At 67.2% G+C, this 56,350-nt stretch carries 49 protein-coding genes and 1 tRNA gene; 24 read left to right on the top strand and 26 right to left on the bottom strand.

The window, feature by feature from the left end:
- Positions 1 to 66 precede the first annotated feature (66 nt).
- Both fzlA and mtgA read right to left on the bottom strand, forming a co-directional pair.
- Positions 67 to 753: an FtsZ-binding protein FzlA gene (fzlA, locus tag LZ686_RS12515; RefSeq protein ID WP_045982541.1), complete on the bottom strand. Its 687-nt coding sequence runs from the start codon at positions 751 to 753 to the stop codon at positions 67 to 69.
- 77 nt (positions 754 to 830) lie between these two features.
- A complete protein-coding gene (gene mtgA, locus LZ686_RS12510) occupies positions 831 to 1,550 on the bottom strand; it encodes a monofunctional biosynthetic peptidoglycan transglycosylase (RefSeq protein ID WP_064503569.1) in 720 nt (239 codons plus the stop codon).
- Between the two features lie 84 nt (positions 1,551 to 1,634).
- Here mtgA and LZ686_RS12505 point away from each other — a divergent pair, with 84 nt between their 5' ends.
- Complete coding sequence (locus LZ686_RS12505) at positions 1,635 to 1,982, top strand: MliC family protein (protein WP_349548017.1); 348 nt, start codon at positions 1,635 to 1,637, stop codon at positions 1,980 to 1,982.
- 37 nt (positions 1,983 to 2,019) lie between these two features.
- Here LZ686_RS12505 and gltB read toward each other — a convergent pair whose 3' ends face one another.
- The 5 genes from gltB to LZ686_RS12480 form a co-directional block, all read right to left on the bottom strand.
- Complete coding sequence (gene gltB, locus LZ686_RS12500; protein ID WP_349548129.1) at positions 2,020 to 6,552, bottom strand: glutamate synthase large subunit; 4,533 nt, start codon at positions 6,550 to 6,552, stop codon at positions 2,020 to 2,022.
- Between the two features lie 2 nt (positions 6,553 to 6,554).
- A complete protein-coding gene (locus LZ686_RS12495) occupies positions 6,555 to 7,262 on the bottom strand; it encodes a hypothetical protein (protein WP_349548016.1) in 708 nt (235 codons plus the stop codon).
- A gap of 97 nt (positions 7,263 to 7,359) precedes the next feature.
- Positions 7,360 to 8,844 carry an NAD(P)-dependent oxidoreductase gene (locus tag LZ686_RS12490; RefSeq protein WP_045982537.1) on the bottom strand — a complete coding sequence of 495 codons (1,485 nt, stop codon included), beginning with the start codon at positions 8,842 to 8,844 and terminating at the stop codon, positions 7,360 to 7,362.
- A 150-nt stretch (positions 8,845 to 8,994) separates the two neighbouring features.
- Positions 8,995 to 9,798 carry an undecaprenyl-diphosphate phosphatase gene (locus LZ686_RS12485; protein WP_502922009.1) on the bottom strand — a complete coding sequence of 268 codons (804 nt, stop codon included), beginning with the start codon at positions 9,796 to 9,798 and terminating at the stop codon, positions 8,995 to 8,997.
- Positions 9,798 to 10,781, bottom strand: coding sequence for a complex I NDUFA9 subunit family protein (locus LZ686_RS12480; RefSeq protein WP_045982535.1), 984 nt, complete (start codon positions 10,779 to 10,781; stop codon positions 9,798 to 9,800). The genes LZ686_RS12485 and LZ686_RS12480 overlap by 1 nt, the downstream gene beginning before the upstream one ends.
- A gap of 197 nt (positions 10,782 to 10,978) precedes the next feature.
- On the opposite strand from LZ686_RS12480, the gene LZ686_RS12475 reads away from it, so the two are divergent.
- From LZ686_RS12475 to nagA, 3 genes are all read left to right on the top strand, one after another.
- A tRNA-Leu gene (locus tag LZ686_RS12475) sits at positions 10,979 to 11,063 on the top strand.
- A gap of 122 nt (positions 11,064 to 11,185) precedes the next feature.
- The gene (locus LZ686_RS12470) at positions 11,186 to 12,019 is read left to right on the top strand and encodes a glucosamine kinase nucleotide-binding domain-containing protein (protein WP_349548015.1); all 834 of its coding nucleotides are present in this window, start codon (positions 11,186 to 11,188) and stop codon (positions 12,017 to 12,019) included.
- Entirely contained in the window at positions 12,016 to 13,140 is a 1,125-nt protein-coding gene (gene nagA, locus LZ686_RS12465) for an N-acetylglucosamine-6-phosphate deacetylase (protein ID WP_349548014.1), read from the top strand. Before LZ686_RS12470 ends, nagA begins: the two co-directional genes overlap by 4 nt.
- Here the strand turns inward: nagA and LZ686_RS12460 are convergent.
- Positions 13,137 to 14,765, bottom strand: a complete 1,629-nt coding sequence (locus tag LZ686_RS12460) for a Na/Pi cotransporter family protein (RefSeq protein WP_046001204.1) — start codon at positions 14,763 to 14,765, stop codon at positions 13,137 to 13,139. The genes nagA and LZ686_RS12460 overlap by 4 nt on opposite strands.
- A 274-nt stretch (positions 14,766 to 15,039) precedes the next feature.
- On the opposite strand from LZ686_RS12460, the gene LZ686_RS12455 reads away from it, so the two are divergent.
- Complete coding sequence (locus tag LZ686_RS12455) at positions 15,040 to 17,226, top strand: glycosyltransferase family 2 protein (RefSeq protein ID WP_349548013.1); 2,187 nt, start codon at positions 15,040 to 15,042, stop codon at positions 17,224 to 17,226.
- Between the two features lie 26 nt (positions 17,227 to 17,252).
- Complete coding sequence (locus tag LZ686_RS12450) at positions 17,253 to 19,361, top strand: alpha/beta hydrolase family protein (protein WP_349548012.1); 2,109 nt, start codon at positions 17,253 to 17,255, stop codon at positions 19,359 to 19,361.
- A gap of 570 nt (positions 19,362 to 19,931) precedes the next feature.
- Here the strand turns inward: LZ686_RS12450 and LZ686_RS12445 are convergent.
- The 3 genes from LZ686_RS12445 to LZ686_RS12435 form a co-directional block, all read right to left on the bottom strand.
- Positions 19,932 to 20,537, bottom strand: coding sequence for a CDP-alcohol phosphatidyltransferase family protein (locus LZ686_RS12445; RefSeq protein ID WP_349548011.1), 606 nt, complete (start codon positions 20,535 to 20,537; stop codon positions 19,932 to 19,934).
- The gene (locus LZ686_RS12440; RefSeq protein ID WP_349548010.1) at positions 20,534 to 22,681 is read right to left on the bottom strand and encodes a dihydrolipoyl dehydrogenase family protein; all 2,148 of its coding nucleotides are present in this window, start codon (positions 22,679 to 22,681) and stop codon (positions 20,534 to 20,536) included. Before LZ686_RS12440 ends, LZ686_RS12445 begins: the two co-directional genes overlap by 4 nt.
- A 350-nt stretch (positions 22,682 to 23,031) precedes the next feature.
- Positions 23,032 to 23,727 carry a haloacid dehalogenase type II gene (locus tag LZ686_RS12435; RefSeq protein ID WP_349548009.1) on the bottom strand — a complete coding sequence of 232 codons (696 nt, stop codon included), beginning with the start codon at positions 23,725 to 23,727 and terminating at the stop codon, positions 23,032 to 23,034.
- Between the two features lie 404 nt (positions 23,728 to 24,131).
- On the opposite strand from LZ686_RS12435, the gene LZ686_RS12430 reads away from it, so the two are divergent.
- The 4 genes from LZ686_RS12430 to LZ686_RS12415 all read left to right on the top strand — a co-directional run bounded on the left by LZ686_RS12430 (position 24,132) and on the right by LZ686_RS12415 (position 27,641).
- Positions 24,132 to 24,323: a hypothetical protein gene (locus LZ686_RS12430; RefSeq protein WP_349548008.1), complete on the top strand. Its 192-nt coding sequence runs from the start codon at positions 24,132 to 24,134 to the stop codon at positions 24,321 to 24,323.
- A gap of 159 nt (positions 24,324 to 24,482) precedes the next feature.
- Positions 24,483 to 25,046, top strand: coding sequence for a DNA-3-methyladenine glycosylase (locus LZ686_RS12425; protein ID WP_239441310.1), 564 nt, complete (start codon positions 24,483 to 24,485; stop codon positions 25,044 to 25,046).
- Positions 25,047 to 25,135: 89 nt separating this feature from the next.
- Positions 25,136 to 26,368: a GAF domain-containing sensor histidine kinase gene (locus LZ686_RS12420; RefSeq protein ID WP_127897388.1), complete on the top strand. Its 1,233-nt coding sequence runs from the start codon at positions 25,136 to 25,138 to the stop codon at positions 26,366 to 26,368.
- Positions 26,369 to 26,453: 85 nt separating this feature from the next.
- Positions 26,454 to 27,641, top strand: coding sequence for an MFS transporter (locus LZ686_RS12415; protein ID WP_349548007.1), 1,188 nt, complete (start codon positions 26,454 to 26,456; stop codon positions 27,639 to 27,641).
- Positions 27,642 to 27,647: 6 nt separating this feature from the next.
- Here LZ686_RS12415 and LZ686_RS12410 read toward each other — a convergent pair whose 3' ends face one another.
- From LZ686_RS12410 to LZ686_RS12395, 4 genes are read right to left on the bottom strand one after another with little or no spacing between them, the layout of a single operon-like run.
- Positions 27,648 to 28,208, bottom strand: a complete 561-nt coding sequence (locus LZ686_RS12410; RefSeq protein WP_349548006.1) for an SAM-dependent methyltransferase — start codon at positions 28,206 to 28,208, stop codon at positions 27,648 to 27,650.
- Positions 28,198 to 28,887 carry a PIG-L deacetylase family protein gene (locus LZ686_RS12405; RefSeq protein WP_349548005.1) on the bottom strand — a complete coding sequence of 230 codons (690 nt, stop codon included), beginning with the start codon at positions 28,885 to 28,887 and terminating at the stop codon, positions 28,198 to 28,200. The genes LZ686_RS12410 and LZ686_RS12405 overlap by 11 nt, the downstream gene beginning before the upstream one ends.
- Entirely contained in the window at positions 28,884 to 29,924 is a 1,041-nt protein-coding gene (locus LZ686_RS12400; RefSeq protein ID WP_349548004.1) for an acyl-CoA dehydrogenase family protein, read from the bottom strand. Before LZ686_RS12400 ends, LZ686_RS12405 begins: the two co-directional genes overlap by 4 nt.
- Positions 29,921 to 30,937 carry a glycosyltransferase family 2 protein gene (locus LZ686_RS12395; RefSeq protein ID WP_349548003.1) on the bottom strand — a complete coding sequence of 339 codons (1,017 nt, stop codon included), beginning with the start codon at positions 30,935 to 30,937 and terminating at the stop codon, positions 29,921 to 29,923. The genes LZ686_RS12400 and LZ686_RS12395 overlap by 4 nt, the downstream gene beginning before the upstream one ends.
- Between LZ686_RS12395 and LZ686_RS12390 the strand changes: the two genes are divergently transcribed.
- Complete coding sequence (locus LZ686_RS12390) at positions 30,936 to 31,109, top strand: hypothetical protein (protein ID WP_349548002.1); 174 nt, start codon at positions 30,936 to 30,938, stop codon at positions 31,107 to 31,109. The two genes, LZ686_RS12395 and LZ686_RS12390, sit on opposite strands and share 2 nt — an antisense overlap.
- A gap of 68 nt (positions 31,110 to 31,177) precedes the next feature.
- Here the strand turns inward: LZ686_RS12390 and LZ686_RS12385 are convergent, their stop codons facing one another.
- Entirely contained in the window at positions 31,178 to 31,975 is a 798-nt protein-coding gene (locus tag LZ686_RS12385) for a sulfotransferase family protein (RefSeq protein ID WP_349548001.1), read from the bottom strand.
- Positions 31,976 to 32,084: 109 nt separating this feature from the next.
- On the bottom strand, positions 32,085 to 32,525 hold the full coding sequence (locus tag LZ686_RS12380) for a pyridoxamine 5'-phosphate oxidase family protein (RefSeq protein WP_349548000.1): 441 nt from the start codon (positions 32,523 to 32,525) through the stop codon (positions 32,085 to 32,087).
- Between the two features lie 194 nt (positions 32,526 to 32,719).
- Between LZ686_RS12380 and LZ686_RS12375 the strand changes: the two genes are divergently transcribed.
- Both LZ686_RS12375 and LZ686_RS12370 read left to right on the top strand, forming a co-directional pair.
- A complete protein-coding gene (locus LZ686_RS12375; RefSeq protein ID WP_349547999.1) occupies positions 32,720 to 33,106 on the top strand; it encodes a hypothetical protein in 387 nt (128 codons plus the stop codon).
- Between the two features lie 107 nt (positions 33,107 to 33,213).
- A complete protein-coding gene (locus LZ686_RS12370; RefSeq protein WP_349547998.1) occupies positions 33,214 to 33,882 on the top strand; it encodes a DUF1236 domain-containing protein in 669 nt (222 codons plus the stop codon).
- A gap of 272 nt (positions 33,883 to 34,154) precedes the next feature.
- Here the strand turns inward: LZ686_RS12370 and LZ686_RS12365 are convergent, their stop codons facing one another.
- Positions 34,155 to 34,688, bottom strand: coding sequence for a hypothetical protein (locus LZ686_RS12365; protein WP_349547997.1), 534 nt, complete (start codon positions 34,686 to 34,688; stop codon positions 34,155 to 34,157).
- 316 nt (positions 34,689 to 35,004) lie between these two features.
- Here LZ686_RS12365 and LZ686_RS12360 point away from each other — a divergent pair, with 316 nt between their 5' ends.
- From LZ686_RS12360 to LZ686_RS12340, 5 genes are read left to right on the top strand one after another with little or no spacing between them, the layout of a single operon-like run.
- Positions 35,005 to 36,156, top strand: a complete 1,152-nt coding sequence (locus LZ686_RS12360; protein ID WP_349547996.1) for a glycosyltransferase — start codon at positions 35,005 to 35,007, stop codon at positions 36,154 to 36,156.
- A complete protein-coding gene (gene glf, locus LZ686_RS12355; protein ID WP_349547995.1) occupies positions 36,153 to 38,441 on the top strand; it encodes a UDP-galactopyranose mutase in 2,289 nt (762 codons plus the stop codon). Before LZ686_RS12360 ends, glf begins: the two co-directional genes overlap by 4 nt.
- On the top strand, positions 38,434 to 40,536 hold the full coding sequence (locus tag LZ686_RS12350; RefSeq protein WP_349547994.1) for a glycosyltransferase: 2,103 nt from the start codon (positions 38,434 to 38,436) through the stop codon (positions 40,534 to 40,536). Before glf ends, LZ686_RS12350 begins: the two co-directional genes overlap by 8 nt.
- The gene (locus LZ686_RS12345; RefSeq protein ID WP_349547993.1) at positions 40,526 to 41,623 is read left to right on the top strand and encodes a zinc-dependent alcohol dehydrogenase; all 1,098 of its coding nucleotides are present in this window, start codon (positions 40,526 to 40,528) and stop codon (positions 41,621 to 41,623) included. Before LZ686_RS12350 ends, LZ686_RS12345 begins: the two co-directional genes overlap by 11 nt.
- A 20-nt stretch (positions 41,624 to 41,643) precedes the next feature.
- Entirely contained in the window at positions 41,644 to 43,917 is a 2,274-nt protein-coding gene (locus tag LZ686_RS12340; RefSeq protein ID WP_349547992.1) for a glycosyltransferase, read from the top strand.
- Positions 43,918 to 44,141: 224 nt separating this feature from the next.
- Here the strand turns inward: LZ686_RS12340 and LZ686_RS12335 are convergent, their stop codons facing one another.
- Positions 44,142 to 44,318, bottom strand: a complete 177-nt coding sequence (locus LZ686_RS12335; protein WP_157001453.1) for a YlcI/YnfO family protein — start codon at positions 44,316 to 44,318, stop codon at positions 44,142 to 44,144.
- Positions 44,319 to 44,613: 295 nt separating this feature from the next.
- Here LZ686_RS12335 and LZ686_RS12330 point away from each other — a divergent pair, with 295 nt between their 5' ends.
- The 3 genes from LZ686_RS12330 to LZ686_RS12320 are packed head-to-tail and all read left to right on the top strand — an operon-like array spanning position 44,614 to position 47,158.
- Positions 44,614 to 45,072, top strand: a complete 459-nt coding sequence (locus LZ686_RS12330) for a hypothetical protein (RefSeq protein ID WP_349547991.1) — start codon at positions 44,614 to 44,616, stop codon at positions 45,070 to 45,072.
- Between the two features lie 15 nt (positions 45,073 to 45,087).
- A complete protein-coding gene (locus LZ686_RS12325; RefSeq protein WP_349547990.1) occupies positions 45,088 to 45,996 on the top strand; it encodes a patatin-like phospholipase family protein in 909 nt (302 codons plus the stop codon).
- 10 nt (positions 45,997 to 46,006) lie between these two features.
- The gene (locus LZ686_RS12320) at positions 46,007 to 47,158 is read left to right on the top strand and encodes an MBL fold metallo-hydrolase (protein WP_349547989.1); all 1,152 of its coding nucleotides are present in this window, start codon (positions 46,007 to 46,009) and stop codon (positions 47,156 to 47,158) included.
- A 270-nt stretch (positions 47,159 to 47,428) separates the two neighbouring features.
- Here the strand turns inward: LZ686_RS12320 and LZ686_RS12315 are convergent, their stop codons facing one another.
- The 6 genes from LZ686_RS12315 to LZ686_RS12290 form a co-directional block, all read right to left on the bottom strand.
- Positions 47,429 to 47,791 carry a DUF202 domain-containing protein gene (locus LZ686_RS12315; RefSeq protein ID WP_349547988.1) on the bottom strand — a complete coding sequence of 121 codons (363 nt, stop codon included), beginning with the start codon at positions 47,789 to 47,791 and terminating at the stop codon, positions 47,429 to 47,431.
- Between the two features lie 334 nt (positions 47,792 to 48,125).
- Entirely contained in the window at positions 48,126 to 49,145 is a 1,020-nt protein-coding gene (locus tag LZ686_RS12310; protein WP_349547987.1) for a DUF3618 domain-containing protein, read from the bottom strand.
- Positions 49,135 to 49,536: a phage holin family protein gene (locus LZ686_RS12305; RefSeq protein WP_349547986.1), complete on the bottom strand. Its 402-nt coding sequence runs from the start codon at positions 49,534 to 49,536 to the stop codon at positions 49,135 to 49,137. The genes LZ686_RS12310 and LZ686_RS12305 overlap by 11 nt, the downstream gene beginning before the upstream one ends.
- Positions 49,529 to 50,152, bottom strand: coding sequence for a hypothetical protein (locus LZ686_RS12300; protein WP_349547985.1), 624 nt, complete (start codon positions 50,150 to 50,152; stop codon positions 49,529 to 49,531). The genes LZ686_RS12305 and LZ686_RS12300 overlap by 8 nt, the downstream gene beginning before the upstream one ends.
- Positions 50,153 to 51,136: 984 nt before the next feature.
- Entirely contained in the window at positions 51,137 to 51,310 is a 174-nt protein-coding gene (locus tag LZ686_RS12295) for a hypothetical protein (protein WP_349547984.1), read from the bottom strand.
- Positions 51,311 to 51,321: 11 nt separating this feature from the next.
- On the bottom strand, positions 51,322 to 52,077 hold the full coding sequence (locus tag LZ686_RS12290) for a TAXI family TRAP transporter solute-binding subunit (protein WP_349547983.1): 756 nt from the start codon (positions 52,075 to 52,077) through the stop codon (positions 51,322 to 51,324).
- 127 nt (positions 52,078 to 52,204) lie between these two features.
- Here LZ686_RS12290 and LZ686_RS12285 point away from each other — a divergent pair, with 127 nt between their 5' ends.
- Together LZ686_RS12285 and LZ686_RS12280 are read left to right on the top strand one after the other, a co-directional pair.
- Positions 52,205 to 52,999, top strand: a complete 795-nt coding sequence (locus LZ686_RS12285) for a bestrophin-like domain (protein WP_349547982.1) — start codon at positions 52,205 to 52,207, stop codon at positions 52,997 to 52,999.
- 9 nt (positions 53,000 to 53,008) lie between these two features.
- Positions 53,009 to 53,689 carry an AIM24 family protein gene (locus tag LZ686_RS12280; RefSeq protein WP_349547981.1) on the top strand — a complete coding sequence of 227 codons (681 nt, stop codon included), beginning with the start codon at positions 53,009 to 53,011 and terminating at the stop codon, positions 53,687 to 53,689.
- Positions 53,690 to 54,468: 779 nt separating this feature from the next.
- Here the strand turns inward: LZ686_RS12280 and LZ686_RS12275 are convergent.
- The gene (locus LZ686_RS12275; protein ID WP_349547980.1) at positions 54,469 to 55,506 is read right to left on the bottom strand and encodes a zinc-dependent alcohol dehydrogenase family protein; all 1,038 of its coding nucleotides are present in this window, start codon (positions 55,504 to 55,506) and stop codon (positions 54,469 to 54,471) included.
- A gap of 142 nt (positions 55,507 to 55,648) precedes the next feature.
- Between LZ686_RS12275 and LZ686_RS12270 the strand changes: the two genes are divergently transcribed.
- Positions 55,649 to 56,125, top strand: coding sequence for an Lrp/AsnC family transcriptional regulator (locus tag LZ686_RS12270; RefSeq protein ID WP_349547979.1), 477 nt, complete (start codon positions 55,649 to 55,651; stop codon positions 56,123 to 56,125).
- The last annotated feature ends 225 nt before the right edge of the window (positions 56,126 to 56,350 follow it).

The raw sequence follows: 56,350 nt of genomic DNA, 5'->3' as shown, positions 1-56,350 counted from the left end.
TTCTGCTTTGCCCAAATACCCCGGGGGGGATCGCCGTCAGGCGATGGGGGGCTGGCCCCCCCGCCCTCAGCCGAAGTCAAGCTCGGCATAATGCGGAGCGGGATGGATGCCCGGCACCTGGTCGGCCAGGACCGACCGGAACGCGGGGCGGGACTTGATGGTCGCATACCAGTCGCGCAGACCTTCGGACCGGTCCCAGTCCACGTCCGAGATGTAATCCAGGCACGAGAAATGCGCGGCCGCCGTGAAATCCGCCAGGCTCAGCGTGTTGCCCGCCAGCCAGCGCCGCGTCTCCAGCAGGGACGACAGATAGTCGATGTGGTCCTTGACCGCGCGCAGCCCGTCCTTGACCACGCGGCTGTCGGGATACCCCGACCGGGTGATCTTCTTCCAGACGCGCTCGTTCAGGATGGGCTGGGTGACCTCGGTATGGAACTTGTCGTCGAACCAGGCGCACAGGCGGCGCACCTCGTGGCGCTCCAGCGGGGTCTGCGGCATCAGCGACGGGGCGGGCACCGCCTCGTCTAGGTATTCGATGATCGCCTGGCTTTCCGCCAGCAGGTTGCCGCGATAGCGCAGCACCGGCAGCTTGCCCGCCGGATTGCGGCGCTTCAGATCGGGCGATCCCTCCCAGTACCGCTCCTCGACCAGTTCGACCTCGATCTTCTTCTCGGCCAGGACCAGCCGCACCTTGCGGCAGAACGGGGACAGGGCGGTGTGGTACAGTCGCGTGGTCTGCGTGTTGGTGTTCATGGCTGCTCGAGACCTTCTTCTTATTGTCGCAACGCCCCGTTGATACGCCCCGACCCCGCCGCTTTCAACCGCAGCCCTCAGAAGCAGGCGGCCCGCCCGTCCCGCGCGATCGTCTCTGCCCCGTCCAGGATGGCCCGCGACCGCGCCGACGGCCCCGACGGGCTGCGCTGGCGCGGGTTGGGCAGGACGGCGGCCAGGCGCGCGGCCTGCACCGGGGTCAGCCGGTCGGGGGTGGTGCCGAAATGGTCGCGCGCCGCGGCATGGATGCCGAAGATGCCCGGCCCGAATTCGGCCAGGTTCAGATAGACTTCAAGAATGCGGGCCTTGGACCACAAGGCCTCGATCTGCGGCGTCAGGATCGTTTCGGCGGCCTTGCGCGGCCAGCTGCGCGTCTGCCACAGGAACGCGTTCTTGGCGGTCTGCTGGGTGATCGTGGACGCCCCCCGCGACGACCCCGACGCGACCACCTTGCGGATCTCGACCATGTCGAAACCCCAGTGACTGCAGAAATTCGCGTCCTCGGCCGCGACCACCGCGCGGCGCATCACGGGGGCGATGTCCGCCAGCCGCGTCCATTCGCGCGGGGTCAGCGGGTGCTGGCGCGCGGCGCCGACCATCGTCCAGGTATGCGGTGGGTTCACGACGCCATAGATCGCCACCGACCCCAGCATCACCAGCACCGCCCGCAGCGCCAGAAACCGCAGCCAGAACATCGGCCTGCCGCGCCTGCGGGCGGATCGGGCCGGTTCGGTCTTGGGGGGGTGGGCGCGGCGCAGGATCATGCCCGCATGTCTCATGGTGCGGCGCTTTGCGTCAAGCGCACCTTGCCAGCCGCGCGGCCCCGCGCCAGGCTGCCCGCGAACAACCGCCCCGAGGATGCCATGACCCGACATGCCGCGCCGATCCTGCCCCTGCTGCTGGCCCTTGCCGCCCCCGCGCTGGCACAGCCGATGCTGTCCCTGCCGCTGGCGCCCGATGCCACCATGACCAGCGTCACGCATGATTGCGACGACGGGCGTCAGGTGGCGGTGACCTATGTGACGTCGGGGGACGATGCCTTGGCGCTGGTCACGCTGGAGGACGGCCCACGGATCTTCGTCAACGTGATCGCGGCATCGGGCGCGCGCTATGTCTCCGGGGCGCTGGAATGGTGGACCAGGGGCGACCAGGTGACGTTCACCGACGCCATGTCGGACGCGGACCCCGTCACCTGTACCGCCCGGCCCTGAAACGCAGCGCGGCCCCGCAAGGGGGCCGCGCCGGATGTCATTCCGCGGGAACCGCGCGGGTCTGGTCCACCGCCTCGATGGGGTGGGACAGGTGCTGCAGCATCTCCTTGGGGCAGACCTGCAGGAAGTTGCCCTTCTCGCGGTCCCAGTTCGACAGGATCTCGTCGGCGCGACGCGAGCCGGTCTCCTTGAGGTGCCGTTCGATCAGGCCCTTCAGCTGATCCTCCCAGTGGTCCTGGGTCACCGCGCACATCACCAGCGTTTCCGGGTTGATGTAGTCGCGCGCCAGCCCCTCGGGGTCGTACAGATAGGCCATCCCCCCGGTCATGCCCGCACCGAAGTTCGCGCCGATCCGGCCCAGGATGACGGCCACGCCGCCGGTCATGTATTCGCAGCCGTTCGACCCGCAGCCCTCGATCACCACGCTTGCACCGCTGTTGCGGACCGCAAAGCGTTCGCCCGCCCGGCCCGCCGCGAACAGATGCCCGTTCGTCGCGCCGTAGAGGACCGTGTTGCCGATGATCGTGTTTTCGGCCGCGACCAGCGGGCTGGCCATCGGCGGCCGCACCACGATGGTGCCGCCCGACAGACCCTTGCCGACATAGTCGTTGGCATCGCCCGAGACCTCGATCTTCAGCCCCGGGGCCGCGAAGGCGCCAAGCGACTGCCCGGCGCTGCCGGTCAGGCGGATCGTCAGATGGTCGGGCTGCAGGTTATTGCGCATTCCGAACTTCTGCACGATCAGCGACGACGTGCGCGTCCCGATGGTGCGGTGGGTGTTGCGGACCGCATAGGACAGCTGCATCTTCTCGCCGTCCTCGAAGAAACGGGCGGCGTCCTTGACGATTTCCGCATCCAGCGTGTCCAGCACGGCATTGCGCGGCTTGGTGCGGTCATAGACGATCTTGTCCGCCCCATCGACGGTGATCAGCAGCGGGTTAAGGTCCAGATCGTCCAGGTTCGCCGCACCACGGCTGACCTGGGTCAGCAGGTCCGCACGACCGATGATCTCGTCGATCGACCGTGCGCCGATGGATGCCAGGATCTCGCGCACCTCCTGGGCATAGAAGGTGATCAGGTTCACCACCTTGTCCGCCGACCCCGTGAACATGGCGCGCAGCTTCTCGTCCTGGGTGCAGACGCCCACCGGGCAGGTGTTCGACTGGCACTGGCGGACCATGATGCAACCCATCGCGATCAGCGCGGCGGTGCCGATGCCGTATTCCTCGGCGCCCATCATCGCCGCCATGACGATGTCGCGGCCCGTGCGCAGACCGCCATCGGTGCGCAGCGTCACCCGCTCGCGCAGGCGGTTCATGGCCAGGACCTGATGCGCCTCGGTCAGGCCCATCTCCCACGGAAGACCCGCGAACTTGATCGACGTGGCGGGCGAGGCGCCCGTGCCGCCGTTATGGCCGCTGATCAGGATCACGTCGGCCTTGGCCTTGGCCACGCCCGCCGCGATGGTACCCACGCCCGACGATGCCACCAGCTTGACGGTGATCTTGGCGCGCGGGTTGATCTGCTTGAGGTCATAGATCAGCTGCGCCAGATCCTCGATCGAATAGATATCGTGGTGCGGCGGGGGGCTGATCAGCGTCACGCCCGGCGTCGAGTGGCGCAGACGCGCGATCAGCTTGGTGACCTTCATGCCGGGCAGCTGGCCGCCCTCGCCGGGCTTGGCACCCTGGGCGACCTTGATCTCCAGCTCCTCGCAGGCGTTCAGGTATTCGGCGGTGACACCGAAGCGGCCCGAGGCGACCTGCTTGATCTTGGCGCAGGGGTTGTCGCCGTTGGGCAGCGGGTGGCTGTGCGCCGGGTCCTCTCCGCCCTCGCCCGAATCGGACTTTGCGCCGATCCGGTTCATCGCGATGTTCAGCGTCATGTGCGCCTCGGGCGACAGCGCCCCAAGCGACATGCCCGGCGTCACGAATCGCTTGCGGATCGAGGTGATCGATTCGACCTCCTCGATCGGCACCGGCTTGCCGAAGGGCTTGATGTCCAAGAGATCGCGGATGTGGATCGGCGGGTTGGTCCGCATCGTGGCGCTGAACTGTTTCCAGATGTCATAGGACGCCTTTTCGCAGGCCACCTGCAGCAGCTTCATGGTGTTGGCTTCCCAGGCGTGCTTTTCGCCCGTCCGCCGCAGCTTGTAGAAGCCGCCGACCGGCAGCATGTCCACGTTGTCGGTGCGGAAGGCGACCCGGTGCAGCGCCTCCAGCTTGGCCTGCAGCCCGTGCAGGCCGATGCCCGAGATCCGCGACTGCATGCCGGGGAAATATTCGGCGACCATGGCGCGCGACAGGCCCACCGCCTCGAAGTTCAGACCGCCGCGATAGGACGACAGGACCGAGATGCCCATCTTGGCCATGATCTTCAGCAGGCCCGCGTCGATGGCCGTGCGATAACGGCGCATGTTCTCGACCAGGGTCCCGGTCAGCAGCCCGCGCGCGATCCGGTCGTCGATCGAATCCTGCGCCAGATAGGGGTTCACGGTCGTCGCGCCGCAGCCGATCAGCACCGCAAAGTAATGCGGGTCGATGCATTCCGCCGACCGCACGTTGACCGAGCAGAAGGTCCGCAGGCCCTTGCGGGTCAGCCAGGAATGCACCGCGCTGGTCGCCAGGATCATCGGCATCGCGACCCGGCCGGGGCCCTGCGCGTCGTCAGACAGAACCAGATGGCCCGCGCCCGACCGCACGGCATCCTCGGCCTCGGCGCGGATGCGTGCCAGACCCTCGCCCAGGGCGTCCGGCCCGGCACCTTCGGCAAAGGTGCAGTCGATGACGGTGACGGTGTCGCCGAACATCTTGACCATCTCATCGTATTCGCCGTTGGCGATGAACGGGCTCTCCAGCACCACGATCTCGGTCTGGGCACTGCTTTCGTCCAGCACGTTCTTGAGGTTGCCGAAGCGCGTCTTCAGCGACATCACCCGCGTCTCGCGCAGGCTGTCGATCGGCGGGTTCGTCACCTGGCTGAAGTTCTGGCGGAAGAAATGGCTCATCGGGCGGTACTGGTTCGACAGGACCGCGGGGGGCGTGTCGTCGCCCATCGACGCGATGGATTCCTTGGCGTCCTCGGCCATCGGGGCCAGGACATGCTCCAGATCCTCATGGGTGAACCCGCCCGCGCTCTGCCGGCGGCGCAGGGCGTCGCCCTGGTACCGCACGACCTCGGGCAGGTCGCGCATGATGTCGTTCAACTCGGTGACCTTCTCGATCCACTCGCCAAAGGGCTGGCTGCCGGCCAGGCGGTCCTTGATCTCGGTGTCGTGGTACAGCTTGCCGTCCCACATATCGACCGCGATCATCTGCCCCGGTCCCAACGCGCCCTTCTCGCGCACGCCGGTCTCGTCCACCGGCACCATGCCGACCTCGGAGCCCGCGATCAGCAGGTTGTCACCCGTCACGACATAGCGCATCGGCCGCAGCCCGTTGCGGTCCAGGCCGCCGCAGACCCACCGCCCGTCGGTCATGGCCAGCGCCGCGGGGCCGTCCCACGGCTCCATCACCGCGTTGCAATAGGCGTACATGTCCGCCCAGGCCTTGGGCATGTCGGTGGTGGCCTTCGACCAGCTTTCCGGGACCAGCATCGTCTTGGTCATCGGCGCGGACCGCCCGGACCGCACCAGAACCTCGAACACCGCATCCAGCGCCGCCGAATCCGACGACCCGGCGGGCACGATCGGCTTGATGTCCTCGGCCGCGTCGCCGAAGGCCGACGATGCCATGCGGATCTCGTGGCTGCGCAGCCAGTTCAGGTTGCCCTTCAGCGTGTTGATCTCGCCATTATGGGCCAGCATGCGGAAGGGCTGGGCCAGCCACCATTGCGGGAAGGTGTTGGTGCTGTAACGCTGGTGATAGATCGCGAAGGCCGATTCAAACCGCTCGTCCTTCAGGTCGGGATAGAATTCGGCGACCTGCTCGGCCAGCATCATGCCCTTGTAGATGATCGACCGGCAGGACAGTGAACAGAAATACAGCTCGCGCACCTGCGCCGCGATGGCGGCCTTCTCGATGCGGCGGCGGATGATGTACAGCTCGCGCTCGAAGCGGACCTGGTCGATGTCCTTCTCGCAGCGGATCAGGATCTGCTCGATCTCGGGGCGGGTGGCGTTCGCCTTCTCGCCCAGCACGGCGGTGTTCACCGGCACATGGCGCCAGCCATAGATATAGTGCCCCATCCGCAGGACCTCGGATTCCACGATGGTCCGGCAGGCCTCCTGGGCGGCAAAGTTCGTGCGCGGCAGGAACACCTGGCCGACCGCGATCAGCTTGTTCTGATCGGGTTCGTGTCCCGTGCGGCGCACTTGGTCATAGAAGAACGGCACCGGGATCTGGACGTGGATGCCCGCGCCGTCACCGGTCTTGCCGTCCGCGTCCACCGCGCCGCGATGCCAGATGGCCTTCAGCGCGTCGATGCCGTTCTGCACGACCCGGCGGCTGGCCTTGCCGTCCAGATCGACCACGAAGCCCACGCCGCAGGACGAATGCTCGTCCTCCTCGCGGTACAGGCTGTGCTTGTCCATCCATGCGCGGCGGGCTTCTTCCTGTGCTTGCCAGTCCATGGTCATGATGCGGCCCTTTCCTGCGGGATCTGCGTCAGCAACTGATCGCAGTCGAATTGTGGGGTTGTGGAACCGAACCCGGCCTCGCCGGGAAAGGTGAACAGCACGGGGCTGTCGTCGGTCTCGGTCTTGGCGCCGGTCCAGTCGCTGCCGGTCTCGGTCCCGCCATAGAAGCGGTTGAACTCGCGGCTGATGTACTGGCTGCCCTCGCGGGTGATCAGAACCTCGCCGCCGGCGTCGCGGGTGGTCAGCCGGAAGCGGGTCCGTTCCAGTGCCTGGCCATCGATCGTGACGGCCTCTCCGGTCAGGGTGTCGGCGCCCTGGTGGTGCAGGCGCTGGCCGTCATCGGTCTGGGTCCAGAAGTCGAAATCATCGCGCCCCGTGGCCAGCAGCTCGCTGAAGCTGGCATGGTCCTCGGCCTCCTCGACCAGCCGGTCGATCAGGCCGGACGACATGCTCTGGCTCTCGATCCAGCGCGTCTCGGCGTCGATGGTGGACAGGTGGTACAGCCCCTCGCGCCCGAAATGGGCGCTGTGCTGATAGCCTTGGGGATCGGCACTGCAGGTATAGTACTGGCTGACGGTGCAGCTGCGGTTCTGCACCGTGACGTTCAGCGTGCAGCCCGCGGGCGGCGTGAAGCTGGCCGCCCCCGCCTGCCCCGCCGCCAGCATCCCGCCCGCCAGCACCAGAAGCGTCAACAAGCCCGACATGATCCCGACAGCGGGGACGGCCCGCGCCGCCGCTGCTCCATGCCGCCGTCCGCACGCTGCACGCCCCGTGTCATGGTGGTGCGCCATCGCCATGCCCCTATTCGGCGGCGATGCGGGCATCGCCCGTCAGGAAGGTCGCGATCGCGTCCGCGGCCTCGCGCCCGTCCCGGATCGCCCAGACGACCAGGCTGGCGCCGCGCACGATGTCGCCCACCGCGAACACGCCCGGGATCGAGGTCTGGTGCGTCTGGAAGTTCGCCTTGATGGTGCCCCACCGCGTGACCTCCAGCCCGTCCACGCCCCACAGCTTGGGCAGGTCCTCGGGTTCGAATCCCAGGGCCTTGATGACCAGGTCGGCGGGTTCGTCGTAATCGGCGCCCTCGATCAGCTCGGGCGACTGGCGGCCAGTAACGTCGGGCTGACCCAGGCGCATCTTCTGGATGCGCACCGAGGCGATCTGCGGCAGACCGTCGACGTCACGCTCCTGCGCCTCGGCGGCGATGCCGGTCACGTGGCCCGCAAAGGCGCCGGGGGCCGACAGCCAGACGAACTCGACGCCCTCCTCTTCGGCATTCTGCACCTCGCGCTGGCTCCCCGGCATGTTGGCGCGGTCGCGCCGGTACAGGCACTTGACCGACTGCGCGCCCTGGCGGATGGCCGTGCGCACGCAATCCATGGCCGTGTCGCCGCCGCCGATGACGACGACGCGCTTGCCCTTGGCGTTCAGCTCTCCGTCGTCGAAATCGGGAACGTCGTCGCCAAACTCGACCTTGTTCGAGGCGGTCAGATAGTCGATCGCGCGAACGATCCCGCCGTGATCGGCGTTGTCCAGGTCCAGGTCGCGGGTCTTGTAGACGCCCGTGGCGATCAGCACCGCATCGTGCTTGCCGCGGATCGCGTCAAAGCTGATGTCCTCGCCCACGTTGCAGTTCAGCACGAACTCGACGCCGCTGTCCGCCAGCAGCTGGTTGCGGCGCATCACCACGTCCTTCTCCAGCTTGAAGCCGGGGATGCCATAGGTCATCAGCCCGCCCGCGCGGTCATAGCGGTCATAGATCGTGACCTGGAACCCCTGCTTGCGCAGCATGTCCGCCGCGGCCAGGCCGCCCGGCCCGGCTCCGATGATGCCGACCGATTCGGCACGCTCCTGCGCGGGCTTGAAGGGCTGGACCCAGCCGTTGTCCCAGGCGGTGTCGGTGATGTACTTCTCGACCGCGCCGATGGTGACGGTGCCGTGGCCCGACTGCTCGATCACGCAGTTGCCCTCGCACAGACGGTCCTGGGGACAGATGCGGCCGCAGATCTCGGGGAAGGTGTTGGTGGCCTGGCTGACGCGATAGGCCTCCTCCAGGCGACCCTCGGCGGTCAGACGCAGCCAGTCGGGGATGTTGTTGTGCAACGGGCAATGCGACTGGCAATAGGGCACGCCGCACTGGCTGCAGCGGCTGGACTGTTCGGCGGCCTTGGCTGCGGCGAATTCGCGATAGATCTCGTGGAAATCCTCGCTGCGGTCGGCAGCGGCGCGTTTTTCGGGCATCTCGCGCGGGGTCGAGACGAATGTCAGCATCTTCTGCGTGGCCATGGCTGCGCTACCTTCCCTGAAAGGACTTCGGCAACCGCAATAAACCAAGGCTTTTGCGATGAAAAGTCAGCAGTACTGACCTAATCGCCACTTTTTCGATGCGTGGGCCAAGTTTTTGTCCGCACACCCGTGATATTAGGTCAGCATTGCTTACATACCCAGTGCAAGTGCCAGCAACGCAAGGCTTCCGACGATGATGCGCCACCATGCGAACAGCCCGTATCCGTGCTGGGATACATAACCAAGCAGCCAGCGTACCACCACGACGGCGGCCAGAAAGGCGGTGATGAAGCCCACGGCGATGTCGTTGATCGCGCCCGCATCCAGCACCGCGCGATTCTGCCACAGGTCCAGGCTGAAGGCGCCCAGCATCGTGGGCATCGCCAGGAAGAACGAGAATTCGGCGGCCGACCGCTTGTCCGCGCCCATCAGCAGGGCACCGACGATGGTGGCCCCCGACCGCGACACGCCGGGGATCATGGCAAGGCACTGGAACAGGCCGATGCGGAAGGCCATCGACAAAGGAATGTCCTCGGTCCGGGTATAGCGGGGGGTGGCGGCGCGGCGGTCGACCCACAGCAGGACGAAGCCGCCCAGGATCAGCATGACCGCGACCAGCATCGGCGTCTCGAACAGCACCGTCTTGATGAAGCCGTGCGCCATCGCGCCGATCACCGCAGCCGGGGTGAAGGCCAGCAGGACGGCGCCGATGAACCGCCGGGCGACCGGATCGTGGGGCGCGTCGCGCACCACCTGCACCAGCCGGGCGGCGTAAAGGCCCAGGATCGCCAGCAGGGCGCCCAGCTGGATCAGCACCTCGAAGGACCGGGCGGGCGAATCGAAGCCCAGGAAATGACCGGCCAGCAGCAGGTGGCCCGTCGACGATACCGGAATGAACTCGGTCAGGCCCTCGAGAACCCCGAGGGCGGCGGCGACGATCGTGTTGTGGTCCATCAGTGCTCGCGCAGGTTCTTGGCCGACCGCTTGATCGAATCGTACTGGCCCGACGGGCGGAAGCGCACCAGATAGTCGTCCAGGACGGACCCGGCCGCCGTAGGCACGATGCCCAGATCCGCGAAACCGCGGGCGCCGGGGGTGACGACGTTGTCCTTGCGCAGCAGGGCCAGCTGGTCGCGGCTCAGCGGGCTGGTGAACAGGCCGCCGGTGACCGCCTGCGCCACGCCCATCGCGGCCGATGCCAGTCGCGCGATCGGGAACGGCAGGTTCACCACCGCGCGGCGGCGATGGACGGCGGACAGCACCTGCCCCACGATCTGGCGGGTGGTCAGGATCTCGGGGCCGCCCAGCTCATAGATGCCGGGGGCGGCGGCGCCGGTGGCGCCCATTACCGCCGCGCGGGCAACGTCGCCTACGAAGACCGGCTGCATCCGGGTGTTGCCGCCCACGATGGGCATCACCGGCCCCATCCGCGACATGCCCGCAAAGCGGTTGTAGAAATTGTCGTCGGCACCGAAGATCACCGACGGGCGCAGCACGACCGCATCGGGACGCGCGGCCAGCACCGCGGCCTCGCCCCGCGATTTCGACGCGATGTACGTGCTGTCCGATTCGGGATCGATCCCCAGGCCCGAGATGTGGACCAGCCGCGCGACGCCCATCTCCGCCGACAGGCGGGCGATGTTGTCGGCGCCGGTCTCGAACACGGTCTTGAAGGTGCTCTTGCCCTGCGCGTTCAGGATGTTGACGCAGTTGATCGCGGCATCCGCCCCGGTCAGGGCAGCCCGGACGGAGTTTTCGTCGCGGATGTTGCACATCACGGGGACGACCTGCCCGACCGCGCCATAGGTGCGGGTGAACAGCGCCTCGTCGGGGCGGCGGACGGCTATGCGGACGCGCCAGCCCTCCTTGGCCATCAGCCGGGCCACCTGCCGGCCGACAAAGCCCGATCCGCCAAAGATCGTGACCAGTTTCGCCATGGGCGTCTCGCCTCCCTCTGATAGGCCGAATGTCGCGTGATCCTTACCCCCGACGCGCGTTCCGGGCAAGGCTGCGCAGGGTCGCGGGCAGCTTCGCGCACCGCCTTGGCAGGTCTTGGCAAAAAACTGTCGAAAAACTTTCACGACCCCCATTGACGCCCCCCCGCACTCGCTTTAATCAGCCGCTCATACCACCTGCCCAGGTGGCGGAATTGGTAGACGCGCACGGTTCAGGTCCGTGTGCCGCAAGGTGTGGAGGTTCGAGTCCTCTCCTGGGCACCAAAAACAAAACCCCCGAAAACCTCGTGTTTTCGGGGGTTTTGCTTGTCCGGCGGGACGATCCGACCTTGGGGCTTTTCATTTCCGCGCCGGTCGCGTTCCCTCTGGCGAAACATGGGGACGTGATGAGCTTGTATCTGGGGATCGACGGGGGCGGCACGGGCTGCCGGGCAGCCATTGCCGATGCGTCGGGCCGCGTGCTGGGCCGCGGTCAGGGCGGGCCGGCAAACATCAATTCCGATCCATTCGGCGCGGTGACCAGCGTGCTGGCCGCGGCGACGGCGGCGATGGCTCAGGCCGGGGCCTCGCCTGCGGACCTGACCGCGGTGCTGGGCCTGGCGGGGGGCGGCATGCAGGACGCGGCCCGCGCGATGCAGGCGCGCCTGCCCTTCGCGCGCAGCCTGGTGGTGAACGATGCCGTCACTGCCGCGCGTGGCGCGCTTGGCGCGGATGATGGCATCCTGGTCGCGGTCGGCACCGGGTCGGTGCTGGCGGTCCAGCGCGGCGGCCAGCTGCGCCAGATCGGGGGGCGCGGCTTTCTGATGGGGGACGAGGGCAGCGGTGCCGTCCTGGGCCGCACCCTGCTGGCGCGGGCGATGCGGGCGGGCGACGGGCTGGTCCCGGACACGCCCCTGCTGTCCGCGCTGCGCGACGAATTCGGCGGGATCGAGGGGATCATCGCCTTCGGCACCGGCGCCGCGCCCGCGCGCTTTGCGGAACTGGCCCCGCGCCTGGTCGCCTCGGACGATCCTGCGGCCCGTGCGATTCTGGACCAGGCGGTGGCCCAGATCGGCGATGCGGTGCGCGTGCTGCAGGATGGCGACCGCCTGCCGGTGGTCTGCACCGGCGGGCTGGGCCCCTTCTATGCCACGGCGCTGGCGGCGGACTGGCCCGTCGTTCCCGCCCGCGGCACAGGCGTGGACGGTGCGCTGGACATGGCACGGGCCTGGGCGCCATGACCCTGCAGACCCTGGCCGCCACCACCCTGTTCGACGGCGTGCAGCTGCTGGACGACATGGCGGTGATGCTGCGCGACGGGGTGATCGAGGCCATCGTGCCGCGCCCGGAAGGCGTGGTTCCGATGCCCGGCATCCTTGCCCCCGGTTTCGTCGACCTTCAGGTGAACGGCGGCGCCGGGCTGATGGTCGGCGCAGGAAACGACGCCGCAGCCTTGGCACGCATCTGCGCGGTGCATCGTGATCTGGGCTGCGCGGGCATCCTGCCGACGCTGATCACCGACGGACCCGAGGTCACGGCGCGCGTGCTGGCCGCCGGGATCGCCGCCGCCCGCGCCGACACGCCGGGTTTTCTGGGCCTGCACCTGGAGGGGCCGCATCTGGACCCGCGCCGCGCCGGGGCGCATGACGCAGCCCTGATCCGCCCGATGACCGATGCCGACATGGCCGCCCTGATCGCCGCCCGCGCGGACCTGCCCGCGCTGATGGTGACCCTGGCCCCCGAGGCCGCCATCCCCGCCCAGATCGCCGCCCTGACCGCGGCGGGGATCATCGTCAGCCTTGGCCACAGCGACTGCACGCTTGATCAGGCGCAGGCGGCCTTTGCGGCGGGGGCGCGCTGCGCCACGCATCTGTTCAACGCCATGAGCCCGCTTGGCCACCGCCAGCCCGGTCTGGTCGGCGCGGTCCTGTCGGGCGATGCGCAGGCCGGGATCATCGCGGACGGCACCCATGTCGACCCGGCGGCGCTGCGCATCGCGCTGCGCGCACGGCCTGGGGGGTTGTTCCTGGTCAGCGACTGCATGGCGGTCGCGGGCACCACGCTGACCGAATTTCCGTTGCAGGGCCGCCGCATCCTGCGGCGCGACGGGCGGCTGACGCTGGCGGACGGCACGCTGGCCGGCGCGGACCTGCGGCTGGACCGCGCGGTGCGCATCGCGGTGGCGGCGGGCGCGGACCCGGCGCAGGCGCTGGCGATGGCGACGTCGGTCCCGGCCGGCCTGATCGGCGCCAAGGCCGGGCGCATCGCGCCGGGCTGCGCCGCGGACCTGATTCTGCTGGACGCGGACCTGCACCTGACCGGCATCCGCGACGGCGCGGGCTGGCGCGCGCCCCGGGCCTAGCTGCCGCGCAACCGGCTTTCGATCAGCAGCCCTTCGTCCTGCAGGATCGGATGGGCGACCGAGACCGCATGGGCGTTGATACGCTTGAGGTCGCGCAGCAGGTCCAGATGCAGGGACGAGGTCTCGCGGCTTTCGGTCTGGCCTTCGCGCAGGCGGATCAGGTGGCGCTGCGCGGACTGGCGTTCCAGGTTGCGGATGGTGACCTTCTGCTCCATCAGGCGGCGGGCCATGTCGCGGTCGCGCGTCATGAACACCGTCTGCGCCATGCGCAGGTTCTCCTGCGTCAGCAGGAACAGCGCGTCCAGTTCGCGGAACCCCTCGCCCGAAAAGCGCAGGCCCAAGCCGATCTTCTTGGCCACCTCGGGGGACAGGCCCCGGTCGATGATGTCGCCGATATGTTCAAGGTTGATGACGTAATCCAGGATGTCGATGGCCTGCCGACGCTCGGCCTCGGTCGCGTCGCCGGTCAGGCGCGACAGATAGTTCTTGACCTGCTGCTGTCGCCGGTCGACCTGATCCTCGATCGCGCGGACCTCGGCCAGGGGGGCGGGATCGTGCTTGCGGAACGCCGCGCGGGTCTGGGCCAGCATCCGCTCGACGCTGTCGCCGATGTCCAGAACCTCGCGTCGGGCGCCGGTCAGGGCCAGAGGCGGCGCGTCCAGAACCTGCGCATCCAGCCAGCGCGGCGCGGTCGAGGCCGCATGCGCGTCCTGCGGCATCAGCACCGCCACCAGACGGCAGACCAGCCCGTTGAAGGGCCAGATCAGCGCCGCCAGCGCCAGGTTGAACGCCAGGTGGGCGCTGACCGCCAGGGGCCCCACGGCCAGGGGCATGGCATTCAGCGCGCCCGCCGCCAATCCCGCCAGCGGCAGCGCGATCAGGCAACCGATGGCGCGCACCGTCAGGTTGCCCAGCAGCACCCGCCGCGCGGCGATATCCAGCGTGGCCCCCGCCAGCACCGGCGCCATCGCGCCGCCCAGGTTCGCGCCCAGCACCATGACCACCGTCAGGTCGGGCGGCAGCACCAGCGACCCGATCAGCAGCACCGCCGCCAGCGATGACGAACACAAAAGCGCGATCCCCGCCGCAAAGGCCAGGGCCACGGGCCAGGCCTGATCCAGCATCGGCAGGAAGGCGGCCATCTGCGGAGAGGCGCGCAGCGGCGCGGTCGCCTGGTCCAGCAACGTCAGCGACACTAGCATCAGCCCTACGCCGATCAGCGCCGTGCCCACCCCCGACGTCACCGTCGTGCCCCGGCGGCGCAGGCCGTAACCCAGCAGCACCAGGACCGGCGCGACCGCGGTGATGTCGGTCGACACGATCACCGCCGTCATCGCCGTGCCGACATTCGCGCCCAGCAACACGATCTGCGCGCGGCGGGTGGCGATCATCTCTCGCTGGACGAAGGACGCGGTCAGCAGGGCCGTGGCCGTCGACGATTGCAGGCCCAAGGTGGCGACAAGCCCCGATGCGAAGGCCCGCAGCCCCGTGCGCGTGCCCGCGCCAAGGATCAGCTTCATCCGCAGGCCGAACGCCTCGACCATGCCGTCGCGCACCAGTCCCAGACCGAACAGCAGCAGCGCCACCGCGCCTGCCAGCTGCAGGAACCCCAGAATCGATGCCATGTACCTCTACCATCCCTTTCCGGGCTGCCCGCGCGGGCCGTCACAGATCCGACTTGAAGCCGCCCCTTGCATCCTGTGAAGGGGATAACGACGCAGCGGGCGCCGCTGTTGCACAAAGCGCACAGGATTTGGGCCGATGCCATGCCGCGCGGCAGGCGGGCACGCCATGGGGCAGGCCGGGCGCGCGCCGACAACCGCAGGGCGGCATATCCCTTTGAGGAAGCCGCGCCGCTCTGATATGGACGGGGTCACGACACAGGAAACCCGTGCGGCCATGAACAGCCTGTCCCCCGATCTTTCGTTCCGCTGGAAATCGAACGCGACGCGGACCATCGTCACGACCGTCAAGAACGAGGGGCCGTTCCTTCTGGAATGGCTGTGCTACCACCGGCTGATCGGGTTTAACCGCTTCGTCATCTATTCCAACGACTGCACCGACGGCACGCACCAGATGCTGCAGCTGCTGGACCAGGCGGGGATCGTCATCCACTTCGACAACAGCGACCTGATCGCCGGCCTGCCCGACGACCCGCAGCGCCGTGCCTATGCCCGCGCCATGGCCCTGCCCGAAGTGACGGGCAGCGACTGGATCGCGGTGCTGGACGGGGACGAGTTCTTTCACGTCAACACCGGCGACGGCACCTTGGACGCGCTGTTCGCGGCCCTGCCCGACCGCACCGACGCGGTCGCCGCGCAGTGGCGCATCTTCGGCAATGGCGGCGTGATCACGTTTAGGGACGAGCTGCAGATCCGCCAGTTCACCATGGCCTCGCCCACGGACATTCCGTTCACGCACAGCCAGTTCGCCATCAAGACCATCTTTCGACCGCTGCCGGTGCAGCACCTGGGCGTCCACCGACCGGTCTTCAAGAACTTCTACGGCCTGCCCGCGCATCCGTTGCTGATCGTGAACGGCTCGGGAGAGGACGTGACCCGCGACCTTCTGCGGCAGCGGTGGACCACCTCCCCGAAGATGGCGGGGTATGATCTGTGCCACGTCAACCACTACATGATCCGCGCCAGCGAGGTCTTCCTGATGAAGCGCTGGCGCGGCACCGCCAACAGCGCGGATGCCGACCGGATCAACTTCGACTACTATGACCAGCACAATCTGAATGTGGTCGAGGAGACCGGCATCACCGCATGGGCCGACCGCGTGGCGCAGGCGCGGGCCGAGCTGGTCGGGCTGATGCCCGCCCTTGGCGCGCTACATGCCGAGGCGGTGGGCCGGTTCCGCCGCCAGATCGATGTCCTCTCTGCACAGCTGCTGGCCGAGGTGCCGGACCAGCACGCCCGCCTGTTCGACCCCGCGGTCCTGCAGGCCGAGACCGAACGCCGCCAGGCCGAACTGGCCGCGCGCCGCGCGCGGCAGGCGTCGATCGCGGCCACCCCGCCCCCGCCGCCCCCGGCCAAGCTGCCCGCGCGCCCGGTGATCGCATCGGCCATCCTGCTGGCACCGCTGCCCGATGGGCCGCCGGTGCCGACCATGCCGCTGCTGTCGATGACCCCCTGGGCCACCATCCCCGAGACGCCCGAACCCGCCGCCCCCGCCGATCCACCCGCCCCCGAGGTGCCGCCGCAATGGCTGGTCGACCTGCGGCGCTCGCCCTACCGCCGGGGCTTCTACCATTCGGAGGAGGAGTTCGCGGCGCTGCACGTCGAACGCGAACGGGCGCATCTGTTCGTCAGCTTCGACAACCTGTCCCAAGTGGGCCAGGACCAGATCGACCGCGAGGCCTGGGGATACGAATTCGCGCGCAAGTCGGGCTGGTCCCAGCTGGGCATCTTCGCGTTCCGCGCCAACTGGTTCCGCAATCCGACGCTGTTCGCCTATCTGCGCCAGCTGCGCGACAACGGGCTGTTCGCGCGCTATCAGACGGTGACCTTTGCGGGAACCTCGATGGGGGCCTATGCGGCCTGCGCCTTCTCCTCGGTCGCGCCGGGGGCGCAGGTGATCGCCTTTTCCCCGCAGTCGACGCTGTCCCCGGCCCTGGTCCCGTGGGAGGCGCGCTTTCCCAGCGGCCGCGCCGCGGACTGGAGCGGCGATTTCGCCGATGCCGCGGCCCAGACCGCCTCCGCGCGGACGGTCTTTCTGGTCTATGACCCGACGGAACCCGCGGACGCCGCCCATGCGGACCGGTTCACCGGGGACAACATCATGCGGCTGCGGACTCCGCGGGCAGGCCACAAGACCGCGCTGCGGCTGCGCCAGACCGACATGCTGTCCACGGTGGTCCGCGGCCTTGCGACGCGCACGATGGATGCGGCGGCATTCCACGCCCTTTATCGCCAGTCGCGCCTTCAGCCATGGTACCTGGACACGCTTGGCCAGCGCCTGCAGGCGCGGGGCCGGACCGCCTGGCTACGGCGGCTGTCCGACATCGCGGCCCGCAACGGCCGGCCCGGCATGGCCAAGGCGCTGGAGACGCGCGCCGCCGCCCCCGTGCCGCACCCGTCCTGACCCACGCCGCAACCGAAAGCGCCCGCATGCCCCGCAAGACCGCCCCGCAGCCTCAACCCGTCCCGGCCGGCCCGGACATCGCGCTGCACATGCTGATGAACGACAGCGCGCCGGTCCTGCTGGACTGGGTGTTGCATCACCGTCACGCGGGCTTTCGCAGCATCACCGTTCACGGCGACGGCGCCAACGCGCAGGCCACGGCGCTGGCCCAGGCCCTGGCCGCGGCAGGCCTGATCGACTTCGTGCCCACGACCCGTCCCGGCATCGCCCATGACAAGGCCCGCCAGATCCGCGCGCTGGACTTGGCGCTGGAGACGGCGCTGCGCGATCGCCACGATCACCTGCTGTGGCTGGAACCGGACGATTTCGTCATGATCGACACCGGGGCCGGCACCCTTGCCGACCTGGCCCAGGGGCTGGGACGGTTCCCCGACCTCCTGTCGCTGACCGTCCAGGTCGCGGGCGGGTCGGGGCAGAACCGCTATGCCGATCTGCCGCTGGTCGAGCGCTTTCGCCGCGGCACCGGCGGGGCGGCAGGGCGGATGACGGTGGCCACGCCCCTGCGCACGATCTTTCGCCCGCAGCTGGCCCGCGGGCTGAAGCCCGCGCGCCCCACGCTGAAGCCCAAGTTCGCCCGCGGCAAGGAGCCCGTGACCTGGTTAAACGGCGCGGCCGAGGACGTCGCAGACCGCTATCTGCAAAAGGGCTGGATGACGATGCCCGACCAGCCGGGGCTGGGCCTGGCGCATGTCATCGCCTTCATGGCCCAGGACCGCGAGACGTTCCTGCTGCGCCGCACCGGGGCGGGCAGGACGCTGCCCTTCGTCACGCCCGACCACCTGCGCATGACCATCCAGCAGTATCAGCGCCTGAACTTCACGATGGCCGATACCGGTCCTGACCAGGCGTTCGTTCAGGCCCACCGCGCGCGGCGCGCCGAGTTCCTGGCCAGCCATCCCAAGGTCGCGGCGCGCCATGCGGCGGTGGTAACCGAATTCGCGGGGCGGCTGGACCGCCTGCTGGCGCATCAGGACCCCCAGGCGGCCAAGATCATCACTGCCTTCGTCGAGGGGCGCCCGATCCAGGGCCTGGCCTTCGACTGGTCCGTGCCCTTTGGCGTGGCCGCGACGCCCCCCGCCCTGTCCGAGATGGATTCGGCCTGGGCTGAACGCCTGTCCCGCCCCACCGAGGAGGATGCCCCGCCGGAGGAGGACTGGGACGACACCGATGACGACACCCAAGGCCACGACGCCGCGCCCCAACAGCCCGGCACCGCCACCCCCGACGGCGCGCCCCAGATCGCGGCGCCCGCGTGGCTCAGCGACTTGCGGCTGTCGGGACAGGCGCACGGATTCTATCATTCGATGCCCAATTATGCCTGCACCTATGTGGCACGGTCGCGCGAACATCTGCTGGTGTCCTTCGACAATCTGGCGTCGGTGCGCGAACACCCGGTGACCCGCGAACCCTGGGGTTACAAGTTCATCCGCAAGGAGGGCTGGTCGCATATGGGCATCCTGTCCTATGTGCCCGGATGGTTCCGCGACGCCGCGCTGCACCGCTATCTGATGTCGCTGCGCGACAGCGGCTTTTTCGAACAGTTCGACCAGGTGACGCTGTTCGGGACGTCGATGGGGGGCTATGGGGCGGCGGCCTTCGCCTCGTTGGCGCCGGGATGCCGGGTGGCCGCGTTTTCGCCCCAGTCGACGCTGTCGCCGCGTCTGGCGGGATGGGACCAGCGCTATCCGACCGGCAAGCGGGCTGACTGGACCGGACCGTTCGCCGATGCCGCCGCCGAATCGCGCAGGGCGTCCCAGGTCTGGCTGTTCTATGACCCTGCGATCGACCATGACCGCCGCCACGTGCAGCGCTTTGACGGTCCGAACGTGACGCGGGTTCCGCTGCGCCATGCCGATCACAAGACGGCGCTGATGCTGCGCAACGGCCGCGTGCTCAGCGACGTGATGCGCGACATCGCGACCGGCCGGGCGACCCTGCCGCGGATGATGCAGCACTACCGTGCCTGCCGGCACTTGCCCGACTATCTGACAGGCGTCCGCGCGCGGGTCGAACGCGGCGGCGATCCCGCCCGCGCCGCGCGCCTTGACCGCGCGATCGCGCGCCTGGCACCCTGATCAGAGACCTGCGCCGTGATCCCGTGAAGGCGGTAATGAACCGGCCGCCGGACCCTGATCGGATCCTTCTGTCGCGAATGCCGGTCCGCGGGCGAAAGATGGGCGGATGCGGCAAGCAGTGGATCTCAAAGCACGCGCCGTGCTGTCTGGCGGTTGCATGGCACGCGTCCGGCAGAAGGGAGGCAGCCGCGACGATGATTTGCCGTGTAGCATCATGCTGATCTGCTTATCTTGGCCGGCACATCAATGACATGGCCCTGGTTCGGCGTGACATCCCTTGGAGAGGGAAAGCCCAGGGCCATGATCGTCACCGTCACGCGCCACGGGGTCGGTCTTCACCGCAGCCCGGGATCGAAAGCACCTGCCCCTGTCGGATCGGCACAGCCATGGCCGCGGCAGGCCTTCCAGGAAGGGGTTCGACCACGCGGTTCGCAACTGACCCTATGTTTCACCTCGGCGGCAGAGCGGTCGATCTGCTGACCAACGTCGCAGCTGAGGCTTGCCTTGTGCCCCGCCTGCCGGCTGTGGGTGACAGCCTCGGACCTGCGCCGGACCGGTCAGCCCCAGGCTTTACCGGAACGCGGTCCAGCTCTGGTGCCACCGCAGGATCGTGGTGACGCCGCAGGCCGCGGCAAAGATCCAGGCCAGCAGCGGAAAGGATGCGGGGACCAGGCACATCGTCAGGAACAGGACGATCGTCTCGAACCCCTCGGTCAGGCCGCCAAGGTAGTAGATGCCCTTGGTCGGAAAGGCCGCCGCCCGGTCGCCGCGCCGGGCGGCGATGGCGGCAAAGGCCAGAAAGGACGATCCGGTCCCCACGAAGGCCGCGATCAGCACCGCCGCGGGCAGCGCGTTGGCCGCGGGATCGTGCAGCGCGAACCCCACGGGCACCAGCGCATAGAAGACGAAGTCCAGCGCGATATCCAGAAAGGCGCCGCGGTCGGTCGGGCCCTGGATGCGTGCGACCGCGCCGTCCAGCCCGTCCATGATCCGGTTCGCCGCGATCAGCACCAGCGCCGCGATCCACCACCCCAGGGCCAGCGCGGCCACCGCCAGCAGACCCACGGCAAAGCCCGCGATGCTGATCGTGTCCGCCTTGACGCCGCGGGCAGCCAGCATCTGCGCCGGGTGCCGCAGGGCCGCGCGCTGCAGCGGTTGCAGTCGGGCGTCGATCATCCGCGCCTCCATCGATGATAGCGTTCGACCAGCGCCAGCAGGCGCGGGTTCACATGGGCGCGCCGCCAGGTGCCGGCGACCGCCTTGTTGGCCTCGGCCCAGGTCGGATAGATGTGGATCGTGCCCAGAATTTTGTTCAGGCCCAGGCCGTGCTTCATGGCCAGGACGAACTCCGCGATCAGGTCACCGGCGTGATTGCCCGCGATGGTCACGCCCAGGATGCGGTCGCGCCCCGGCGGGGTCAGCACCTTGACGAAGCCGCGCGCCGCCCCGTCGGTGATGGCGCGGTCCAGGTCGGCCAGGTCATAGCGGGTGACCTCGACCGCGATGCCCCGGTCGCGGGCCTCGGTCTCGGACAGGCCGACGCGGGCGATCTGCGGATCGGTGAAGGTGGCCCAGGGGATCACGCGGTCATCGACCTTGAACCGCCTGAGGGTGCCGAACAGCGCGTTGACGCTGGCGAACCATGCCTGGTGGGATGCGGCATGGGTGAACTGTAACGGTCCGGCCACGTCGCCCGCCGCCAGGATGTGGGGAAAGCGGGTCTGCAGGAAGGCGTTCGTGACGATGGTGCGGTCGGTCTCGATCCCCAGGCGGTCCAGTCCGAACCCCTCCAGCCGGGGGCTGCGGCCCACGGCCACGATGATCTGGTCAAAGCCGATGCGGCGGGCCGCGCCGTCCCGTTCGACCTCGATCCACCTGCCCCCGTCGATGCCGCAGCGGATCGCGCGGTGCCCGGTCAGCACCGTCACCCCGTCGGCGCGCAGGGCGTCCGCGACCAGGGCCGACACCTCGGGGTCCTCGCGCATCAACAGGCGGGGGGCCATCTCGATCTGGGTGACGTCGGACCCCAGCCGCGCAAAGGCCTGCGACAGCTCGCAGCCGATCGGCCCGCCGCCCAGGACAACCAGCCGCCGCGGCGCGTGGTCATGATCCGCCAGCCGCGACCACAGCGTCTCCGAGGTCAGCGGGTCGACCAGGTCCAGCCCCGGCAGCGGCGGCATGACGGGCCGCGCACCGGTCGCGATGATGATCGCCCGCGTGGTCAGCCGCCGCTCGGCGCCCTGCGGGTCGGTGACCGCGACTGTCCAGGGGTCGATCAGGCGGGCGTGGCCCTGCAGCACATCGACCCCCAGCCCGGCATAGCGTTCGACGCTGTCATGGGGCGCGATGTCGGCGATGACCCGGCGGATGCGGTCCATGACCGCGCGAAACGGGACCGCGGGCGGCGTATCGGCCAGCCCGAAGCGCGCGGCATGGCGCATCTGATGCGCCAGGGTCGCGCTGCGGATCAGCGCCTTGGACGGAACGCAGCCATGGTTCAGGCAGTCGCCGCCCATCGCGCCGGCCTCGATCAGGGTCACCTTGGCCTTGGTCGCCGCGGCGATGTAGGCCGAGACCAACCCGGCCGAACCCGCGCCGATCACCACCAGATTGCGGTCGAACCGCCGGGGTCGGGTCCATCCGGCATAGACGCGACGGCGGCGAAGGATGCCCACGATGGCGCGGGCGATCCACGGAAACACGGCCAGCGCCGCGAAGGACGCCAACAGGGGCGGCGACACGATCTCGGACAGGCTGTCCAGTGCGGCCAGCTGCGTGCCCGCGTTCACATAGACCGCGGTGCCCGCCAGCATGCCAAGCTGGCTGACCCAATAGAACGTCCGGGTCCGGATCGGCGTCAGGCCCATCAGCAGGTTCGTGGCAAAGAACGGCATCACCGGGATCAGCCGCAGCGAAAACAGATAGAACGCCCCGTCCCGCGCCAGCCCGGTCTCGATCCCCTTGGCCCGCGCGCCCAGCCGCGCCCGCACCCAGTCCCGCAGCAGGTACCGCGCCGCCAGAAAGGCCAGCGTCGCCCCGATGGCCGACGCGAACGAGACGATCGCCAGCCCCGCCCAGAACCCGAACAGCGCGCCCCCGGCCAGCGTCAGCCAGACCGCGATCGGCAAGGACAGCGCGGTGATCGCGACATAGGCGGCGGCGAACAGCGCCGCGACCAGCACCGGCCGCTGCTGCTGATACTCGGCCACGGCGGCCAGATGCCCGCGCAGCGACTGCAGCGTCACGTCCTGACCGCCCAGCAGCCACGACCCGGCCAGCACAATCGCCGCGACAAGGATTAGCAGAACGGGTCTGGTCACGGCATGTCCTTCATCACGGCCTCGGGGCACCTATCCGACAGGTCGTCAGGATGCCCGAAGTCTTACCGGACCGCCGCGACTCGCCCGGTCACGTCCCCGTGTACACGCGGCCCCGTCATCCCCGTCGGAGCCGTCGGAGCCGTCGGAGCCGTCGGAGCCGTCGGAGCCGTCGGAGCCGTCGGAGCCGTCGGAGCCGTCGGAGCCGTCGGAGCCGTCGGAGCCGGATGGGTCTTTTGGAATGTCATGTCCACACCTGAAGACAAGGCTGGTCAATAGCGGCTCAATCCGATGCATATTGGAACGGTAACGCCCGGCGGAAACCGGTCTCCAATGCCCCTTAGCATGACCGATCACGCCCCTGCCCGACCCCAACGCACGGCGATGGCCTGCGCCAGTCCGGCAAGATCGGGGGCCGTCACGTCAGGCTGTGGCACGCCTGGCAGCACCAGCGCCGCGTTCACGCCATGAGTCACCAGCGCGCCCTTGCCGCCCAGCGCCTGCATCCCGATCGTGTCCCAGACGTGGCAGGCCACCAGGCACAGATCGGACAGAGGTACCGCCAGTGCCTCGGCCACCAGTTGATAGGTCTGGGGCGCGGGCTTGAAACGGTTGGTCGGCTGAACGCTGAAGCTGGCCTCAAAATGCTGCGCAAGACCCGAGCGGTCCAGCGCGGTCCCTCCCGCAGAGGGCGGCGAGTTGGTCAGTGTCACCAAACGGAACCCCCTGTCCCGCAGATGGACCAGCGCCGCCTCGGCATCGGGATGGGCGGGCAGCGTGCCCATCGTCCGGCGCAGCGCATCCTCATGCCCCTCGGTGATCGCCACGCCCCTGATCTCCCCGATCATGCGCAGCACCGCAATGGCCAAGGTGCTGAAATCGCTGCGCAGTCCGGTGATCGTCAGGGTCTGGGAATAGAGGATCAGCTGCGCGAACCAGTCGCGCATGACGGCCCCGTCGCCGAAGATGTCGTCGAACAGCGGACACAGGTGGTCCAGGTCCAGCAATGTCTCGTTGACGTCAAAGACCAGGATGGGGCGCGGGGACATGGGGGCGATCCTGATCGGTTGACGATCATGCAGAACCATCGGTCGCGATTATCGTTCCTTGCGATTGCCCTCTGGCGAAGTTCTGGCCGATGCAGGTTGGACGCCCCTGCTGACCACCATCGCAGGCGGCAGCCGATGCAGCCTTTCCGGTGGTGAAAGGCGCGCTGTAACCCACGTTTTTTCATTGTCACCCGCGTGATCCACTGCGCCGGGACCTGACCGAGAACCGGTCAACCTATGGTGCGGTACTGGATGCCACGTGGAAGGCGGTGCGGAACGCCATCGGACCGTCCATGGCGGGGTCTATCACCATCATTGCACGTTCGTGCCACGCCGGGCCTGGGTCGCTTAAGCATCGGCCATGCATTCGTCTCAGCACCAGAAGGGTGCTGAGACCGTCCGCCATGGCGGTCCCGGTCATCGGCCTGTGGGTCCGCCTCGCCTTCGCCAATCTGCCGCCGCGTGAGGTCAAAGACGGGCGGAAAATCAGCTCGAACGTGGTCGATGTCCCGCCTGCATTGAACATCCGGGCGTTGAACTTGGGCGTTGCGTTGCGTACCGGGATCGGCGGCATGGTGCAGAGGATGCGGGTCTGACCGCTGCCCCCTGTAACCGTCCAGTGACACGCCAGTCGGGTCTCCATTCCGGATCAGGTGCGATCTCCCTCCCCCGACCACCCGTCCACGCCAAGGTTTGGCAATCCCGGCACGTTCATGCCACAAGGCCCCTGCCGTAACAGGATCGGAAGGGATGCCATGTCGTCGTTCATGCAGCAGATCGCGGGACTGGACGCCGTGGCCCTGGCCCGTCGGCTGATCGGTGCGCGGCTGACCGTCCGCGGCGCCGGCGGGACCATCATCGAGACCGAGGCCTATGCCCCAGACGATCCCGCCTCGCACAGCCATCGGGGGCCGACGCCGCGCAATGCCTCGATGTTCGGCCCGGCGGGCCACGCCTATGTCTATCGATCCTACGGCATCCACCTGTGCCTGAACGTCGTGGCGACCCCCGGCGCGGCCGTGCTGATCCGCGCGCTGGACCCCGACACCGGCCTGGACCTGATGCGCGCCCGCCGCCCCGCCCCCCCGCTGTGCAGCGGGCCGGGGCGGTTGACGCAGGCGCTGGACATCCGGCCCGACGATGACGGCGCCGCCTTCGACGGTCCCGATTTCGGCATCGTCCTGGCGGCGGCGGTGCCCGATCTGCTGGTCGGGCCGCGGATCGGGATCAGCCGGGCGCAGGACCTGCCATGGCGGTTCGGCCTTGCCGGGGCGGCGGGGCTCAGCCGTCCATTCCCGCGGGCGCGCCCGGATCGCTGACGGCGGGGCTGCGGAAAAGACACTGTGCATTCCCGCCGCCCTGCAATACAGATGCGGGCCGACAAACCGTCCAATGCCGGGGATCATCGATGGATTTGCACAGCAGCGACCACCCCAGGCAGGACCACGCGGCCTATCAGGCCGGACAGCATGATTTCCAGTCCGACATCCAGCGCCTGGCCGAGAACGAGCTGGTGGGGACGATCCTGGAGACGGTGATGCTGGCCACGCGGATGCGCTTTGCCGGGGTGGCGCGCGTCACCGCCGACCGGTGGGTCGCCTGCCGCACCGTCGACGACCTGAAATTCGGGATCGCCGCGGGCGACGAGATCGAGATCGGGTCGACCTTCTGCCAGACGGTCCGCAAGACCTCCGAGATGATCATCTTCAACGAGGCGTCGTCCGACCCGGTCTATCGCGACCATCCCATCGCCGCGGCCTTCGGAATTGTCAGCTATGCCTCGGTGCCGATCTTTCGCGGCGACGGCAGCTTCTTCGGCACGCTTTGCGCCATCGACACCGAAACCAAGGACGTGAACAACGCCCGCACCGTCGCGATGCTGAAGATGTTCGCCACCATCATCGGTGGCACGCTGGACACCGCCGAACGGCTGGACGCCCAGGAACGCATGATCGAACAGGAACGCAAGCTGGTCCGCATCCAGGAGGAGTTCACCGCCATCCTGGGCCATGACCTGCGCAACCCCGTCACCGCCCTGCGGTCGGGCATCCGCATGCTGGGCAAGGAGCCGCTGACCGAACGCGGCCGCGGCCTGATCGGGCTGATGCAGTCCTCCCTGCACCGGATGGGCGAGCTGGTCGAGAACATGATGCTGCACGCCAAGGCGCGGCTTGGCGACGGGATCACCGTCGCGGCCACGCCCGACGCCCCCCTGGGCGACGCCATCGCCCAGGTCGTGGCCGAGATCCGTCTGGCCGCGCCCCAGCACCGGGTCACGACCGAGCTGGATTTCGGCGGGCCGGTCTGCTGCGATCCGTCGCGCATCGCGCAGGCGGTGTCGAACCTGGTGTCGAACGCCATCAACCATGGCGACGCCGACACCCCGGTGACCGTCCGCGGCCGCCGCACCGACGGCGCCGTCGTGATCGAGGTCCAGAACGAGGGCGAGCCGATCCCAGAGGCCGCCCAACGCGCCATCTTCCAGCCGTTCCAGCGGGGCCGGACCGCCGAAAGTTCCGGGCTGGGCCTGGGCCTGCACATCGCGTCATCCATCGCGCAGGCGCATGGCGGCACGATCGCCGTCGCCTGCGGGGACGGCACGACGACCTTCAGCCTGACCTTTCCGGTCCTGCCCGCCTGACCGCGCGCGTCGTCCGAAACGGTTGCCCCCCGTTGCCCCGATCGGCCATCCTGCCCCCTGACGAAATCGCCAGTCGGGACGATCGATGACCAGACCCCCAGGACGCCACCGGCTGCCCCCCATCGCGGTGATCGCGATCGCGCAGCTGTTCGGGACATCGCTGTGGTTCAGCGCCAACAGCGCGGCAGAGGGGCTGATGCAGGCCTGGGGCGCGACCGCGGCCGATATCGGTCTGCTGACCAATGCCGTGCAGGCGGGCTTCATCGTCGGCACGCTGGTCATGGCGCTTGGCGGCCTGGCGGACCGGTTCGCCGCCAGCGCGATCTTCGTCGTCTCGGCCCTGGCGGGGGCGGCGTTCAACCTGGGCTTTGCATGGCTGGCGCAGGATGTCGCGACCGGCGCGGGGTTCCGGTTCCTGGTGGGGCTGTCGCTGGCCGGGATCTATCCCATCGGCATGAAGATGATCGTCAGCTGGGCGCCCGACCGCGCGGGACAGTCGCTGGCCCTGCTGGTGGCGATGCTGACGCTTGGCACCGCGCTGCCGCATCTGCTGCGTTCGACCGCGGGGGCGGTGCCGTGGCAATGGGTGGTCGCGACCTCGTCGGGTCTGGCGGTCATCGGCGCCGCCATGATCCGCGCCCTGGGTGACGGCCCGCATCTGGCGCGCCCAACCCATCGCGGCGGCGCCGGCGCCCTGCGGGCCTTTGCCATCCCCCGGTTCCGCGCCGCCGCCTTCGGCTATTTCGGCCACATGTGGGAGCTTTATGCCTTCTGGACCATCACCCCCCTGCTGGTGGCCGCCACCGGTCTGGCGGACGCCTATCCGAGGCTTGGCGTGTCGGGCCTGTCCTTCCTGATCATCGGTGCCGGGGCCGCGGGGTGCCTGGCGGGCGGCAGCCTGGCCCGCGTCCTGGGCAGCGCACCGATAGCCATTGCGGCGCTGATCCTGTCCGGGGCCAGCGCCCTGGGTATGGTTACGCTCTGGCCGGTGCTGCCGCCGGGCTGGCTTCTGGTCCTGCTGCTGGTCTGGGGCGCCACCGTCGTCGCGGATTCGCCGCAATTCTCGGCCCTCTCCGCGCGTGCCTGTCCGCAGGATGCGGTGGGGGCCTCGCTGGCCATCCAGAACGCCATCGGCTTTGCCATCACGGTCGCATCGATCGCGCTGACGACGGCGCTGTTCCAGCGCATCGGCCCCACGGCCGTCTGGCTGCTGATCCCCGGGCCCGTCGCGGGTGTCCTGGGCTTCCTGATCGCCGCGCGCCCGCGGCGGTGATCCCGATCAGGCCGGAAGGGCAAAGCGGTCGATGCGAAAGCCGTCATGCACCGTGCTGTCCGATGGTCCCAGGACATTCTGCAGAATGGCCACGGCCCGTGGTCCGTCAAGCGCCTCGTCGGTCGGGCCGGTCCAGTTGACGGCGATCACCGGGCCCGTCGCCCGGGCCCGCAGCCAGCCGCCAAGACCGGTGATCTCATCGGGGGTCAGGAAATACAGCACTTCGGACAGCAGAACCAGATCGGGGCGCAGGTCCGGCAGGTCCTGGGGCGCGCAGCCCTGCAGGACGGTGACATGCGGCAGGGGGTCCAGCACCTGCCGTGCCGACCGGATCGCGGCGGGGATGCAGTCCATCACCGTCAGGCGGTCGCACCGGTCGGCCAGCCGCCGCGCCAGCGTGCCGTTGCCGCACCCGATCTCCAGCGCGGCCCTGAACGGGCCGTGCCCAATGGCGTCAAGCGTGGCGGCGTACTTGCCGGCCTCATAGGGGCTGGTGCGGTGATCCCAGGGATCGTCGCTGGCGGCATAGAGGCGGGCCAGATGGTCCAGCGTTTCCCTATGGGGCAATGACGACCTCCGGATGGGTCAGGAAATGGGCCTGATGGGTGTCGGTCATGACGAACCCCGTCGGGTCGTCGTCGATCAGCCCGGTCATCTGCGACCTGTGACAGGCCAGCGCGCGCCGCTTGGCCGCCACCGCCGCATCCGAAGCCGCGATCAGCCGGACCTCCGCCGCGTGGTCGGTGAACCGCCCCCAGACCGGATAGAAGGCCAGCGCGAGATCCGCCCGCATGGCGGCAAGGCGCATGGCAAGACGCGCGACCTGCTGATGATCGACATGTGGGTCGTGTTCCCAGGTCGCAAGCACCAGCGCGTCGGGCGCGATCAGCGCCGACACCCGTTCCGCCGCCTGCGCGTCGTCGGGGGCGGCACAGTCGGGATAGCCAAGACATGTGACCCGCGCCGCGGGCGCCAGGATCGCGCAGGCGGCGCGCAGTTCCGCCGCACGCGTCGCGGCCAGCACCGGGGCGGGCCAGCGCCGCGATCCGGGATGCGAGCGCGTGCCGTCGGTCACGCAGATGACGTGACACGGGGCGCCCTGCGCGGCCGCATCGAACAGCAGCGCGCCGCAGCCCAGCGTCTCGTCATCGGGATGCGGGGCCAGGATGACCAGTGGGCGGCCCTGCATCAGCGAAGCGGGCGTCAGCGACGGGGCGGATGCCGCATGGTCCAGAAAGCCGCTCATCCGATCCACCGCCGGTGCAGGTCGGGGTCGGCCAGGATCCGGTCCACCGATGACAGGGCCAGGGCATCCGGGCCAGCCTGCCGCAGGTATAGGCCCAGATCCCGCCGGATGCGGTCGGCCGGATGCGCCGTGGCGAATGACGCGGCCCCCAGCGCCTGGTCCATGTTGGCCAGTAGGGCCACGGCCTCGTCTGTCGTGCGCAGGCGGGCCAAGATCGCGGCCTGGGCATCGGCTGCGGTCGCGCCCGGACGCTCGATCCGGCAGGCGGCCTGGGCCAGCCACAGGCGGACCGTCTCGCAGGCCGTGATCATGCGGTGCAGGCGCATCGCCTGAAGGGGGGCATCCTGCTGGCCGCGGGCGCGCAGCTGATCGGCGGTCAGGGCCGTCAGCCTGCGCATCGCCCCCAGCTGGACCGCGGCATAGCGCCAGACGCCGCCGTGGAAATGCGGCTCGGTCAGATAGGCGTCGGGCGCGCCCAGGGTCACGGCCTCCGCCACGGCCAGCCCGTCCAGGTCGCAGCGACCCGATGCGGTGGCCTTCATCCCCGACATGTCCCATTCGCCGGGAAACAGCCGCCCGTCCAGCTGGTCGCGCGCGAACATCAGCAGGTGCAGCCCGGCATCCGACCGCACAGTGACGATCATGTAGTCCAGCACGTCCGCACCGCTGGCGAACAGCTTCTGCCCGCGGATGACCGAACCCTCGATCCGCGCGGGGTCAGGACCGTCGGCGCCCCAGATCCCGTAGAGCGCCCCCTGCGCCACGGGCGCGGTCGGACCGTCATGCAGCATCAGCAGCTTGACGGCGTTCACATGCCCCTCGAACAGCCGCCCGGCGGACAGGTTCGCGCCGCCCACCCGCTGCAGCGCGTCAAGCAATACCAGCGGATCACGCGGGTGATGGGCCAAGGTCAGACATTCCGCCAACAGCCCGCTGTCGCGCAATGCCGCTGCCAAGGCAGGGCCCGACGGGCCGTCGGCACCGTCCGGCAGAGCATCGGCGATCATCCGTTCGGCACGGTCGATGGCGTCGGTCATCCGATCACCATCGCCGCGTGCCGGTCGGACCAGCGTGCAAAGTCCGGATCGACGGTCCCGTCGACCAGCGCCGCCAGATCCGCCAGCCGCGCCTCCAGGTCCGAGGCGCGCAGCGTCGGGCCGGCCGGAACGCTGCGGTCGGGATAGGCGCGGATGGACCCTGACATCGCCTCGGCCCACATCGCGCGCAGCGCGTCGGGCAGGATCATGGCCTGATCGGCCAGCGGATCGGCATCCTGCATCCGATGGCGCAGGCAGGCAGCCATGCCGCCATCGGCGCGCCCCTGCAGTCGCCCGGACACGCGCGCCGTCATGTTGCAGGAATAGCGGACAGCCAGCCCATGCGCCTCGGCCCGAAAGACCAGGGCGCGATCCTCTCCGAAATCCAGCGCCGGCAGGCCGCCGATGGCCCGGTACAGATCCGCGCGGATCGCCATCGACGCGCCGGATTCCATGTAATGCGGGGTCTGCGACTGCGCGGACTGGCGCCCCGCCACCTGGTCCAGCCGGTGGCGGACCCTGCGCAGCAGCGCGCTGTAGCCCTCCTCGGCCCGGGTGATGCGCGCGCCCGAAGGGGTGGCCAGAACATGCGGGACGTCGGCACTGATCGATCCGCAGACCAGATCGGCCCCGTCACCCATCGCGTCCAGCGCGGCCCGGATCCAGCCCTGCGCCGGGATCGCGTCGGCATCCGTCGTCATCAGCAGCCCACCGGTCCTGGCGGCCAGGTCCATCGCCACCCGCCGCGCGCGCCCGGCACTGTCGGTCGATACCGGAAAGGTGACGGAATGCACCGACACCGCCAGCGAAGGGCTGCGGAAGGACCGGGCGATCCGTTCGCTGGCATCTGTGCAGTTGTTGGCCAGCACCAGGGCCGTGACGGGCAGATCACAGGCTTGGGCGGCCCCGGCCAGCGCCTGCAGCAGCCGGTGCAACCGCTTGGCTTCGTCGCGCACGGGGATGGCGACGGTGACGTGGCGCAGTGCGGGACGGGTATCGTGCCAAGGGGTCATGAGCATCCGTATCATGCAGGAAGGTCCGGCCGGGGCGGTCGAGCGGCGACGGATGCATGACCGGATTGTCCTGCGCATCCCCCTGCAAAACGGACGCATGATAGGGCAGTTCCTGAACCTGCGCCTGATAAAGATCAGGCTTCATGGCATCGGTTCCCTGAAATCGGCATGATTTCAGCAGGCTATGGTCAGGTGCAGGACGGCGACTTTCTTCAGGCGCAGTGTCCCGCCTTCGTTCCATCAGCCGGTGATGGCCTTTCCACCTGTCCAGGCGTCTTCGGCCGCTGTCCTGACCGACCGCAACGGGTGGGACAAGCGAGGACCGACAGGTCTTACCTCAAGCCCCGGTCCATAGCCCCATGCCGCGGCACGCTCTGCCTGCGATAGGGTCATCTGCGGCGCCGATCCGTAGTCCAGATTGCCGTCCCGGACCGTCGCGTCCATCCGGGACGGGGAAAGCGACATGAAGGCGTGAACGCTGTTCACCACCGCCGCGGGCGATGCCACCAGATCCTCGTACCGGATGACCATGGCCGCGTGCAGGTGGGACAGGTCCTGCTGCATCTGAGAGTGCGCGTCCAGCCAGTGGTCGATCAGCTGATGGGCTGGCCCATCGACCCATTTCGCGACCGCCGCCGCCACGGCCTCGGGGTGGCGGATGATCAGCACGAATTGCGACAGAGGGAACAACTGCTGGTACAACCGTGTCCGCGTCAGGTTCACCGGCGACTTCTCGACCCGCCACGGACGATCGCCAACGAACCATGGGTTCCAGTCGTGTTCCAAGCGCAAGCGGGTCTCCAGCCGGTCCAGCGGGTGGCCCTCGGTCAGGTGCTGACGCGGATCGGTCGCGAAATGCATCGGCCGTCCGTGCTGCGCAGTATGGGGGATGGCGCCCTGCAGATAGCATCCCTCATTCTCGGGCACTGGCGCGTCGCTGATTGTGGCCACCGCGCCATGCGCCGCCACCAGCCGCGTCAGAAGCGATGTCCCGGACCGGTGCAGGCCACCGATGAACAGATAGCGGTGATGCTGCATCAGGATGCCGTTCCCCTGTCGAAATATCGCTTGATCGTATTCAGGCCGAGGTCGTTGAAAGACCCGCGGGTGGCATGCCGGCCCGCGGGTCTTTCGAGATTGCGATGGGTCAGGCCCGGGGGGCGACCTCGCCCTCTTCCTCGCCGTCCCAATAATGAATGCGCACGGCGGCGACCTTGATCAGCGCCATGCCCGGCGTATCGATGCCGTCCGGAAACCACCGTTCCAGATCGCTGGTCCAATGGTCGGCGAACGTGGCCTTGTCGCGGATGATGCCGGCCTCGCCCTCGACGGCCACGAACAGCGGCGGCGCGCCCAGAATGCCTGCGCGCCCCTGGAACGACAGGGCGACGTGGGGGTCGCGTTCGATGTCGGACACGGTGCGCGTGTCGTCATAGGTGAAGTAATAGCTATCTCCGTCCCATTCGACATCGGAATTGTTGCTCATGGGACGGGTGGCAAGCTGGCCACCCTCGGTCCGGGTGGTCAGCATGGCAAAGTCGATATTGCCCATCGCCTTTGCCAGATCGCCTATGGTTCTGTCGGACATGTGAACTCCTGACTGCCGTATCGGCTTCTGGCACATCAACGCGCGGCCATGGTCATTCGATCCATGCCCCCTGCATCGCGGTGATCCTTCGCGCGATCAGCGGCATTCACATGACCGGCAGGGTGCGGCAACCCACGCGCCGGTCGGAGGTTGTCCGTTGCTCCGTTGTCGGAGCCAGCATCAGGAGCATGACGATGACCCCAACCTTTCCAGGGATTGCCTTGGCGACCGCGCTGACGCTTGCCTTGGTCGCACCCGTCGCGGCCGATCCGGGCCGCGGGCGCCATCACGACAACGACCGCAACCACGCCCATCAGGGGTGCCCGCCGGGCCTTGCCAAGAAATCGCCGTCCTGCGTTCCGCCCGGTCAGGCAAAGCGCGATGAGATCCGCTATGGTCGTGGCGTCGGCGACAGGCTGCGCGTCGAGGACTATGTCTTGGTCCGCGACCTCAACCGTTACGATGTCGAACGCCGGGAGGGTTGGCGCTATTACCGCAGCGACGATCAGTTGTACCGGGTCGATGCCGAGACGCGTCAAATTCTGGCCGTGATCAACCTGGCCCGCGCGCTTTTCAACTGAAGATTGCATTTTATGCATTTTTGAACGGTTCGGTTCGGAACCGCCGATCGGTGCGACAAGTTTGCACCGCATCATCGGGCAGCATGCCCGAGAGACAGGAGATTACCATGAAAGCGTATCTTGTTCCGACCTTGGTTGCGGCCCTGACGGTTGCGGGGGCCGCCTCGGCGCAGACGATGGCCACCGTCGCCACGGATTTGAACGTCCGGTCCGGCCCCGGCGTCCAGCACGGCGTGATCGGCGCCATCGGCACGGGGGACGAGGTGTCGGTCCTGGGCTGCATCGACAGCGCGAACTGGTGCCAGGTCAGCGGCGACGGTCTGGAGGGCTGGGCCTATGGCGACTATCTGAACGTCAAGGCAGGCGACGAGGTCGTGTCGCTATATCCCAACCGCGAGACGGTCGGCGTGACCATCATCGAGGCCCCCGTCGAGGACCCGACCACCGGGCAGGACGCCGCCGTGGGCGGTCTGGGCGGCGCGGCGATGGGTGCGCTGATCGGCGGCCCGGTCGGGGCGGTGGCCGGTCTTGCCATCGGCGGCGCGACCGGTGCTGCCGCAGCCGAGGAGCCCACGACCGAAGTGACCACCTATGTCACGTCGAACACCGTGGATCCCGTCTATCTGGACGGAGAGGTCGTGATCGGCGCGGGCGTTCCGGAAAACGTGACGATCTACGAGATCCCGGATCAGCCGGCTTATCGCTATGCGCAGATCAACGGCCAGACGGTGCTGGTGAACCCGCAGGATCGTCAGATCATGTATATCTATCGCTGACCTTCGCGGAGACGGCGGGCATGGCCTTTGGCTCGTGCCCGCCAGACAAAGTGTGCTGAAAGCATAGGGCTGACGGTCGCGGCCCATTCACCCAGTCATTGGATCTACCGGCAAGGGCAATTTCGCGTTTCAGCCTGTCCACGACAGATCGACCACGTCAGCCCGATTTTGCGGAACCTTACAGGTCGCAATCTGAAATCGGCAAACACCCATTGCCGTCGCCTGCCGTCCCGCAGTTACCGCTGCGCCCTGATGACGGGCGCAGCGTGTCGTCACATCGCTTCCAGCTGGTCGACCGCTTCCTGACAGGCAGCCTCGTCCCCTTCGGCAAGGGCGCGTTCCGCATCGGCGATCAGGCTGTCGCGATCAGGCATGGCCTCGTCTCCCTCGGCCTCTTCCGCGGCGGTCGGTTCGCCTTCCTGCTGCGCCTGCACGTCGCTGCCGGACATGGCGACGGCCGTTCCGGGCTCTGCCTCCGTTCCCTCCAGCGGCGCAAGCGAGCCGTCCTTGGCGATGCCCTCGCCCGAGGCGCTGTCGGCCCCATCGGCTGCAGGCATGCCGGAAGACGCATCGGCCGACGCTTCGGGGGCATCTGCTTGGGTGTCATTGCCCGCCGGTTGCTCCAACGGCGCCAGCGATCCGTCCTTGGCAATGCCCTCGGTCCCGCCTGACGCAGCACCCGCGCTGTCGCCGGTCATCGCGGCGGTATCGGTAAAGCGTGCCAGATCGGCGGCGCAATCCGCCTGCGCCATGCCGGCAAATGCGCAGATCGCGCAGCCGGCCATCCAGGTCATCGAATACTTCATGTCTCGTCTCCCATGATGCAGCGTCTCCTCCTCAGAAGACGTAACGAAGCTCCTGCCTGCGCCCGATGTTCCAGCAGATGAGCTATAACGTTTGCTAATCGGCACCCCTCCGGCCGGGCAGTCGGTACCGGACGCCACGATCCGCCAAGCCGATGAAAGGCAACGGGTTCGCCCGAACGGCGCATGACACAGAGTGCAAAACCTGCCCCAGCAACGCTGACATTAATCAAGTTGCGTGGTCGTCAACCCTGACCTTAGCTGAAACATGTCGTGAACATCGCGATGTCCTACGGCGTTCTCTTTCAGCGGCGGCCCCATGCATTCTCGTCGTCTTGTCGTCATCTCGGATCATTGCAGCCATGGTCCGCCGGTCCCGGTGACGCATCCGGCGCAGATCGACACCATCCTGCCGCCGCCCCCGACGGGACAGGTCTCCGTCACCGGCGGCTATCTGGAACGCCTGCCCTTGGCAGCGATCGCGGCGGGCATCGTCGATACCGCCGAGATCTGGAGCTTTGCCGGGCGCTGCGGCGAATCCGATGCCAGCCTGGGCCTTGCCGCGGGCCGGGCCGATCCGGACCGCCCCGGCCTGACGCGGCGCGTCTTTCGCGCCGATGCGCATGACGCGCCTTATGGATCGGCCGAGGCGGTGCGCCATCTGCAGCAGACCGGCGTGCCCGACATCCTGTGCGTCTGGGGCCTGGGGGTCGGGCATGACATCATGGATGCGGCACGCGGTGCGATCACCATCTACAATTCCATCGACGCCCCGGCACTGCGGATCCCCTATGACTTGGCGGCGCGGTTCGATCTGTTCCTGACCGGCGCCCCTTGGCAATCGACCGAAATCAGGGCGCGTATCCCCGGCGCCCGCACGCGCGTGCTGCCCATCGGCCCGAACTTTGCGTCCGACGTGACCTTTCATCCGACCGGTGCGGCCAAGGATCGCGACGTGGTCTATGTCGCCTGCGCGCAGCCCTACAAGCGCCACGACATCCTGTTCGACGCGATGGAGCGCCGCCCCGGCACCACGGCCCTGCTGGTGGTCGGATACGGCGACGACGACCTGCGCGCCGACGCCGACCGCCGCGGCCTGGACGTCGAGATCGTGGGCCCACCGGGGGTGGATCATGATGCCGTCAACCGGCTGATCAACCGCGCCCGCGTCGGCGTGGTCTGCGGTCAGCATGACGGCGCCCCCGCGATTCTGACCGAATATCAGCTGGCCGGCCTGCCGGTTCTGGCCAATGCGGACTTGGTCTGCGGGCTGGACCACGTGCCTGCATCGGCCGGGACCATCGCATCCCCCGGCGCGCCCTTTGCCGCCGCGCTGGACGGGCTGCTGGCATCGCCGCCCGCCGATCCCCGCCCCGACGCGATCGCCCGATGGGGCTGGCGCGCCAGCATCGCCTGCCTTGGCCAAGACATCGACGCGATCCGCAGCGGTCGCCGGAAGGAGCCGTCATGACGCCCCGCGACCTGTCGCACCCCGCGACGACCGACAAGCCCGCCCTGATCTGCCTGTCGCATCTGCGGTGGGATTTCGTGACCCAGCGGCCTCAGCACCTGATGGACCGCTTTGCCCGCGATTACCGCGTGCTGTTCTGGGAGGAGGCGATCCCCACCACGCATCACCTGCCTTATCTGGAGTTCCACGCCTTTCACGGCACGACCGTCCAGGCCGTGCGCCCCCGCATTCCCGACCGCTGGTCGCCCCAGGATCAGGCCGCGGGCCTGGTGGGTCTGTTCGACCAGATGCTGGCCCTGAACGGGATCGTGCGCCCGGTCCTGTGGCTGTACACGCCGATGATGTGGCCCGTCGTGCAGCATGTCGATGCCGCGGCCGTGGTCTATGACTGCATGGACGAGCTGGCCTCGTTCCGCTTTGCGCCGCCCGCGCTGGCCGGGCTGGAGGCCGCGCTGATGGCATCGGCGGATCTGGTGACCACCGGCGGCTGGTCCCTGTGGGAAGCGCGGCGCAACGATCACGCCAATATCCACGCCTTCCCCTCCTCGGTGGAGACGGGGCATTTCGCGACCGCACGGACGGGACTTGCCGAACCCGACGATCAGGCCGGCCTGCCCGGCCCGCGGCTTGGCTGGTACGGGGTGATCGACGAACGCGTCGATCTGGACCTGATCGCGGGACTGGCCGCGGCGCGGCCCGACTGGTCGGTGGTGATGATCGGTCCGGTGGTCAAGATCGACCCCGCCAGCCTTCCCCAGGCGCCCAACCTGCATTGGCTGGGCCAGAAGAGCTATGACCAGCTGCCCGCCTATCTGGCGGGGTGGGACGTGGCGCTGATGCCCTTCGCGATGAACGAGGCGACGCGCTACATCTCTCCGACCAAGACGCCGGAATATCTGGCCGCCGGATGCCCGGTCGTGTCCACCCCGGTGCGCGACGTGGTGCGCCAGTACGGCCATCTGCACGCGGTCCGCATCGCCGACGGCCCGGCGGCCTTTGTCGCGGCCTGCGCCGATGCGCTGGCGGATGCCCCGGCCGACATCTGCACCGAGGCCGACGCTGTGCTAGCCCGCCAAAGCTGGGACCTGACGCAGGCCCGCATGGCGGCGCTGCTGGACCGGGCGGTCGACCGACGCCGGCGGCCTGCCGTGCCCCGCCCCTGCCGCGCGCGGCCCCGTCCCGACGTGACCATCTGCGGCGCGGGGTTTGCCGGCGCGGTCATGGCGCGCCAGTTGGCCGAACAGTCGGGCAAGCGGGTGCTGGTCGTCGACCGGCGCGACCATATCGGCGGCAACGCCTTTGACGAACAGAATGCCGACGGCCTGCTGATCCACCGCTATGGCCCGCACATCTTTCACACCAACGCCACCGAGGTCGTCGATTTCCTGTCACGCTTCACCGAATGGCGGCCCTATGCGCACCGCGTGTTGGCCGATCTTGGCGATCGCCGGGTGCCGATGCCGATCAACCGCACGACGCTGAACATGCTCTATGATGCCGGGCTGACCGGCGACGCGGACACCGCCGCCTTCCTGGCGGCGCGCGCCCGGCCCGTGGACCCCATCCGCACCGCGCGCGATGTCGTCGTCTCGGCCGTGGGGGACGATCTGTACCGGCTGTTCTTCGAGGGTTACACCCGCAAGCAATGGGGGCTGGATCCGTCCCAGCTGGACCCCTCGGTCACGGCGCGGGTGCCAACGCGCACCGATACCGACGATCGCTATTTCACCGACCGGTTCCAGGCGATGCCGCGCGATGGCTATACCGCGATGTTCGCGCGCATGCTGGACCATCCGGGGATCGACGTGCGCACGGGCACCGATTTCCATGACATCGACCCGGCCGATCGCGGCGCGCTGACCGTCTATACCGGGCCGATCGACGCCTATTTCGGCCACCGCTTCGGTGCGCTGCCCTATCGCAGCCTGACCTTCGCGCACGAGACCCTGCCCCAGCGCCAGTTCCAGCCGGTGGGCGTCGTGAACTATCCCGACCCGGAAGTGCCCTTCACGCGGATCACCGAATACAAGCACCTGACCCGGCAGGACCACCCGATGACGGCGATCACCCGCGAATATCCGTCGGACCGGGGCGATCCCTATTATCCCATCCCCTGCCCAGAGAACCAGGCACTGTTCCGCCGCTATCGGGCGCTGGCCGATGCGGAACCGAACGTGATCTTTGCCGGGCGTCTTGGCAGCTACCGCTATTACAACATGGACCAGGTGGTGGCCCAGGCCCTGGCGCTGCACCGGCGCATGATGGCGGTCCCCGTGCATGCCTGACCGGTTGCTGCTGGTCACCGACAGCGCCGAACCGTCGGGCGTGGGCGCGCATATGGTCGCCCTGGCCGCCGCGCTGGCGGAGCGGGGCCTGCGCCCGGAAACGCTGTGGCCCGACCATCCGGCGGGCCGCGCCCTGGCTGCGCAGGTCACAGCGGCGGGCGGCATGGCCGCGGTGACGGACACCGGGGCGATCGCCCGGGCGGTTGCGGACTGGGCGGGGCAAGGCCGCGGAACGGTCCATGTCCACGCCGGCATCGGGTGGGAGGGGCACGCCCTGACCCGCGCCGCCCATGCCGCCGGCGCGACCGTGCTGCGGACCGAACATCTGCCCTGGCTGCTGACGGACCCCGATCAGATCGCCGAATACCGCACCGCGCTGGCCGGGGTGCACGGCGTGATCGCCGTGTCGCGCCAGGCCGCGGACGGGTGGCGCAGGGTACTTGGCCCGGGAACATCCGTCCGCGCGGTGCCCAACGGCATCCGCCACCGCCCCGCGCCACAGGCGGACCGCGACGACCGGATGATCCTCTGCGTCGGTCGCCTGACCCCGCAAAAGGCGCAGCGCGTCCTGTTGGGGGCGCTGGCCCGGCTGCGGCGGGGCGGCGGCGACGCACGGGTCGTGATCGTCGGCGACGGTCCGGGCCGGCTGCTGCTGGACCGCGCGATCCGCCGGTTGGGCCTGCAGGACCATGTGACCTTGGCCGGGCGACGCGACGACGTGCCCGCGCTGATGGCGCAGGCCGGAATCCTGGCCCTGCCGTCGCGGTTCGAGGGGCTGCCGCTGGTCGCGCTGGAGGCGATGGCCGCCGGCCTGCCCGTCGCGGCCAGCCGGATCGGCGGCACCGTCGAGGCGCTTGGCCCCGACCACCCCTGGCTGCACCCGCCGGGCAACAGCCGCGCCCTTGCCGACCACCTGGCCGCGGCGCTGCGCGATCCGCAGGCGCGCGCACGCGTGGCCCAGGCGCAGCAGGACCGTTTCACCGCGCATTTCACTGCCGCCCGCATGGCCGGCGACACCCTGGCCGCCTATCGCGCCGCCAGCGCAAGGAAGGAAAAACCGCCTATGGACCGTATCAGACTGGGCTTCATCGGGGCGGGCGGCATCGCGCATCGCCATTTCGGCGTGCTGCAGACCATGCCCGACGTCCAGGTCGTGGCCATCTGCGACACCGACCCCGCCCGCGCGCAGGAGGCCGCAGACCGCATGGGGGCCACGGCCCATCACGATCACGACGCGATGCTGGCCGCGCATGATCTGGACGCCGTCTACATCTGCGTGCCGCCCTTTGCGCATGGGGCGCCCGAACGGGCCTGCATCGCGCGGGGCCTGCCGTTCTTCGTCGAAAAGCCGATCACCCTGGACGTCGATCTGGCCCAGCGGATCGCGGCAGAGGTCGAGCAGGCCGGGCTGATCACCGCCGTCGGCTATCACTGGCGCTATCTGGACACGATGGACGAGGCGCGCGCCCATCTGGCGACCAATCCCGCGCATCTGATGCAGGGATTCTGGATCGACCAGACGCCGCCGCCGGAATGGTGGTGGCGGGCCGACGGATCGGGGGGCCAGGTCGTCGAACAGGCCACCCACATCATCGACGCGGCACGGTTCCTGGCCGGCGACGTGACCGAGGTGTTCGGCCTGTCCGCACGGCGCGACCGCGACGACTTTCCCGGCCTGACCGTCCCCACCGCCACTGCGGCCACGCTGCGCTTTGCGTCGGGGGCGGTGGCCAACCTGTCGTCGACCTGCCTGATGCGGTGGAACCACCGCGTCGGCCTGCATGTCTTCAGCGACGCCATGGCGATCGAGATCACCGACCACGACCTGATGGTCGACGTCGGCCAGGGCCGACCCGTCCGGCAGGCCAGCGGCGATCCGGTCTGGCGCGAGGACCGCGATTTCGTCGAGGCCGTCATGGGCCGCGAGAACCGCATCCGCTGCGACTATGCCGAGGCGTTGCTGACCCATCAGGTCGCGCTGGCCGTGGGCCGGTCGGCCGAAACCGGAACCCTTGTGCGGATGGAGGGGCTGCGGGCCGACCCGCAGCCCACCTTTTGTCCTGCCGCTGCGGCGGGCGCCGACGATGCCGCATGAACATCGCCACATCCGGTCGCTGGCCATCCTGGACCAGGGCCGTCCGGGCTTCTTCGGCTATGACGAAGGGCCGGCGGGGGACGGGCAGGTCCGGCTGGACCTGCTTTATACCGGGCTGTCTGCGGGGACCGAGCTGACCTTCCTGAAGGGGACCAACCCCTATCTGCACAGCCGGTGGGACGATGTCGCGGGCCGCTTCGTGCCCGGCGAGCCGTCGGCCCGGTTTCCGGTCAACTTCCTGGGCTATATGGAAAGCGCCCGCGTGATCGACGCGCGCGCGCCGGGCTGGCGGAACGGTCAGGTGGTCGGCACCGCCTTCGGTCACAAGACAGGCCACACCGCCGATCCGTCCCACGACCTGTTGACGGCGCTGCCCGACGGGATGGACCCGATGCTGGGCATCTTTGTGGGCCAGATGGGACCGATCGCCGCGAACGGCATCTTGCATGCCGATGCCGAGGCCTTCGGCGCCGCCGTCCCGCATCTGGGCGCCAGCCTGGACGGGCGCCCCGCGCTGATCTGGGGTGGCGGCACGGTGGGCCTGTTCTGCGCGCTGTTCGCGCAGGCCGCCGGCGCATCCGAGGTGGTGGTCGTCGATCCCTCTCCCTTCCGCCAGGACATCATCCGCAAGCTGGGCATGACACCGATGGACGAGGACGCGGCCGTGGCCCATGCCAAGTCCGCATGGCACGATCGTCACGGCGGCCGCGGCGCCGAGGTGGTGTTCCAGACCCGGGCCCATTCCGACAGCCTGCACCGCGCGCTGGCCGCCCTGCGCCCGCAGGGCACGGTGATCGACCTGGCCTTCTATCAGGGTGGCCTGCCGGACCTGCGCCTGGGCGAGGAGTTCCACCACAACGGCCTGCGCCTGATCTGCGCCCAGATCAACCGCATGCCGCGCCGTCTGGCCGCCGACTGGAGCCAGCGGCGTCTGGCTGCGGAGACCGTCCGCCTGCTGGAGCGCATGGGCCCCGCCATCCGCCAGCATCTGATCACCCATGTCGTGCCCTTCGACGAGGCGCCGCGGTTCCTGGAACGCCTGGCGACCGAGCGGTTCGATTTTCTCCAGGTCGTCTTCGCGACCTGATCCCGCCAAGGAGCGATCCGATGAACGACGATCTGAACCAGCCCTGGGGCGTTCAGCCGCCCCAGGACCTGCCCGTCCCGCATCCTGACGCCGGCAAGATTCGCATCCTGTTCGTCCTGGCCTGGCTGGTCGTCGGCGGAGAGGAGACGGAACTGCGCCTGCTGGCCCGCACCCTGCCCCGCGACCGGTACCGGATCGACGTCATCCCCTGCTTTCGCAAGGAGGGGATGCCCGACCAGACGACCGACCAGCTGCGCGCGCTTGGCATCCATGTCGACACGACGCCCTATGCGCTTGGGTTCGACGACACCATCGACTATCTGCGCCGCAAGATCTGCGGGGCCGACGTGGTGGTCAGCTGTCAGAACGTCGCCGACATCTATCCCGCGATGGAGCGTCTGGCCCTGCGCCCACCGCTGATCGAACATGGCGGGCTGGTCAGCGAGGCGCTGGCCGGGCCCAAGCACCTGACCGCGCGCTATGTGGGCGTCTGCGACAGCATCCGCGCGGCGGCGGCGGGACGCATGCCCGACCGGCCCGACCATGCGGTCGAGATCCCGTCGATGGTCGATCTGACCGAGTTCGATCCGGCACGCCGGGCGCCCATCCGCGCGGCGCTTGGCATCGCCGACGACCAGGTGCTGATCGGATGGGTCGGCCGCTTGGACCGCAAGAAGCGGGTCGAGGATTTCTTGGCCGCCGCGATGCGCGTCGCCGCCAGCCATCCGCAGGCGCGGTTCGTCGTCATCGGCGGGCCGGACGCCTTCATGCCGGAATACGCGCTGCAGCTGCAGGCGCTGGCGGCACCCCTTGGCGACCGCGTGATCTTTACCGGCGACCGGGCGGACGTGCCCGACCTGCTGGCGGCGATGGATGTCTTCTGCTGGCTCAGCCGGGGCGAGGGCATGCCCCATGTCATCGCCGAGGCCGGGGCCGCGGGCCTGCCCGTCATCGCCACCCCCGACAACGGCGCCCTGCAGCAGATCCGCGACGGCGTCAGCGGCCTGTTCGTGCCGCACGAGGATCCCGGGGCGGTGGCCGCCGCCATGCGTCGGCTGATCGACGAACCGGCCCTGCGGCACGGCCTGGGATCGGCGCTGCAGGGCCATGTGCGCGCAACCTATTCCGCCACGGTCGTGGTGCCGCAATGGCAGGCGCTGATCGACACCGTTCTGGCCGAACAGGCCCCGGCGCCGGTGCCTACGCTGTTCACCAGCGTGATCCAGGGGGGATGGGAATCCTCGACCCATCGGCGGCGCGACGGGCGGCGGCTGGATGTCATCGCGGCCATCGGTCACGACACCCATGCCACCCAGGATTACCTGCAGCTGCAAGGCTTGGGCATCCGCACCTGCCGCGATGCCTTACGCTGGCCGTCGATCGACGCGGGCGGCGCGCTGGACCTGGGATCCTGGACCCCGATGCTCCAGGCGGCGCGCGACACCGGCACGCAGGTGATCTGGGACATGATGCATTACGGCTGGCCGGACGATCTGGACGTCTGGTCCCCGGCCTTCGTCGACCGCTTTGCCCGGTTGGCCCGCGCCGCCGGTCGGCACCATCGCCAATTGACGGATGCCGTCCCCTTCTGGTGCCCGGTGAACGAGATCAGCTTCCTGTCCTGGGCCGGCGGGGATGCGGGCTATCTGAATCCGTTCGCCGGGGGCCGCGGGTTCGAGCTGAAGGTCCAGTTGGCCCGCTGCTATCTGGCCGCCCGCGCGGAGCTGGTGGCCATCGACCCGCGGGCGCGCTTCGTCACCGCCGAGCCGCTGATCGCGGTCCAGCATGCCGATTGGACCGGTCGCCCGCTGTTCGAGGCGCATGGCTGGCACGACGCCCAGTTCCAGGCCTTCGATCTGATCGCGGGCCGCATCTGGCCGCAGATTGGGGGATCCGAGGCCGCGCTTGACGTGGTCGGCGTCAACTATTACTGGAACAACCAATGGATCCATGGCGGCCCGCCCATCGACGTCGATCATGCGCTGCACCGCCCCCTGTCAGATTTGCTTGTCGAGGTCGCGGCGCGCTATGACCGCCCCGTGATGCTGGCCGAGACCGGGACCGAAGGCGCGCGCCGCGCCGCGTGGTTCGACCATGTCATGACCCAGACCCATCACGCCCGCCGTCGCGGCGTCCGGGTCGAGGGGGTATGCCTCTACCCCGTTGCCGACCACCCCGGATGGGACGACGACCGCATGTGCCCGAACGGCCTGCTGGGCGCAGACCCCAGCAGCGGCGCACGCGACGTGTGCGCTCCCTTGGCACGCAAGTTGCAAGGAGTGTCACAATGGTAATGTCGAGGAATATAGGCACAGACCCGCATCAGCGCTGGTTATCCAGTTTCAGCGAAATGTGCTTGCTTGGTGTCCCAGGTGAATCATCGCTAAAAGTGGCGCTGACCTATCAACCAGTGTGAATTGGTTCGGCAAGATTTACCGGTAGAACCGATATTTCACGCATCTGTTTGCAGATAGGAGCCTGACTGGAATCGCAGCGTCTGACACCTTGTGGACTACGTTTATTGCGATCCGGTCATGCGTTTCAGCTGCTGATCATCAGTCAGCCGTTCAATGCCAAAGGCTTCCAATGCCTTGACGATGATGTCCGTGGGCGAATCCCCCGCTTCGGCTGCCGCGGTCTCCAAGCCACGGCGAAGGTCGTCGGGAAGGTCAATTGGTGGGGTCGAACCGGTCATGTTCCGCTCTCCTGTATCGTTTCATTGAACATGTCAGCGCGTCATGCGGTTCCCAAGCTTGCACGTCCTGAGAGGTCTCCTCACCGATAAGCCAGGCGCCGCTTCCGGGGTTACATGTACACTAGAAAGCAACGTACTGCGTCCGAGTTTCCAAATACGCTCTGGAATGGATTGGCCGTCGCTGGTGGCCCGATGCCTGGGAACCAGTGCTTTGCCCGAAACGATGACGACGTCATGGCCAGGAACATTTGCTGCGGCTGCCGGTTGCCGGACCTCCACCGACAAGGAGGATCCGATGAACCACCCACGCGTCTTTGCAGTCACATCCGCCGACGCCGTCCCGACCCCGTCGAGGCTCAGGCTCGCTCCACCTGTCATTGACGCCACGCCGACGATCCTGCCGGCAAGCGACCATTTCGGGTGGAACGTTCATATCGCAAACAGGCGTATGACAGCCGGCACGGCAAGCAGCTGCGTCAGCCGGCACCTCTGCCAGCATCAGACTGCCGCCGTGACTGCTGACAGAGTGCCAAGCGTTGATGATATCGCCAACCATGCCGCCACCGCCAAACCCCTGCGCGCCAGGCAGGCAAGACCAACGTTCGATGTCACCTTACCGGCCAGCCAGATCTCCGACCATGAGCCGCCCCTGATCGTGCGTACAGCCCACGCCCCGGACATCACCGAACAGCCGCATTGGAGCGTGCCTATGGGCACCACGCCAACCATCGGCACTCCTTTGAACGGACGGTAAATGGGGAATGACGGAATGCAGACCTGGTTGTGCCTGTCCGGCGGAAACGCATTAGGGGCCTTTCATGCGGGCGCATGGAAGGCCATTCAGGACGCAGCGCTGAACGTCACACGCATCTCGGGCGCCTCGATCGGGGCGATCGTCGCGGCGGTCATCGCGGGCAATCCGCCAGACCGGCGTGTCGAAAGCCTGGACCGCTTTCTCAACGACATCGCTCAGTCTGCCTTGTCCGGAAGCGGGCGCCGCCGGTTGGTCACGGGCACGTTGCTGTTCGGAAACCCTGCGCTGTTCAGCCCATCGGTCCCCGGGTTGGCCGAGATCCTACCCGGCGTGCCGCCCGACAGGGCAGTCTTCCATCGCAGGGCGACCCGTCGGCTGATCGAGGACTATGTGGATTTCGAACTGCTGAACGCGGGCGGCATCGAGGTCACCGTGACCGCGACGGATGCCGAAACCGGCACCGTGGCGGCGTTCCGCAATACGGTGGAACCGCTGACGGTGGATCATCTTATGGCCAGCAGCGCGTTGCCGGTCCTGTTTCCCCCTGTCACCCTGAACGGTCGGCATTTCATGGATGCGGGCCTGGCCGAGAACCTGCCCCTGCGCCCACTGCTGGATCGCGATGACGACGCCCTGATCCTGGCCTGCGATCTGTACAGCGCAGCGGGGCCGCTGCGCCAGACGATGGACGGCATCGCCGACCGGGCGCAGGAGCTTGCCTTCGGGTGCCAGTCGCGCCGTGCGATTGCGGCGTGCGACCTGACCGGACGTCGCTTTCATCATGTCATCCTGTCGGACCCCGAGGACGACTTTTCCGGAAAGTCCTTCGACTACAGCCAGGCGTCACTGCGCCGCCGATCCAAGCTGGGACATATGCTGATGGCCCAGGCGCTTGAGAGCATCATCGCTGAACCCCCGACATGAGAGGCCCATCGTGATCCCACCCCGACTGCACGCCGCGCTTGATGCCGTGTCCGCGGCCCTGCTGGTCCTGGGGCCGGCATCCATGAGACGAAACGCCGGCCTTCGGGCGCCGTTGACCGCCATCGGATTGGGGGTGGCCGCGTATTCGCTGGCGACATCCTATCGCGGTCGCTCGCCCGGGCGGCCGATCCGCATGGACCAGCACCGGTTATTGGATGCCGCGCAGGGTGCGGCCTGCCTTGCCTTGGCGCGCGACGTGGACGACCAGACGGTGCGCACGATGCTGCGCGGCTATGGGGCGTTCTCGCTGGCGGTGGCGGCGGCGTCTTCGCCCCCGGGACCGACCGGCATTGCCGTCCCTGCGGACGCTTGGGCGACCGATCTTGGCGACGATCTGGCCTGTTTGCGCTGCGGCATCGTCAATGTCGCGTTCATCGGTGCTGCCGGTGCCGGCGACCGGGACTGGTATCTGGTCGATGCGGGCGTGCCGGGTTCGGCCGCGGCCATCCTGCAGGCGGCACGACGGCGCTATGGCGCATCCCGACCCGCCGCGATCCTGCTGACGCATGGGCATTTCGATCATGTGGGCGCGTTGCATCATCTGGCAGAGACATGGGACGCGCCAATCTATGCCCACCCGGCCGAGCATCCCTTTCTGACCGGCCGCCAAGCCTATCCCCCTGCAGCCCCCGAGGTCGGGGGCGGTATGATGGCGGAACTGTCCTGGCTGTTCCCCCGGCATCCGATCGACGTGTCGCACCATCTTCGCGCCCTGCCGGAGGATGGCCGCATTCCGGGTCTGGAGGATTGGCGGTGGATCCATACGCCCGGCCACACGCCGGGTCATGTCTCGTTCTGGAACGCCGGCACGCGGGCCTTGCTGGCGGGCGATGCCGTCATCACCACGCGCCAGGAGTCTCTCCGGGGTGCCCTGATGCCGCAGGCCCAACTGCAGGGCCCCCCTGCCTATTTCACACCCGATTGGACGGCGGCCGATCTGTCGGTCCGGCGGCTGGCGGACCTGGAGCCCCGGATCATGGTGACAGGCCATGGCCCGGCACTGCAGGGAGATGCCCTGTCAGAACGGCTGCATGCACTGGCGACGACATTCCGTCAGCATGCACTGCCGAACGACAGCCGCTATCTTCGCCAACCATCGTAAGATGGTGGAGTGCCGTTTGTGGATAGCAATGATTGCCGGTTGGATTCTGGCCGAATGTACGGGCAGGCGCGCGTTGTTGATCCACAACAGATGTCGGCGCGGAGCGGTATTCTTGGCGGTACGACGACGGCACGTCCGTGTCGCACCTTGACCGGTAGGGATCACATGTCCGAAGATCCCCCCTTGCCAGCGTGACCAAAGCTTAACCGAAAGCCCTCGAAACTCGCTGTTGCCCAAGCAAGGTACCCCTATAGTTCAAGCCGCCCTCCGTCACAGCAACCACAGCACGGCACCCGTTCCCCAAATGCCGATCGACAGCAGCAGAATGAGGAATGCTATCAGAATTGCGGGTTGAGCCCGGACCGCATGCACGGACAGTCTGCGCCGGGATGTGCGGTTGGCCCACCAAGCGAACAGAAGCATCATCTGTGCTGCGAGAAGAAACACCGTCGCCACGGCTTTCGGAACCCAGGTGGGCTGAAACGGGCCGAAGACGGCCTGCATCCCGATCGCAACCGCAGCAGTCGCCAAACCAGTCCTGATCCAGCCAGAGAACGTGCGCTCCACCGCCAGAATGGTGCGATCTTCGGCAAGATCCGTGCGGTCTTCGGCGGGGTGGTCCTTGCTTGCCATGATATGCGCGCTGTAGTTTGCAATGCTGCCGGATAGCTGTTGAGACCGCTTGCATTGAGGAAGGAGCCACGGCCTCCCCGTCTCTCTGTGCGGTGCCTTTGCAGTGGGCTGACCGGCCAGCGCCTGCCCTGCTCGGAAGAGAGCGTATCTTGAAAGCAAGTGTCACCATCAAGTTCGCCAAACAGTGCCTTGGAACACTGCAGCCTGGTATCCGGTGCCGCACTTCTTCTTTGGTAAAGATAACGCCGACGATCACGACAAGCTCGGGTCGGAACAGCGCTTTGCAAAGACGACAGCCCCGCTGATGCGGGGCTGTCAAAGATGCTTTGTATGCCTAGGCCTTTGTCGACCCCGCCATACCTGTTGGGGAACTGGCTGTCCGGGGGGCCGTGGAGGATTGGGAATAGCCGGACCCGGAGGATGCCTTGCCTTCTTCCGCGTCCGTCAACTCGTCCTGTGCGGCGGCCACGACGCTGGATGCGGCTGACTTCGCCTCGTCCAGCCCGGCTGATACGGCGCTACTGATACGGCTCTTCTCCTCCGCATAGATCGCCTCCGCCTCGTCGAACAACTGATCACGATAGTCGCCCATCAGTTCGTCCTCCTGCCGCGTGCCGGGCAACAGGGCACCCAAGGCCGCGCCCCCGATCAGCGCTAGCGCACCGAACAGCAAAGGCTCGTTGTCATAGCTGCGGGCGATCTGCCTGTTCGCCCGCGCCATCTGGCGGCTGGCCGAGTCACTTGCATCCAGTGCCTTGCGGCGTGCCGTCTCGATCCGGCGACGGGCCTCCTCGCTCATCCCCTCGGTGCCCTCTCCAAGCCGGTCCCGAAAATGGCGCGCGCGATTGCCCAATGCCGTCGAGCCGTCACTGACGCGGTCCCGCAGGTGGCTGGCAGTCTCTCTGGTTCTATCCATCATGCTATGCTCCTTGTCGGATCCGGTGTTTTGGTCAAAGGACGATCCGGTCGTCATCGGCCGACGGTCCGAACTCCAACCCGTGGTCGATGCCACACCGCGCGGGGGCGGGGTGCCGTAAGCCCGCGTCGATGCCGTCTGGGCGTCGCGCCGCCCGAATGACTGACCAAGGCCATGGACCGGGTCATGCCCGCGACCGAAGATCATCCATGCCAGTCCGATACCGGTCAGGCCCAAGGCAACAGGGTTGGCACGGGCGGCTGCGCTGGCCGATTCCGCCCATTCCGCGCCGTTCCGACGAACGGAGTCCGTCAGGCGGCGCGACAGGCCGTCCAGGGACAGTTCGTCCTGCAGATCGTTCAGCGTGCGGCGCAGCGCGTCACGGTCCTTCTCGATCTCGCGTTCGATATGATCCGGGTTGTCTGCATCATGCGTCATGATAGGCCTCCTTGACCGTGTTCGCGTCGCGCTGGACGTTCTCGACCGTACGCGTCGGCATCAGGTTCTCGGGTTTCAGGTCGGCCATGCCCTTGCGCAAAAGGCCATAGGCCAGGATCGCAAGCACGACCCCGACGATGACCGCGCTCCAGATCGGGCCAAGATCGGTTTCCGCCAGGGCGGCCACCAAGGCCGCCGTCAGCACGTTCAGCGTGACGATGCCGATGACGGCGGCGGCCACGATTATCCCCAGCCCGGCACCGGCATGGCTGAGGTTCCGGCGCATCTCTGCCTTGGCAAGGGCGATTTCCTTGCGGACAAGATCCCCCGACAGCCGCAGTGCATCGGTCGCAAGCGTGGCAGGGTTCTGGGAGCGGACAGGATCAGTCATACGAACCTCCGATCGTGCGGCTGCCCGAGAGGCCAGGGTTGCCGGATGACGCTGCGCCGGTACCGGTGCCGGACACAGGCTTGGCCCCCATGCCCACGTGATGATCAGGGTTTGCAGCGCCGGTTTGGGCGACCGCTGCGCGATCATCGGAGCTGGTCGGCTGGATCGTGCCGGTCATGCCATAGCTACCGGACCTGGTCATGTCCGACGAATTGGCGGACCCTGCCCGCAGAAAACGGACCGCGGCAAAGCCTGCCAAGGCCGACAGACCCAGAAAAGCGCCCGGCTGGCGACGCGCAAAGCGACGCACATCACCCAGCATCTGTGCGGGGTCCGTCGAATTCAGGCTGTCCGCCAGTCCGCTGACGCTGTCGGCCGCACGGTCGAACATCTGTGCGACGGTCGAATCCGGATCGATCTCGGATCTGGCCTTGCGCAGGCCTTCGGCCACGCTCTCGGCACGGTGCGCAACGCCGGAACGCAGGTTCTGCTCGCGGCGCGCGACTTCGTCCTTGACCGTTCCGGCCAACCGCGACGCCTGTTCGGAGGCCTCGGCCCTGATGCTGCCCTGTTCGGACGTATCAGTCTCCCTGAGGTTCGGATCGTTGATGGTCATCTGAGATCTCCCTTGTCTGGCTGAAGACGAGCATTACAGCGACCCGCCGACAGGTTTATCGGGGCCCTAACCAAGCGAAGGAGATGATGTTCCAGTAACGTTAATTAAGTTGAAGATTTTTCATGCGGCAACCATGCCAGATAGTGAAATTATCTTTCCATTACATTGTCTTGAAGTTTTTAAGTTATCAGGATGATTTTTATTTCCCAAAAAGCGCCATGCCGAAACGGACCGTTCTACGATCATACGGCTCCGGTCTATTGACCCGGGGGAATAATGACTAGGATTCTCTATTAATGAGAGATGGAATTATATAAATCAACCGAGGATTGAAAAAAAAGATGCAGGCCGTCCATTCAATGATATCGAACCATCCCGCAGCGTCCTTGATCATATCAGTACCGCATGTGGCAGCGCGCAGATCCAGACTACTGGGCATATAGTACGCCATGTTTTCATTAGTACTTGTTGTAATCGCAGGACGCGAAACCACCCGTTGCACCCCGCGACTTCGTCAGCAGTGGTCCTAGTGTTTTGCCCTCATAGAGAACAGGCGGCATCACCTTTAAACGTCATTGAAAACATCACCTGACTTACGACGCCGTTGCGAGCATCGGCAAACTTTACAGCCATAACATGCCGTGGGCGAGGCACCAATCCTTCGATCCAGAGCCAACGCCACCGTTGATCTTTCTCTTAGTCTTCTCCGATATGAAATAGCCGATAGAATTTACGCTATTTGTACAGATAATCGCGTGGAAAAAACCATACAGCAAAACGGTCAGCATAGCGGCTGCAATTGGCACTGGAAGCGGGAGCGCAATAGCAACTGCCTCCGTGAAACATGGCCTTGGAACCAAGGCCATGAATCTGAAATTCGCGCTTTCATAAGCAAGGCAGAACAATAGAAATTTTCAAAGGGACAAGAATTCGCGTCAACCCTTGACTAAATGAATTACTCTACATTTTGAGAAACGGTGAACGCTAGTTGCCTCTCTCCGCAAACATTGCTGCGGCCGCCGGATGCAAGGGGGCGGCCAAGCCCGACTCCTGCATGTCGCGAACGGACAGCTTCTCCAGCACGGCCGCTGAGACCCCGATCGAGGGAAGGTTTGCGATGGTATTTTTGATGATTGCGGCAACGATGTCATCCGGCATGTCCGTGCGTGTCACCAGCGTCGCCAAGACTCCGATCGACAGGATCCTGCCCTTTTTCCATAGACGCTGCGCGGAATGGACGAGTAGACATAATCGTCGTTCGCCTCGATGAACGCGCGCACTTCGGGTCCGGAAATGTTGACCAGCCGCGCATCGCACTCGTTGATGGCACGATCGACGACCGAACTGGGATGACCCAGGATCAGCACGGTCGCGTCGATCCTGCCGGCGCATAGTTCATCCAGTCCGGTGCCGGTGGTGAGTTCAAGCAGCGCCCTGAAATCCGTCCGATCCAGACCCAGGGCCGTCAGCAGGCGCATGGCCGTCGCCTGCCTGCCCGATGCAGGCAGACCGATATCGACCCGCTTGCCGACAAGCCCCCCCAGGCTGAGGATATGGGCGTCGGGGCGCGCCAGGACCGTCAGCGTTTCCGGATAGAGCGACATGACGCTGCGAAGATCAGAGAAGGCCGGTTTACCCACGAACGGGCCTTCGCCGGTCAGGGCCATGGTCTGCACGTCGGACTGCACGATGGCGAAATCAAGCTGGCGGGTCCGCAGCGCCTCCATGTTGTAGATCGAACCGGGGGTGGCCTCGGGGCTGCAGCGCAGTGCCGCCTCAGCCCGGTTCGTCTCCTGACACAGGGCGGTGGCGGCGGCGTAATAGCTTCCGTTAACGTCCCCGGAGCCGATGGTGTACAGCTGTGGATCCTGTGCCTGCGCAACTGTCGACACGGACAGAAAGGCCACTGCCATCCAACGGAACATCGACGACCTCCGCACCCTGCTGTCGCCATTAGCGCATGACGGCGATTCATCGGCAAGCACGTAAAATCTTCTCGCAGAAACGCGAAGTCGCAGTCACTATGGAAAGGGGGACCTTGCGAGGGAAGCGATGCCGGATTTCCTGTACGACATTCCGCTGCGCGACCTTGCCTTCTATTTCTCGCTTGCCGCCGTCCTGTCGATCTTCGTCGGGATGCTCGTCCTCAAGCCGATCCTGCGCCTGCTGATCGGTTCAGGCCCCGACCTGAACGAGGCGATCACGCACGGCACGGCCGGCTTCAACCTGTTCTATGGTCTGCTGCTGGGCCTGCTGACCGTGTCGGCCTATCAGAACAACGAGCGCGTGAACGAGGCGGTGCTGAACGAGGCCACGGTGCTGGGCGCGCTGTATTCCGACATCAACGGTTACCCGGAACCCGTTCGATCCGAGACCAAGGCGATGATGCGCGACTATGTCCTGTTCACACTGTACAAGGACTGGCCCGCCCATGCGCAGGGCTCCTATCTGGATGGCGGTGGCAATCGCGTGAATGCGATGCGCCAGAAGCTGTCGGGGTTCGAGCCGACCTCGGCCGGGCAGGAAATCCTGCATGCGCAGATGCTGTCGGCGTTCCAGGAGTTCACCCGCGCCCGGCAGCTGCGCCTGAACGGTGTCTACACGGAAATTCCCAACGTCCTGTGGTATGCCGTGCTGGTGGGCGCGGCGATCAATATCCTGCTGATCGTCCTGCTGCGGATGCGCCCCGTGCGTCAGTTCGTGCTGGGCACCATCACGGCGTTCTTTCTGGGCGTCATCCTGTTCGTCATCGTCGCCCTTGACGATCCGCTGCGCGGCGAAGCGGCGATTCAGCCCGACCCGCTGGAGCGCCTGTGGCAAAGGGTCATGATCTGGGACGAGCCCTGAGGAGGCGACATGGCGCAGTTTTCCATCCGGGAGGTCGAGGGAATGCGGCAGGTTCGCATCGAGATCGACCAGGAGACCATCCGCGCCCGCCGCGGGGCCCTGTCGACCATGCGCGGCGACATCGCCCTGACACCGCGGCTGCCGGCACTGGCGGATGTCTTTCGGTCGATGTTCACCAGCGAAGCCCGGATCAGGCCTTATTACAAGGGCAACGGGTCGATCGTGCTGCAGCCGTCCTTGTCCGGATATCACCTTCTGACGGTTCAGGACGGCGAGACATGGGTTCTGGAGCCCGGCGTCTATTGGGCATCCGAAGGCGGTGTTTCCCTGGGCATGCGCCGTGAACGCTTCTGGCCCAGCCTGTGGGCGGGTGATGGCGGCCTGGTCTGGAAGACGACGCTGCACAATGCGGGCCAGGTCGCGATCAACGCCCCCGGCCCTGTCGAGACGATCGAGGTTCAGGACAGCGACTTGCGTGTTCAGGGGCGACTTGTGCTGGGCAGGACCGAGGGCCTGCGGTTTTCATCACGAAATCCGGCGTCATTTCCGCGCAACCTGATCTCCGGGCAGAAACGCCTGCGTGTCTTCAGCGGCACCGGAAAGGTTCTAGTTTGCTGGACGCCTTATTGGAACGAACATCTGTATCGCAGAATGACCGGGGAAAGCATCGATGGAGCCTTGCTGGAATGATCCCTTGGTGCGCCCATGTCATGCGCATCGGTCAAGATGCAGTGCCCTGCAGTCTCCCGCGGTCACGCATGCGCGGTGACCAAACGATACGTAACCCGTTCACGGTCATTTCCGTGATTTGCATATCCTTGAGCGGCTTCTCCCCGCAGTAACCGCAACCAATATCGCTTTGTGGCGTCGCTGGCCTTCGGCCGTCGGCTGTTCAAACGAAATCTACCATGATGAAGGTCATCGACTGGGTCGATTAGTCGATCAGAAAATTGATGATCATGCGTGGCGCATATCTGAATGTTTTCTACCTGATTTCGTTTCACTGGTTCAATGATGTGCCGCCCACCCGTTCATCGTGGAGCGCTGGGGGCTTAAATCCTGATCTCACCTCATTGCACCCACTGAGCCGCCCTGTCCTTTCCGGAGGTGTGTCGCGAACACGGTGGCCAGGCTTGCAACGATCGTGATGGGCTAAATCAGCCAATCCCTGACGCCGTTCGATCAAATCAGAGCGGAGCAAACCTGCCGTACGAAACCGGGCCTTTCAATGCCCACTATTGACCGGACAAAAAATGGCGCGCGACTATCGTTTGTGCCATAGTTATGGCGGTCATACACTAAACGCTTATTCCTGCTGCGAACCTGCAGCCGGTGGCTTCCCGTGATAAGACGATACCCACCTCGCTGCCAAGACCACGCGCACTAGACCTTCTGTTCACGACCTGACCGGACCTTGAGAGCGGGGAGATAGGGATCCAAACACCATGATCCCCTCCTCTCTGATGTCCCTAGAACCGGGTGATGATCGTGGCGCCGACGGACTGAAACCTGTCCATGTTCACCAAGGCCGCGGGGGCTTCGGCAAGGCTGATCCGGTCACCCACCAGACGCGCGGGATCGAGCTTGCCACTGGCCACCATGTCCAGCATCGCGCCATAGCGATGAGACTGCATCCCATGCGAGCCCAGGATCTCGATCTCTTGACCGACGATCCTAGGCATGGGCACGGCCGGTGCCGCGTGATCGCCCAGCATCAGGCCCACTTGGATATGCTTGCCGCGCGGCCGCAGACAGAGGATGGAATTGGTCATCGTCACCGTATGCCCAAGCGCATCGATCGAGACGTTCGCGCCACCACGGGTGATCTCCCGGATCGCTTCGGCGACATTCTCATGTCTTCCGTCGATCACGAAAGCCGCACCAAGCGCACGGGCCAGATCCAGCTTTGCCGGATTAAGGTCCACGCCGATGACGTTCGCCCCGGCCGCTGCAGCGATCATCACCGCGGATAGACCCACCCCGCCACAGCCGTGAACGGCCACCCATTGCCCCGCACTGACCCGCCCCTGATCGACGACAGCACGAAAGGACGTGGCGAACCGGCAACCCAAGCTGGCCGCGGTGGCGAAATCCATGCTGTCCGGCAGGGCGACCAGGTTCAGGTCAGCCCTGTGGATGGCAACATATTCGGCAAACGAACCCCAATGGGTGAAGCCCGGCTGCTCCTGGTGCAGGCAGACCTGCTGATGTCCGGCATAGCACTCCGAGCAGCTGCCACAGCTGCAGATGAACGGGACGGTGACCTTGTCCCCCACTGCCCACCTGGTGACGTCCTTGCCGACCGCCACCACCACCCCTGCCAATTCGTGGCCCGGAACATGCGGAAGCTCGATGTCGGGATCATGCCCCTTCCAGCCGTGCCAATCGCTGCGGCAGACGCCCGTCGCCTCCACCTTGAGAACAATGCCATGCGCTGCAGGGGTCGGGTCCGGAAGGGTGACGAGCGTGGGCATTTCCCCGAACGTCTCAAACATCACGGCTTTCATGGGGTCAGCTCCTTCAGGTGGTGAACCATCGGCTGTCATCCTAGTCCCATCGCGGGAAAGAGCTTTGCCAATCTTCTTGTCATTTGCCATCATTGAGGCAGACTCTGCCCCTTTGATGGAGCAACCGACGGATACTCTGCCCATGACCAAGATTGACGCCGTCAGTATGCAGATGCTCACGTTGCTTCAGGACGACGGCCGCATGACAAATGCCAAACTGGCCGAGACGCTGTCGATGAGCGAAACGCCATGCTGGCGCCGTCTGAAGCGGCTGGAGGAAAGCGGCATCATCGAGGGCTATCAGGCCCGGTTGAACCGCCGGAAGATCGGACTAGGCGTGATGGCATTCGTCCAACTGCGCTGTTCCGAACACGATGCGACTGCGACCGCAACGTTTCAGCGCATCATCGAAACCTCGCCCAATATCCTGTCCTGCCACAACACGACCGGCGCCGACGATTTTCTGCTCATCGCCGTCGCGCGAGATCTGGATGACTACAGCAGCTTCGTCGAGACCACGCTTCGACGGCTTCCCGGCGTCACCAGCATCCGGTCGAACCTGTCGTTGCGAGAGATGAAGTCCTCAAGCCGGCTACCAATCATGCGAAGCGACGGATGACGCCTTCTCGAGGCGTGATGCGTCGAGCACCAAGGCGTGTAGCCACGAATGCTCCTTCAAGTCGGGCAGACGCTACATTACCGCAAAGGAAATTATGACCCACGGTTTTTCCACTTCTGGGTAAGCTTGCGGGAATCCTTGGCCTTGCGGAAGGCCAGGCCGGGATCGATCGTCCGGACATGACGAAGCCCCCGCGGGTCGCGAGGGCTGTTTGTTCGTCTGGGT

The sequence above is a fragment of the Paracoccus sp. NFXS7 genome (genome assembly GCF_040148865.1).
GTDB lineage: Bacteria > Pseudomonadota > Alphaproteobacteria > Rhodobacterales > Rhodobacteraceae > Paracoccus > Paracoccus marcusii.
The sequence above is the reverse complement of the archived record's forward strand: the minus strand, read 5'-3'. Positions and strand labels throughout refer to the sequence as shown.

Bases quoted from the DNA above. Each gene is read 5' to 3' on its own strand.
- LZ686_RS12445 (WP_349548011.1), bottom strand. From the start codon at position 20,537: ATGATCGACGCCCGACTGCAACCGCTGCAGCGCGCGGCCCTGCGGCAC.
- LZ686_RS12360 (WP_349547996.1), top strand. From the start codon at position 35,005: ATGCATTCTCGTCGTCTTGTCGTCATCTCGGATCATTGCAGCCATGGT.
- LZ686_RS12495 (WP_349548016.1), bottom strand. From the start codon at position 7,262: ATGTCGGGCTTGTTGACGCTTCTGGTGCTGGCGGGCGGGATGCTGGCG.
- gltB (WP_349548129.1), bottom strand. From the start codon at position 6,552: ATGGACTGGCAAGCACAGGAAGAAGCCCGCCGCGCATGGATGGACAAG.
- LZ686_RS12485 (WP_502922009.1), bottom strand. From the start codon at position 9,798: ATGGACCACAACACGATCGTCGCCGCCGCCCTCGGGGTTCTCGAGGGC.
- LZ686_RS12395 (WP_349548003.1), bottom strand. From the start codon at position 30,937: ATGACCCCTTGGCACGATACCCGTCCCGCACTGCGCCACGTCACCGTC.
- LZ686_RS12285 (WP_349547982.1), top strand. From the start codon at position 52,205: ATGCCGGATTTCCTGTACGACATTCCGCTGCGCGACCTTGCCTTCTAT.
- LZ686_RS12430 (WP_349548008.1), top strand. From the start codon at position 24,132: ATGGCGGTCCCGGTCATCGGCCTGTGGGTCCGCCTCGCCTTCGCCAAT.
- LZ686_RS12330 (WP_349547991.1), top strand. From the start codon at position 44,614: ATGAACCACCCACGCGTCTTTGCAGTCACATCCGCCGACGCCGTCCCG.
- LZ686_RS12405 (WP_349548005.1), bottom strand. From the start codon at position 28,887: ATGAGCGGCTTTCTGGACCATGCGGCATCCGCCCCGTCGCTGACGCCC.
- fzlA (WP_045982541.1), bottom strand. From the start codon at position 753: ATGAACACCAACACGCAGACCACGCGACTGTACCACACCGCCCTGTCC.
- LZ686_RS12270 (WP_349547979.1), top strand. From the start codon at position 55,649: ATGACCAAGATTGACGCCGTCAGTATGCAGATGCTCACGTTGCTTCAG.
- LZ686_RS12375 (WP_349547999.1), top strand. From the start codon at position 32,720: ATGACCCCAACCTTTCCAGGGATTGCCTTGGCGACCGCGCTGACGCTT.
- LZ686_RS12415 (WP_349548007.1), top strand. From the start codon at position 26,454: ATGACCAGACCCCCAGGACGCCACCGGCTGCCCCCCATCGCGGTGATC.
- LZ686_RS12310 (WP_349547987.1), bottom strand. From the start codon at position 49,145: ATGACGCATGATGCAGACAACCCGGATCATATCGAACGCGAGATCGAG.
- LZ686_RS12385 (WP_349548001.1), bottom strand. From the start codon at position 31,975: ATGCAGCATCACCGCTATCTGTTCATCGGTGGCCTGCACCGGTCCGGG.
- LZ686_RS12350 (WP_349547994.1), top strand. From the start codon at position 38,434: ATGCCTGACCGGTTGCTGCTGGTCACCGACAGCGCCGAACCGTCGGGC.
- LZ686_RS12275 (WP_349547980.1), bottom strand. From the start codon at position 55,506: ATGAAAGCCGTGATGTTTGAGACGTTCGGGGAAATGCCCACGCTCGTC.
- LZ686_RS12420 (WP_127897388.1), top strand. From the start codon at position 25,136: ATGGATTTGCACAGCAGCGACCACCCCAGGCAGGACCACGCGGCCTAT.
- LZ686_RS12295 (WP_349547984.1), bottom strand. From the start codon at position 51,310: ATGCCGGATGACATCGTTGCCGCAATCATCAAAAATACCATCGCAAAC.
- nagA (WP_349548014.1), top strand. From the start codon at position 12,016: ATGACCCTGCAGACCCTGGCCGCCACCACCCTGTTCGACGGCGTGCAG.
- LZ686_RS12370 (WP_349547998.1), top strand. From the start codon at position 33,214: ATGAAAGCGTATCTTGTTCCGACCTTGGTTGCGGCCCTGACGGTTGCG.
- LZ686_RS12300 (WP_349547985.1), bottom strand. From the start codon at position 50,152: ATGACCATCAACGATCCGAACCTCAGGGAGACTGATACGTCCGAACAG.
- LZ686_RS12460 (WP_046001204.1), bottom strand. From the start codon at position 14,765: ATGGCATCGATTCTGGGGTTCCTGCAGCTGGCAGGCGCGGTGGCGCTG.
- LZ686_RS12365 (WP_349547997.1), bottom strand. From the start codon at position 34,688: ATGAAGTATTCGATGACCTGGATGGCCGGCTGCGCGATCTGCGCATTT.
- LZ686_RS12305 (WP_349547986.1), bottom strand. From the start codon at position 49,536: ATGACTGATCCTGTCCGCTCCCAGAACCCTGCCACGCTTGCGACCGAT.
- LZ686_RS12315 (WP_349547988.1), bottom strand. From the start codon at position 47,791: ATGGCAAGCAAGGACCACCCCGCCGAAGACCGCACGGATCTTGCCGAA.
- LZ686_RS12400 (WP_349548004.1), bottom strand. From the start codon at position 29,924: ATGACCGACGCCATCGACCGTGCCGAACGGATGATCGCCGATGCTCTG.
- LZ686_RS12345 (WP_349547993.1), top strand. From the start codon at position 40,526: ATGCCGCATGAACATCGCCACATCCGGTCGCTGGCCATCCTGGACCAG.
- LZ686_RS12450 (WP_349548012.1), top strand. From the start codon at position 17,253: ATGCCCCGCAAGACCGCCCCGCAGCCTCAACCCGTCCCGGCCGGCCCG.
- LZ686_RS12280 (WP_349547981.1), top strand. From the start codon at position 53,009: ATGGCGCAGTTTTCCATCCGGGAGGTCGAGGGAATGCGGCAGGTTCGC.
- LZ686_RS12335 (WP_157001453.1), bottom strand. From the start codon at position 44,318: ATGACCGGTTCGACCCCACCAATTGACCTTCCCGACGACCTTCGCCGT.
- LZ686_RS12340 (WP_349547992.1), top strand. From the start codon at position 41,644: ATGAACGACGATCTGAACCAGCCCTGGGGCGTTCAGCCGCCCCAGGAC.
- LZ686_RS12470 (WP_349548015.1), top strand. From the start codon at position 11,186: ATGAGCTTGTATCTGGGGATCGACGGGGGCGGCACGGGCTGCCGGGCA.
- LZ686_RS12435 (WP_349548009.1), bottom strand. From the start codon at position 23,727: ATGTCCCCGCGCCCCATCCTGGTCTTTGACGTCAACGAGACATTGCTG.
- LZ686_RS12480 (WP_045982535.1), bottom strand. From the start codon at position 10,781: ATGGCGAAACTGGTCACGATCTTTGGCGGATCGGGCTTTGTCGGCCGG.
- LZ686_RS12325 (WP_349547990.1), top strand. From the start codon at position 45,088: ATGCAGACCTGGTTGTGCCTGTCCGGCGGAAACGCATTAGGGGCCTTT.
- LZ686_RS12290 (WP_349547983.1), bottom strand. From the start codon at position 52,077: ATGTTCCGTTGGATGGCAGTGGCCTTTCTGTCCGTGTCGACAGTTGCG.
- LZ686_RS12455 (WP_349548013.1), top strand. From the start codon at position 15,040: ATGAACAGCCTGTCCCCCGATCTTTCGTTCCGCTGGAAATCGAACGCG.
- mtgA (WP_064503569.1), bottom strand. From the start codon at position 1,550: ATGAGACATGCGGGCATGATCCTGCGCCGCGCCCACCCCCCCAAGACC.
- LZ686_RS12490 (WP_045982537.1), bottom strand. From the start codon at position 8,844: ATGGCCACGCAGAAGATGCTGACATTCGTCTCGACCCCGCGCGAGATG.
- LZ686_RS12425 (WP_239441310.1), top strand. From the start codon at position 24,483: ATGTCGTCGTTCATGCAGCAGATCGCGGGACTGGACGCCGTGGCCCTG.
- glf (WP_349547995.1), top strand. From the start codon at position 36,153: ATGACGCCCCGCGACCTGTCGCACCCCGCGACGACCGACAAGCCCGCC.
- LZ686_RS12380 (WP_349548000.1), bottom strand. From the start codon at position 32,525: ATGTCCGACAGAACCATAGGCGATCTGGCAAAGGCGATGGGCAATATC.
- LZ686_RS12390 (WP_349548002.1), top strand. From the start codon at position 30,936: ATGAGCATCCGTATCATGCAGGAAGGTCCGGCCGGGGCGGTCGAGCGG.
- LZ686_RS12505 (WP_349548017.1), top strand. From the start codon at position 1,635: ATGACCCGACATGCCGCGCCGATCCTGCCCCTGCTGCTGGCCCTTGCC.